This is a genomic window from Halanaerobium sehlinense, from assembly GCF_055379485.1.
Genome location: NZ_AP042442.1, coordinates 1,095,757 through 1,153,427 on the forward strand (window position 1 = coordinate 1,095,757; position 57,671 = coordinate 1,153,427).

Sequence of the window (57,671 nt, forward strand, 5' to 3'; positions counted from 1 at the left end):
AATGAGGGTAGACAACAGTATTTTTTCTAAAGGTTTTGAAGAAATAAAAGCTCATGCATTTTCAGATACTTATTTAGAATATGGTATCATTGGTTGGATGGAAGATATTAGTAATATTTCTACAGCAGAATTACAGAATCATTATCAGCGTTATTATTCACCTAATAATGCTTTAGTTGTTGTTAGTGGTGATGTAGAAGCTGAAGCAGTTAAAAAACTGGCGCAAAAATATTATTCTAATTTTAAGCCTGCAGAAATAGAAAGAAAGAACTTTGAATTTCCAGAGCAAAAAACTGAAAAAGAATATACTGTTAAGTTAAATACAAATATTCCTTATGCTCTTCAGCTTTATCAAATACCAGCAGCTGACAATTTAGACTTAACCGCAGTAGAAATTTTTCTGGATATTCTGGCAAATAATCAGAGTTCCCGTTTAAAAGAAAAACTGCAGAAAAGAGAGGGGATTATCCTGGATAGTGGTGCTTTTGTTAATCCACTCCGCAAAAATTCATTTGCTCTAATCTATTTTATTCCTTCTAATCCAGACTTAGTTGAAAAAGCACAGCAGGCTTTTGATAGTGAACTACAGCAGATTTTTAATCAGGGAATAACAGAAGAGGAATTTGAAATAGTAAAAAAACAGTATCAAAAATCTTTAATTTTTTCACAAAAAAATATTGAGTCAACAGCATCAACTTATGCTGTAAATAAAATTCGCTTTGACAATCCAGAACTGCTGCAGCAAAAAATCGAATATATAAATAATTTAACAAAAGCAGAAGTTGTAAAGATTGCAGAGAAATATTTCAATCAGAATCAGCGGACAAAAGGGTATATTTTACCTGAAGCTAAAGGTGGTGCTCAGCAGTGAAAAAAACAAATAAAGTTATAGCTCTGGCCCTGATTATAATATTCTTATTAACTTTCAGTGCAGTAGCTCAGAATCAGAAGTTTAGTCCAGAATATTTTCGTGACTTAGCAGATGTAGTAAATAAAAAGCCCGAAATAGAAATACCCGATTATGAACTTTTCGAATTAGAAAATGGGATGAGATTTTATTTAGCTCGGGATAGGAGTCTGCCAATTTTTGAGATCAAAGGTTATATTGATGCTGGAAAAATAAATGAGAATAAAAAGAATGCCGGTATAACTTCTTTAATGACAGAATTGATGCTTTTAGCATCAGAAAATTATAGTGAGCAGGAACTATCACTTTTTAAAGAAATCAATGCTTTATCCTTAAATCTGGGAGCTGGTTTTGACCGAATTTCTATCAGCGGTAATTCCCTAAAAACTGAAAGCAGTGAACTCATTTCTTTACTGGCTGAAACTTTAATTAGACCTAAATTTGAGGGAGATCATTTTGCTAGAACTGTTAAAGAATCTCAGCAGTTTTATCGACAGCGTTTCTATAATGATTCTGCTCTTTTAAATATGCATTTCTTTAAAAACTTATATGGAGAACATCCTTATGGCTACAACAATGATTATAATTTGATCCTTGATTTTTTAAGTCGGGTCAAATCAGAGGATATATTAGATTTTTATCAAAAAACTATTAGACCTGAGGATATTTCAATTGCAGTAAGCGGAGACTTTGAATTAGAAGAAATAAAAAAAGAGATTAGCAACAATTTTTCCAGCTGGAAAAACACTGAAACGGAACCTGCAAAAAAATATGTAAATGTAAATCTTGAACTACATCAAAAAATAATAATTGTTAATAAGCCAGATGCAACTCAGGCTAATATGAGAATGGGCTATAATTTTTACAGCAGTAAATTCCCCAAAAAAATTCCATTCATGATGGGTAATCTGATTTTTGGAAGTGGTGGGTTTACCAGCCGCTTGATGGGTAATTTGCGTAATGAAAAAGGCTATGTTTATGGAATAAACGCTCAGACTAACTACAATGATCATGGTGGAGCTTATTTTATAAATTTAAGTCTTGAGCCTGGAAAAGCATTAGCAGGCATGGAAGCTGTTAAAGAAGAAATTTTTAAAATTAAAAATGGAACTGAAGCATTTAAAGAAGAAGAATTATTTGAAAATATTAATCTATATAATGCAATTTTTCCAAAAGCCTATCAGCATCAAATTGATGTATTAGACCAAATAGTTTATCAAAAAGAATTTAACAATAAGTCAGAACAGTATATAAATGACATTATCAAGCAGTATAATGGACTTGAGGTAGAAGAGGTTCAGAAAATTTATGCGGAAGAGCTTTACCCGGAGATAATTTTTACGGTAATTGTTGGTCCAAAGGAAGAGATTCTACCTCAATTTAAAGAAGCTGGTCTAGAAGTTGAAGTGATTGAGGACTCAGCAGTAAATTAATTGGTCTGATCAGAGATTATTAAAATGAGATTTTTAACTCTTGACAGCAGACTGGATTATAAGATATTATAGTAACGATAGCTGAATAATTAAAAACATTGATGAGAAGTAGTAATTTTCTCTTAAACTGAAAGAGAACGGAATCCAGCGGCTGTAAGATTCCGGCAGCAGAAGAGAAATGAAGTCGTCTCTGAGTTTTACTGACCAGGCAGATTATAACTGGACTAACATTCTATGATCTGTATTAATCAGTAACGGCACAGCAGTCGTTAAAAAATGAGAGCTTTCTGGATTAACAGGAAGAACTAAGGTGGTACCGCGAATTTAATGCTCTTTCGTCCTTAATAGGATGGAAGGGCTTTTTTTATTTGCAGCAGATTTAGCTGCAGGTTGGATTAAATTCAATTTAATAATTTAATGGAGGGGAATAAAAGTGGAAAATTTAGAAAAAACTTATGATCCGGCTAAAAGTGAAGATAAATGGTATGAATACTGGCTGGAAAACAATTATTTTGCACCAAGAGAAGAAATAGAAGACGAGAAGGGGACTTTTAGTATTGTAATGCCTCCCCCAAATATCACAGGGCAGCTGCATATGGGACATGCTCTGGATAATACTCTGCAGGATATTTTAACCCGCTGGAAAAGGATGCAGGGCTATCGCTCTCTTTGGCTGCCTGGAACTGACCATGCAAGTATTGCAACTGAGGTCAAAGTTGTAGATAAAATGCGGGAAGAGGGTGTTGAGAAAGAAGACATGACCAGGAATGAATTTCTAGAAAAAGCCTGGGAATGGAAAGAAGAATATGGAACTAGAATTACCAATCAGTTAAAGAAAATGGGTTCTTCCTGTGACTGGTCAAGAGAAAGATTTACCTTAGATGAAGGCTGCTCAGATGCAGTTGAGGAAGTATTTATCAAATTATATGAAGAAGGTTTAATTTATCAGGGAGATTATATAGTTAACTGGTGTCCTAGCTGTCATACAACTTTAAGTGATATTGAGGTTGAACATAAGGAAACTGAAGGTAAGTTTTACCACTACAAATATCCATATAAAGACCGGGAAGGATATATAACAATTGCTACTACCAGACCGGAAACAATGCTCGGAGATACTGCAATTGCAGTTCACCCTTCTGATGAGCGCTACAAAGATCTGGTTGGGGAAAAGGTGATTGTTCCTTTAGTTAATCGCGAAATCGAAATTATTGCTGACGAATATGTAGATAGCGAATTTGGAACCGGTATGGTTAAGGTTACACCTGCCCATGACCCAAATGACTTCGAAATCGGCCGCCGCAATGATTTAGAAATTGTAGAAGTTATTGATGAAGATGCTAAAATGACAGAAGCCGCTGGAGAGGCTTATGCTGGTCTTGACCGCTATGAAGCCCGCCAAAAAGTGATTGAAGACCTTGAAAAAGAGGGGCTGCTGGTTAAAATTGAAGACCACATGCATAATGTTGGAGAATGCTACCGCTGTGACACAGTAATTGAACCTTTAATTTCCAAGCAGTGGTTTGTTAAAATGCAGCCGCTGGCAGAACCGGCCATTAAAGCTGTAGAAGAAAGCGATATCAACTTTGTGCCAGACCGTTTTTCAAAAGTATATATGAACTGGATGAACAACATCCGCGACTGGTGTATTTCACGTCAGCTCTGGTGGGGACATCGAATTCCGGTTTATTACTGTAATGATTGTGATGAGGTAATAGTTAGCAAAGAAAAGCCTGAAGTCTGTCCTAACTGCGGCAGCAGCAATCTGCGTCAGGACGAAGACGTTTTAGACACCTGGTTCTCATCTGCTCTCTGGCCGTTTTCAACTTTAGGTTGGCCGGAAGATACTGATGATTTAAAGAGTTTTTACCCGACTGATGTTTTAGTAACAGGTAGAGATATTATTTTCTTCTGGGTTGCCAGAATGATCTTTATGGGTCTTAAATTTCAGGATCAAAAACCTTTCTCAGATATCTATATCCATGGATTAATCCGTGATGCTCAGGGAAGAAAAATGAGTAAATCTCTGGGGAATGGAATTGACCCCTTAGATATTATAGATCAATTTGGAGCAGATGCACTGCGCTTTACTTTAATTACTGGTAATACTCCCGGTAATGATATGCGCTTTAGAGAAGAAAGACTTGAAGCCAGCCGCAACTTTGCTAATAAGATCTGGAATGCCTCCCGTTTTGTGCTGATGAATTTAGAGGATTTTGATCTGGACGCTGTTGAAAAAGATGAGCTTAAGCCAACTCTAGCTGATAACTGGATGCAGAGCCGCTTAAATACGGTTGCTGGAGAGATTGATGATGCCCTGGAAAGATATAATTTTGGTGAAATGTCCAGTTCTCTCTATGATTTTATCTGGAATGAGTTCTGTGACTGGTATATTGAGCTTTTAAAAGCCAGATTATATCAGGATGAAGACCCAAAGGCTAAGCTGACAGCCCAGTATTATGCTCTGAATACTTTAGAGAGCCTGCTCAGACTGCTGCATCCTGTGATGCCTTTTATTACAGAAGAAATCTGGCAGAAACTGCCCGGAACTGAAGGAACTATTATGCGGGCCCAGTATCCTGAAAAAGAAGAAAGCGGCTTAAATAAAGAAGCTGAAGAAAAAATGGAGCTGGTAATGAGTGTTATCAAATCTGTTAGGAATATTAGAAATGAAATGAAGGTTAATCCCGGCCGCAGAATCAAAGCGCTGCTGGCTGCACCTGAAGGAAAAATGGAAATTTTAAAAGAGGGTAGAGAATATATAGAAAATCTTGCCCGGATTAAAGACTTAAAAATAGGTGGAGATGAGCTGGAGCGTCCTGATAAAGTTTCAACTTCAATTGTTAAAGAAGTAGAAGTTATTCTGCCGCTTGAGGGAATGATTGACCTTGATAAAGAAATAGAAAGAATGGAAAATGAGATAGAAGAAATGAACTTTGAGATTAAAAGAGCCGAAGGTAAATTAAATAACGAAGGCTTTGTTAATAATGCTCCCGCAGATTTAGTAGAGGGAGAAAAACAGAAGCTAAAAGAGTATCAGGAGAAAAAAGAAAAGCTGATCGAACGCAAAAAAGAATTAGCTGAATAAACTGGAATTGGGTACCTGGATATTTTTTAATATATCCGGGTATCTTTTTCTTATTAATATCGTCTTTATCTAATATTTAAAAAAGGATTTAAAGCTGATATCTAGAATATATTTTATAGCAGAAAAAAACTTAATTTTCTAAAAATAATTAAAATATAAATTTGACTACCATAGGAGTGGAGCAGTTGAAAAAATATAAAAGTGAAATCATTTTTGTCCTGGGGATATTATTAGCAGCTGTTATTTGGAATTTGGAACTGCCTTCTTTACCTGAATCAGGTCAGAGAACTCTAGCATTGAGTTTAATGACTGTTCTTTTTTGGGCTTCTAAAGTGGCACATCCAGGTTATATCTCTGCTTTGTTTTTATCACTGCTGCTGGTCTTTAATATTGCTGCTCCAGAAGCAGTTTTTTCACTCTGGTCATCTTCTTTAATTTATATTATTATTGGTGCATATTTAATAGCTTCTGCTGTTAAATCTTCTGGTCTAGGTGAAAGAATTGCTTATAATTTTATTTTAAAATTTGTGGATTCCTATAGAAGCATAATTTTTTCTATTTTCTTTTTAACATTAATTTTAAGTTTGATTATACCTCATCCCTGGCCGAGATCTTTTTTGATAATGTCAGTAATGGCTGTAGTAATAGATAGTGCATCACTGTCCAAAAATGATGGAGCTAAAATTGGCTTTGCAGTTTTTGCTTTTTCTGTGCCTGTATCTATGATTTTTATGACAGGAGATAGTACAATAAATATCTTAGCTGTAGAAATGTCTGGAGAAACTTTAAGCTGGTTGGGGTGGCTTTATCAGATGGGAGTTCCAGCTTTACTTGCATCTATTTTAACTTTGCTCTTATTTCTAAAAATATTTAAACCAGAAAAAGAAGTTAATATTAATAAAAAAGAAATTTCAAAAAAACTAAAAGAATTAGGAAGCTTTTCCAGTAAAGAAATAAGAATGATATTCTGGATTACTACGGCAATAATTTTGTGGACAACTGACTCAATCCACGGTATTGATTTAGGTTGGATAACACTTATAATTGCAGCTCTGATGGGGATGCCTTTAGTTGGTAATGTCTTAGAGGCTAAAGACTGGGCAAATGTTCCTATAGGTATCTTGTTTTTTCTGACTGCAGCAGTTGCTATTGGAAGAATTGGAGGCAGCACAGGTATGAATTCCTGGATTGCTTCTGTACTTTTACCTGCAGAGCTTCCAGCAAATATATTTGTTTTTGCCTTGATGATAGTTTTAATAACAATGACAATGCATATGTTTTTAGGTAGTGTTATTGCTGTTATGGGGATTGCAATTCCTGCATTTATTATTTTTGCTGAAGGTTATGGAATTAATCCTTTGGTGCCTGCACTAATGACTTATTCTTCAATAGCACTTCATTATGTTTTTCCTTTTCATCATTTAAACATTCTAGTTGGAATTGGAGAAAATAATGGGATGTATGATAATAAAACTGTTATTAGATTTGGTTTGCCGCTAACAGCTGTAATAATTATCGTAGTTTTGTTTCAGGCATTATGGTGGCAGCTTACTTCATTAATTTAAAAACAATTATAAGAAATATAATTTGCTCTTTGAAATATGATTTATTTTAAAAAAATAAAAATATGATTTAGTAATTGGAAGGAATGAAAATTTAAATATGAGAGAGTTTTTAGAATTAAATTCACCAGAGAAATTCTGGCAGGTGTTGAAAAAATTTTTAGAAACTAAAATTTTACAAACTGAAAAAATCAAGCTTGACCAGAGCTTAAATAGGATTCTAGCAGAGTATCTATTTTCACCAGTTGATCTGCCTCCATTCAGCCGTTCAACAGTTGATGGCTATGCAGTTAAAGCTGCTGATACTGCAGGTGCTTCAGCTTCTATGCCAACATATTTAGATATTGTCGGTAGTATTGAAATGGGAGCAGAGGCTGAGCTTGAATTAAAAAGCGGCCAGGCAGCTGCCATACCTACAGGTGGAATGATACCTAAGGGAGCAGATGCAGTTTTAATGATTGAAGATACAGAAAAAATTGAGGAAAACTTAATTGAAAGTTCTAAATCACTGGCGGTAGGGGAAAATATTGTTCAAAAAGCAGAAGATATTGCTAAAGATGAGCTGCTTTTTAAAAAGGGTCATAAAATAATGGCCAGAGACATTGGAGCTCTAGCCGGCCTGGGAATTATAAAATTTAATGTATTTAAAAAAGCTAAAGTCTCAGTAATTTCAACTGGTGACGAACTAGTCCCTGCAGAAGCAGAGGCTAAGGCCGGTCAGATAAGAGATATAAACAGTTATTCTATCTCCGCTTATTTAACTAAGATTGGTGCAGAAAGCAAAAAAGTAGGTATTATTGAAGATGATTTTGCTAGTTTGAAAACAGCTCTAAAAAAAGAGCTGGATCAGGATTTAGTTTTAATTTCAGGTGGAAGTTCAGTTGGAATTAAAGATATGACTATTGATCTGCTTAACTCTCTAGGTGAGCCAGGAGTATTATTACATGGTCTGTCAATAAAACCAGGCAAGCCGACTATCCTGGCTGTAATTGAGGGCACAATTGTGGTTGGACTGCCTGGACATCCAGCCTCAGCCTGGACAGTAAATAATGTCCTGACTGCTGAAATTGTCAGAGTTTTAAATGGTGAAAAGCCTGCATCTCAAATAGGTAGCGACAAGCAGAAATATTTATTGGAGGCTGTATTAACAAGGGATCTGGTTTCAGACAAAGGTAGAGAGGAATATATACCGGTTAAGCTCATCAGGAAAAACGGGAAATTATTTGCGGAACCATTACTAGCTAAGTCAAGCCTGATTACAAATCTAGCTTATGGTGATGCTTTACTTAAAATCCCTCAGAATAAAGAAGGAATTGACAAAGGGAAATTAGTCAAATTAACTTTAATTGAATAAAATTAGAGAAAAGAGGTAGTAAATAGACTATGGTAAAAAAATATTTAGATAAAACTTCATTAGCAGCTGCTTTAAATAAAATTAAAAATGAGTTTGGAAATTTAAGATCTAAAACTGAAGTTATTAAAACTGTAAATTCAGAGTCTAGAGTAACGGCACAAGCATTATATGCCAGAAGATCTGCGCCTGATTTTTATGCTGCAGCCATGGATGGAATTGCAGTTAAATCTGAAAAAACAGCTGGAGCCAGTGAAAGATCACCCATTAAACTTAAAATTGGTATTGAAGCTCAGCCTGTTGATACTGGTGATCCGATTCCAGCTCAATTTAATGCAGTAATCAAAATAGAAGAAGTTAATAAAATTGATCAGAACTACTACTTGATCGAAAAGGGAGTTCCCCCCTGGAATCACATCCGTTCAATCGGAGAAAGTGCAGTTAAAGGAAACTTATTGGTTACAGCCGAGCATAAGCTTAGTGATTATGATCTGGCAGCACTTTTAGAAGCTGGAGTTACAGAAGTTGAAGTTTATAAAAAGCCTGCTGTCACAATAATTCCAACCGGAGATGAACTTGTAAATGCAGAGCAGAATCCCAAACGGGGTGAGCTGGTAGAATTCAATTCTCAAATGGTTAAAGCTGCACTAACGAAATGGGGAGCAGAGGTTACAATAACAGAAATCTTAGCAGATCAAAAAGAGCTGGTTGAAAAAAACATGCTTCAGGCAGCAGCGAAAAGTGAGCTGGTAATTGTTTTATCTGGTTCTTCAGCTGGTAGAGGTGATTTTACAATTGATATCTTAAAAAACCAGGGAGAAATATTATTTCATGGTGTTAATATTATGCCTGGGAAACCTCTTATTGCAGCAGCTGTTAAAGGTGTTCCTGTATTTGGCTTACCAGGTTATCCACTTTCAGCCTGGCTTGATAATCAGTTATTCATTAGAGAATTAATTTATTCTCTGCAGGCTGATCAGGCTCCAGATTTTATACAGCTTGAAGCTGAGGTCAAAAGAAAAATTCCTTCGGAGATTGGCTTAGAAGAATTTTTACGTGTTAATTTAGTCAGCAGTTCTGACAACAAATTTACGGCAGTTCCTCTAAAAAGAGGTTCATCAGCTATGGAATCAATGCTTAAGGCAGATGGGATTTTAAGAATAGCTGAAAATAAAGAGGGTCTTCATCCTGGAGACAGAGCTCCGGTAATTCTTTTAAAAGATAAAAAAAGAATTAAAAAAGATCTATTATTAATTGGAAGTCATGATTTAAGTCTGGATCTTATTAGAAATGAAATAAAAAAAAGAAACTTTGACTTTGATCTTAAGCTGCAGACTGTTGGCTCAATGGCAGGACTTACATCTCTGAGAAGAAAAGAGTCAAATTTAGCCGGAGCCCATCTTTTAGATCCAGAAAGTGGCGAATACAATATTTCTTATTTGAAAAGATTTTTTAAAGGTCAAAAGTTATCATTAGTAAATTTAGTTTACAGGGAACAGGGGTTATACCTTAAAAAAGGAAATCCCAAAAACATAAAGAGTATTAATGACTTAACTAAAGCAAATGTTAATTATGTTAACCGCCAGCGCGGAGCAGGTACCAGAGTTTTATTCGACTTTTTACTGCAGGAAAATGATATTAAAAAAGAAGAAATTTCTGGTTATCAAAAAGAAGAATATACCCATATAGCCGCTGCAGCAGCAGTTGGTCGGGGTTCGGCAGATGCAGCCCTTGGAATTAGAGCTGCAGCAGAAGTTATGGAAGTTGATTTTCTGCCGCTGGCAGAAGAAAAATATGATTTAATCATTCCAGAAGATATGCTTGACGATCTGCGAATCAAGAAATTAATCAATCTGATAAAAAAGCCGGAAATAAAAGCTGAAATCGAAAAACTAGGTGGTTATAATTGTCAGGAAACTGGAAAAATTACTAAGCTGGAGTTATAAATTGGAGGCAGAAAATGCAGAATTTAACTGATCAATACGGAAGAAAAATAGATTATTTAAGAATTTCAATAACCGATCGCTGTAACCTCCGCTGCCGCTACTGCATGCCTGCAGAAGGAGTTGAAAATAAGGCTCACTCAGAAATTTTAAGTTATGAAGAAATAATTAAAATTGTAAAAACTGTTAAAAGAATGGGTATTAAAAAAATTAGGCTGACAGGTGGTGAGCCTTTAGTCAGAAAAGGAGTGGAATCGTTAATATCAGAGCTCAATAAATTAAATTTAGAAGATATTGCAATGACATCTAATGCAGTTTTACTTGCAGAAAAAGCAGAGCCGTTAAAAAATGCCGGCCTTGATCGGATTAATATTAGTCTTGATACTTTAAATCAGGATAAATTTAAAAAGATTACAAGACGAGATTCTCTAACTGAAGTTTTAAAAGGAATTGATACTGCTTTAAAAGTCGGTCTCAAGCCGGTTAAAATTAATATGGTAGTGATGAAGGGGCTTAATGATAATGAAATATTAGATTTTGTAGAATTAAGCCGTCAAAAGGAGCTTAATATTAGATTCATTGAATATATGCCGCTGGGAGGAGAGGCTGAAGCAGAAAAATTCATCAGCAGCAGAGAAGTTAAAAATTTAATCAAAGCAAAATATAAAATGCTGCCTGCAGTTACAAAGGGTAGTGGGCCAGCTGATTATTTTAGAATAGAAGCTGCAGCTGGGACTATTGGTTTCATTTCTGCTTTAAGCAAACATTTCTGCAGCAGCTGTAATCGACTCCGTTTAACTGCAGACGCCAGAATAAAGCCATGTCTGGCCGGAGATCAAGAAGTTGAAATAACAGGAATGAGCAGTGCTGAAATTGAATCAGCTTTTGTAAAGGCACTTAAGTTAAAACCAGCCTGTCATCAGCTTGATTTTAAAGAGCAGATTTATCAAAGAAATATGTCGCAAATTGGAGGCTAAAAATGGAAAAAGAATTTTCTCATATAGATCAAAAAGGTAAAGTGCAGATGGTTGATGTTTCAGAAAAAAAAGAAACAAAAAGGACTGCTAGAGCTGTAGGCGAAATAAAAATGAAGCCGGAAACACTAAAAAAAATAAAGGCTGGAAATATTAAAAAAGGTGCGGTAATTGAAACTGCTAGAATTGCTGGTATTACAGGGGCTAAAAAAACTTCAGATTTAATTCCAATGTGCCATCCCTTACTTTTAAGCAGCATTAAAGTTGAATTTAACTTAGATTTTGAAGATAAAATAAAAATATTTTCAGAGGTGAAAAATAGCGGTCAAACTGGAGTTGAAATGGAGGCTCTGACAGCTGTTAATATAGCTGCCCTTACAATTTATGATATGATTAAAGCAGTTGATAAATCAATGGAAATTGGATCAATCAAATTAACTTATAAAGCTGGAGGAAAGAGTGGGATTTATGAGAGAGAAGACAAATAATTTCAAAATAAGAACAGCAGTCTTGACGATTAGTGATAAAGGTTCAAAAGGAGAAAGAAAAGATTTAAGTGGACCCATAATTAAAGACATGATGGAAGAAATAGGAGCAGTAATTGTTTATGAAGAGATCATTGCTGATGAAATATCAGAGATAAAAAAAGTATTAGCAGAAATTTCAGATCAGAAAAAAGCAGATTTAATATTGACTACAGGTGGTACGGGTTTTGCCAAAAGAGATATTACGCCTGAGGCAACTTTAGAGGTTATAGAAAAGGAAGTCCCGGGCATTCCAGAAAAGATTAGGGCAGAAACTGTTTCGATAACACCTCAGGCTGCTCTCTCAAGAGCCAGAGCCGGAATTAGAAAAGATACTTTGATTATTAACTTCCCGGGAAGTCCCAAAGCTGTCAGAGAATGTCTGGAAGCAGTTATTGAAATTATCCCACACGGAGTTAAGATATTAAAAGGTGAGATTACTGAACATAAACCTGACCACAAATAGGGCCAAATATAAACAAATTACTGATAAAAAAATACCAACAAAATGTAAATTTATTCAAAATATAAATCAAACAAAATTGAGGTGGATAAAATGCAGGCTAAAGTTAAAGCAGTTTGCCTGAGCGAAGAGAAAGGAACAACTAAAAAAATAATAGATAAGGGTTTGTTAATAGAAAATTATGGACTTAAAGGTGATGCTCATGCAGGAAAATGGCACAGGCAGCTCAGCTTGTTAGATGAGAGCAGCATTGATAAAATGAGAGCTCATGATTATGATTTAAATTATGGGGATTTTGCTGAAAATATCACTACAGAAGGTCTTGAAAACTTATTTGAACTACCTGTTGGACAGAAATTAAGGATTAATGAGAATATTATTTTAGAAATTACTCAAATCGGCAAGAAATGTCATCATGACTGTGAGATTATGCAGAAAATAGGGGATTGTGTGATGCCTCGAGAAGGTATATTTGCTAGAGTAATCAAAGGTGGAGTTATCAAGGCTGGAGATGAAATTGAACTTATTTAAACTTGTAAAGAACTAATAAAAATGAAAAATCAATAAAAATATAGCAGGATAATTTGATTTTTTAAAGCAGATGTTTTACTATTTAATTGAGCTATTTAAATTTTAAAAAGAAACTATATAGTCAGAAAATACTCAGAAAAAGAATTTCTTTTCTAAGGAGGAATAACAATGGAAATGATAGGGGTCAGTGCTTCTTCAAGTAAGGCTGGCAAGACTACTTTAATTTCCTTAATGCTTAAAGATAGCTGCTCTAAAACTGCAGTTATTAAAACATCAGTCAATAATGAACTTGACCAATATAAGGTGATTAATGATCCGAGAGTTATAAACAAGGCGGGTACTGATACTGCGAGAGTTGTTGAACATGGGGCTGATAAGGTTTTATTATTAGAAAGTCCTGCTTCAGAACTCCCAACTGCATATCAATTAGCACGCAACCTTTTAGATGATGATATTGAAAGATTATTTATAGAGGGTAATACAATTATTAATTTTTTAAATCCGGATTTAATTTTCTATTTAGAAAATAAAGATGAACCAGAAAAAGAGTCGGCTAAAATGGTTAAAAACAGAGCAAATATCAAAATAAATACCAATACATTGTTATCAGCAGGCAAACTTGGTGACTTACCATTTATTATCCAATCTGATAAAATGACCTGCTATCAGGCACATCTTTTAGCTGATCTGCTTAAAATGTCAGTTCCTAGAGTTGGTAAAGTTGTAAAAGAACAGAATATTAAAATCACAAAATGTCAGCTGGGTCTTTTTTAATTATTTTTGTATCTTGATTAAAAATTAATAAAAGAAAGGAGATAACCGAAAATAAATCTCTTTTCTTTTTTTTGCAAAACTTGACTAAGAGTCGAAAAAGTGATATAAATTTATATAGACCAACTAAGGAAGGTGAATATTTTGCGTAGAGCAACTATTTCAGGTCTGGGAAAATATCTTCCAGACAGAATAATGACAAATCATGATTTAGAAGAAATTGTAGATACAAGTGATGAGTGGATAAAGACAAGAACAGGTATAGAAAAGAGAAGGATCGCAGCTGAGGATCAGGCTACGTCTGATTTAGCTTATGAAGCTGCCAAAGAAGCGCTGGCAGATGCAGATCTCGAAGCAGAAGATTTGGATTTAATTATTGTGGCTACTATTACTCCAGATATGATGTTTCCTGCCACTTCCTGTATTGTACAGGAAAAACTGGGCGCAAAAAATGCAGCTGCTTTTGATTTAGGAGCCGGCTGTTCAGGTTTTGTATATGGTGTAAGCACAGCTGTTAATTTTATTGAATCAGGAATGTACGATAATGTGCTTGTAATTGGTGCTGAAGTTCTTTCTAAAATATTAGATTGGGAAGACCGAGGTACCTGTGTCTTATTTGGTGATGGTGCAGGTGCAGCTGTGATTTCTGCTGCAGAAAAAGGTGGATTTTTAGCTACTGATTTAGGAGCAGATGGCTCTGGAGCAGATACATTACGTCAACCTGCTGGTGGCTCAAGAATTCCCGCTTCACATGAAAGTATTGACAATAGAGGTCATTTCCTAAAAATGGAAGGGACACCTGTTTTTAAGTTTGCTGTTAAAACAATGGGTAAAGCTTCACTGAAGGTTCTTAAAAAAGCCGGTGTTAAAAAAGAAGAAGTAAATTTATTAGTTCCACATCAGGCAAATACAAGGATCATTGATGCCGCAGCTAAGAGATTAAAACTGGATGATGATCAAGTTTATGTTAATTTACCTGAATATGGAAATACATCTGCTGCATCAGTTCCTATTGCTCTAGCAGAAGCAAAAGAAAAAGGTATGGTTAACAATGGAGATAAAATTGTTTTAGTTGCCTTTGGTGCAGGTTTAACCTGGGCTTCTGCAGTTTTAGAATGGAATGACCTTAAATAATAAAAATATTTAAAAGTGATATTTAGTGATTAAAATATAGATATTGGAAAATAAGTGAAAAAAATATTAATTGGAGGCTTTCAAATGAGCAGTAATTTAGTTTTCATGTTCTCAGGACAAGGTTCACAATATGTTGGTATGGGTAAAGAATTATATGATAACTATGAGGCAGCAAAAAACGTTTTAGACGAGGCAGATCAAATAGTTGATTTCAATTTAAAAGATATGATTTTTAATGGTCCAGAAGAAGATCTGAATAATACTAAAAATACTCAGCCAGCCATTTACACAGTTAGTGCAATGGTCAGAGCAGTACTGGCTGAAAACGGTCTGGAACCAGCGGCAGCTGCCGGGCACAGTCTGGGAGAATATTCGGCTCTTTATGCAGCTGGTGTTTTATCATTTGCTGATGGTTTAAAATTAGTTCGCCGCAGAGGTGAGTTAATGGATCAGGCTGACCCAGAAGGAAAAGGTACCATGTCAGCTGTAATTGGAATGGCAGACGCAGAAGTGGAAGCTGTTCTTGCAGAAATTGATGGAATTGTAACAATAGCAAACTACAATTCTCCAGGTCAGGTAGTTATTTCAGGAGAAGTTGAAGCTGTTGAGGCTGCAGGAGAATTGCTTTCAGAAAAAGGTGCCAAAAGAGTTATCCCGCTGACTGTAAGTGGAGCTTTTCATTCACCATTAATGGAACCTGCTAAAGAAGAACTAAAAAATACTATTGAGTCTGTAGAATTTAAAGATGCTCAAATTCCTTTAATCGCCAATGCTACAGCTAATTATGTTGAAAAAAGCAGTGAAATTAAAGATGCTTTAATTAAACAGCTGGATAATAGTGTGCGCTGGGTAGAAACAATTGAGCGTTTCCAGGCAGACGGTTATCAGGATTATGTTGAGGTTGGCCCTGGCAGAGTGCTTAAAGGTTTAATGAGAAGAATTGACCGTTCACTTAATGCCTATAATGTTGAAGACGAAAAAAGTTTAAAGAAAACACTTAAAAAACTAAAATAAAATTATATTTTTATTTAGGAGGAGATTAATTTAATGGATAAAAGAGTTGTAATTACAGGTGCAGGTGTTGTACATTCACTGGGAACAGAATTAAATGAGTTCTGGGAAAACATTAAAGCTGGTAAGTCAGGTGTATCTATGATCGAAAATTTTGATGCTTCTGACTATCCAAGTCAAATTGGTGCTGAAATTAAGGATTTCGATCCAGGAGAATACATAGATCGGAAAGAGGCAAAGCGTTTAGCCATGTACAGTCAGTATGCAATTGTTGCAGCAATGAAAGCAATAGAAAATGCCGAGCTAAAAATTGATGAAGAAAATGCTGAAAGAGCTGGAGTAATGGTTGGCTCAGGTATTGGAGGCATAGAAGTTTTTGAAGAACAGGTAGAGAAACTTCATAAAAGAGGGCCCAGAAGAGTAAGTCCTTTCTTTATTCCAATGATGATTTCTAATATGGCAGCTGGTAATGTTGCAATTTATACAGGAGCCAAGGGACCAAATGTCAATCCTGTAACTGCCTGTGCATCTGCTACAACTGCTATTGGTGAAGCATTCGAAACAATCAAAAGAGGTGCTGCTGATATCATGATTGCTGGTGGTACAGAAGCATCAATTACACCATCTGCTGTAGCTGGATTTGGTAATATGAAAGCTTTATCAGGTAGAAATGATGCTCCAGAAAAGGCAAGCCGTCCTTTTGATAAAGATAGAGATGGTTTTGTTATTGGAGAAGGTGCTGGAATAGTAATTCTAGAAACTTTAGAAAGTGCTAAAAAACGAGGAGCAAATATTATAGCCGAAGTTGTTGGTTATGGTGCTTCTGGAGATGCTTACCACATTACTTCCCCTGCTCCTGAAGGAGAAGGAGCTGTTAGAGCAATGAAGGCAGCTATCGAGAGAGCAGGAATGAAGCCGGAAGAAATTAACTATATTAACGCTCACGGTACTTCAACTCCTTTAAATGATCAGTACGAATCAACTGCAATAAAAAAATTATTTGGAGACCATGCCTATAACTTAAAGGTATCTTCTTCAAAATCAATGACAGGTCATTTATTAGGAGCTGCTGGTGGAATTGAAGCAATTATTTCTGCTATGGCAGTTAAAGAGGATATTGTACCCCCAACAATGAATTTCGAAGAAGCTGGAGAGGGCTGTGACTTAGATTATCAGCCAAATAAAGCAGGAGAAGAAAAATTAAATGCTGCTTTAAGTAATTCTTTTGGCTTCGGTGGTCAGAATGCCTGTATTATTGTTAAAAAATATCAGGATTAAATAAATTGTAGAAAATAAAATAATTTAGCAGTAATTTAATATAAATTAATTAAACAAACTGCTGCTGAAAATTATCAAAGAGATCTGCTCAGTAAAAAAATGGGCAGGTCTTTTATTTTATTGCTTGAATTAATTGAAATAAGACTAAAAAAAATATATAATCAAGCTGTTAAGAGATAATTTAGCAGTTATAAATTTAATTATAAATACGGAAAGAAGGTAATTTTTTAATTATGAAAGTATATGCTCTTGTTGGACCCAGCGGAACCGGGAAAAGCCACCGAGCAGTTTTACTGGCAAATGAATACCAGATTCCTTTAATCGTTGATGATGGACTTTTAATTTATGCCGGTAAAATAATGGCGGGCAGCTCTGCTAAAAGAGAAGAAAGTAAAATGGGGGCAATTAGGAGAGCTCTATTTTATGATGAAAAGCAGACTGAGGAAGTAAGAAAATGCCTCAAAAAAATCAATGAGACAAAAATACTTATTTTGGGTACTTCCATCGGAATGGTCGAAAGAATAGATGAGAGGCTTAATCTCGGTGGAATTGATGAGTATATTGATATAGAAGATATTTCTTCTCAGGAGGAAATAGAGACTGCTCTTTCTGTAAGAAATAATGAAGGTAAACATGTTATCCCAGTGCCGACTATTGAAGTCGAGCAGGATTTTTCAGGTTATCTCCTCCATTCTCTGGAGTTATTTTTTAAAAAAGATGATAAAACTGTTAGACATGAAAAAAGTATTGTTAGACCGCGCTTTAGTTTTTATGGAAATTTAAGTATCAGCAATCGAGTTCTGGTAAGTTTAATTGAATATTTAATTAAGGATTTTAACGAGATAACTTCTTTTAAGAAAATAAAGGTAGAAGAAATTAACAATCAATTAATTGTTGAGCTTTCATTAGAGATAAGTTATGGCTTAGTTATCAAAGATTTTGTTAATGGATTTAGAAGAGCTTTAAAAGAACATCTGGAAAATAATACTGGTATAAATGTTAAAGAAATTGAGGTTGAAATTTATTCTTTAAGTGTTGATTAGGTATTGACTAGAGTCAAAATTGTTTAATTAAAATAGGGGGTAAAACAATTGCGAAATTATCACGCTCGAAAAATGGATAAAGAGGCAATTTATCCATACCAGGCCTGGAAAATAACAGAAGAAGAATTTTTATTAGAAAATAACCATCATAACGAAGCTATTTTTGCCCTGGGTAATGGCTATCTGGGATTAAGGGGAACCGTAGAGGAGGATTATCCAGGTAGTGAGGAAACTACAACACCCGGATTTTATATTAATGGGGTTTATGCTTCTGAAGAAATTATTTATGGAGAGGAAGCACCTAATTTACCCAAAAAGGGTCAGACTATGATAAATTTAGCTGACTGGAGTGAGATGAATTTATATATTAATGAAGAGAAATTAAATCTGCTTAAAGGGAAAATTTTAGATTATAAAAGAGAGTTAGATTTAAAACAGGGTCTGCTTAAAAGACATATAATCTGGGAGGACCGTCAGAGTAGAAAAATAGAAATCACTATTACTCGTTTGATCTCATTGAGTAGAGAACATATAGGTGCAATTAGATATCAATTTAAAGCACTTAATTTTTCCGGTAAAATCAGCCTTAATTCAGCTATAAATGGAGATGTAAGCAATCACCATCATTTACGAGATAAAAAAGCTCTGGAAGTAATGGAAAGCGAAGTTGATACAAAAAGTGGTCATCTACTGCATAATGTTAAAAGTACTAAATTTAAAATAGCTTATGTTGTAGAACATCTAATTGAAGGTCAGGCCAAAGAAAAGTGCGAGATTAAAAAAAGATCATCAGAAAATAGGATTGATTGGATTTTTGAAATTAGTGCCAGTCAGGGTGAAGAATATATAATTGATAAAATTGTAGGTGTTAATCACAGTCAGGAAGAGGGAGAAAACCCACTCAGTGATGCCAGAGCATCTGCGGCAAGAGCTTCTATTTCTGGTTTTGAAAATTTAGTTGAAGAGCAGGCAGAGTTTATGACAGGTTACTGGCAGGATGTAGATGTTAAAATTGATGGAGATGATGCTTTACAGCAGGCTTTTAGATTTAATGCTTTTCACATTCTGCAGGCAGCCGGTAAAGATGGTCAAACCAGTGTTGCTGCTAAAGGAATCAGCGGCGAATATTATGAGGGGCATTATTTCTGGGATACTGAAAGTTATGTACTTCCTTTTTATGCATTTCAGAGACCTGAAGTAGCACGTAATTTGCTTCTTTTTAGATATAATACACTTAATCAAGCAAGAGAAAATGCCGAAAGAATGAAGCTCGATGGAGCTCTATTCCCCTGGCGGACAATTAATGGAGAGGAAGCTTCAGGATTTTTTATGGGCTCAACAGTTCAATATCATATTAATGCTGATATAGCTTATGCTTTAAATTTATATTATCAGGTGAGCCGTGACCAGGAGTTTATGGAAAACTACGGGCTTGAAATCTTAATTGAAACTGCCAGAATGTGGCTCAGCCTGGGCAGCTATATTCCAATGCGGGATAATAAATTCTGTTTTAATACTGTCTGTGGTCCTGACGAATATAAGCCGGGCGTAGATAATAATGCCTATACAAATTACATGGCCAAGTTTAACCTGGATACCGCAGTTAAAATGGCAGAAATAATCAAAAAAGAGGCTCCGGAAAAATATAACAGGCTGGCAGAAAGAATTGGGCTTAGTGACAATGAAATAGCTAACATGAAAGAAATAAAAGAAGATATTTATCTGCCATATAATGAGGAGTTAGAAATTACACCTCAAGATGATTCATTTCTTTATAAGAATCCAATCGAGGTTGATAATATTCCTGAATCAGAACTGCCTTTAGTTAAGAACTGGCACCCGCTTATTATCTGGCGTTATCAGGTCATAAAACAGGCTGATGTTATGCTGCTGATGCTGCAGTTAGGGGATCAATTTAGCGAGGATTTAAAGATTAGAAATTATGATTATTATGAGCCTAAAACAACACATGATTCCTCATTATCACCAGCAATTTATAGTATAATTGCTTCGGAAATAGGTTATAAAAATCAGGCTTACAATTATTTTATGCAGACTGCAAGACTTGACCTTGATGATTACAATGAAAATGCCTACCAGGGAGTACATACTGCCTGTATGGGAGGAACCTGGCTTTCGCTGGTGCAGGGCTTTGGCGGTATGAGAATGTTTAACGGTAATCTCTATTTTCATCCTCATTTACCTGATGGCTGGAATAGTTATCAGTTTAGACTTCGTTTTAAGGGCAGCCAGATTGAGGTAACTGTTAATGAAAATTTAGTAAAATATATGTTGATTTCGGGTGATAAGGTCGAGTTTAAACATTTTGATCAAGTTATTATATTGGAAGAAAGCAATTTAACTGAAGAAGTACAAATATAGAATAAGCAGGTGTAGTAAAAATGGACTATAAGAAAAAAATATATATACTTCTTGCTGTAGGTATCTTCTTTTTATCTACATCAGGTGTCTTAATAAAAGTAGCTAGTGCTCCACCATTAATAACTGCTTTTTATAGAATGTTTTTTACGGTTTTAATTTTAACTCCATATTTTTTAATTAAACATAGAGCTGATGCACGTTACTTTTTAGATTACCGGCCATTATTGGTCGGTTTTCTCTTGGCCGTACATTTTATTTTGTGGATTAGCTCCATTCAGTATACAGATATTTCTAATTCGGTAATTTTTGTAGCTCTCCAGCCTTTATTTACGATAATTCTGGAATATTTATTTGCCAGAGAGGATCTAAAAGAAGGAGCAGTTATTGGTATTGTAATGGCGGTTATCGGAAGTTCGATTATCAGTATTGGTGATTTTTATCAGCTGGGTGATAAGCTATTTGGCAATTTTCTGGCACTGTCAGCAGCTTTATTTGCCTCATCTTATCTTTTTATAGGGCGCGGGGTTAGAAAAAAACTGAATTATTTTCCTTACTTATATATACTTTATACATATGCTGCCATCTTTTTAGCTGTTGGAGTCTATATTTTCGAGATACCTTTTACCGGTTATGGAACAAATAATTATTTGATTTTCTTAGCTTTAGCACTCGGGCCAACTATTGTCGGGCACTCCATTCTTAATCTGGCAGTTCGTTACCTACCAACATCAATTGTTTCTTTGTCAATTCTTGGAGAACCAATTCTCACAACATTTTTAGCCTGGCTGCTGTTGAGCGAAGAAGTAAGAATGACAACAATGTTTGGAGGCGCCTTTATTTTGGGAGGTATTTATCTAGCATCTGTTTATAATAATCATCAAAATAGAAAAAAAGAGAGGCTGCAGCAGAGTGAAAGTTAAAATTATTCATTAGCTGACTGGACATTTATAGTCTTAAAGTATAAAATAATAATTGAAAGATTTTATTTAATTTCGGGAGGGATAAATTTTGTTAAAAAATGTTGCTAATATAGTTAGAGGATTATCCGCAGACATTGTAGAGAAGGCAAATTCGGGGCACCCCGGGATGCCGATTGGCTGTGCTGATATTGGAGCTCTTTTATTTGGTGAAGTAATGAATATTGATGCTTCTAAATCAGACTGGCCTGATAGAGATCGTTTTGTACTTTCAGCCGGACATGGATCAGCATTTTTATATTCATTCCTGCACCTGACAGGTTATGATGTATCAATGGACGACTTAAAAGAGTTTAGACAGCTTCATTCTAAAACACCAGGACATCCAGAATATGGTGACACTGATGGAGTAGAAACAACAACAGGACCATTAGGACAGGGTTTTTCTAATGCAGTTGGTATGGCTTTAGCAGAAAAAATGCTGGCCGCAAAATATAATACAGATAAGCATAGTATTGTAGATCACTATACTTATACAATTATGGGTGATGGCTGTATGATGGAAGGAATAACTTCTGAAGCGGCATCACTTGCAGGTCATTTAGGACTTGATAAGCTAATTGCAATTTATGATGATAATGATATCTCAATTGCCGGAAATACCAATTTAGCTTTTACAGAGTCTGTAGCTGACCGCTTTAAAGCTTTTGGCTGGCAGGTAATAGAAAATGTTGACGGACATAATATTGACCAGGTAAGAGAAGCAATTAATCAGGCTAAGTCAGATAAAGAAAGACCTACAGTAATCATGGCTAAAACTCATATTGCTTTAGGAGCGCCGACAAAGCAGGATACAGCTGACGCTCATGGAGCACCTTTAGGAGAAGAAGAAATCAAAGGCCTGAAAGAAAAATTTGGTCTGCCGGTAGACAAGAAATTTTATGTCTCAGATGAGGTCAAAGAGTTTTTCCGAGCTCATGCGGCAGAAATGCAGGACCAGAGATTGGCCTGGGAAAAAGAATTTAAAGAATGGGCAGAAGCCAATCCTAAGCTTAAAAAAGAATGGGATCAGGCAATAGAACTTAAGCTGCCTGTTGATTTAAAAGAAGAAATTATGGATTTAGAAATAGAAGCTCCAATAGCAACCAGAAAATCAGCTGGAGCAGCTTTATCAAAAGCATTTGAACTAATACCATATTTAGTTGGTGGGTCAGCAGATTTAGCGCCATCAAATAAAACTTATAATGCTGAATATGGAGAAGTGCAGAAAGGAAATTACTCCGGCCGCAACTTCCGTTTTGGAGTTAGGGAACACGCAATGGGAGCAATTACAAATGGTATAGCCTTACACGCAGGATTAAGACCATTTGCAGCAACCTTCCTTGTCTTCTCCGATTATATGCGTCCGGCAATCAGGCTGGCTGCTTTAATGAAGCTGCCTGTAACCTATGTCTTTACTCATGATTCTGTATTTGTTGGTGAAGATGGACCAACTCATCAGCCAATAGAGCATGTAGAGGCATTAAGAATCATACCAGGACTTAAGGTCTTAAGACCTGGAGATGAAGAAGAAGCAAAAGCTGCCTGGGTTGAAGCATTAGAAACTAAGGATCAGCCAACAGCTTTAATTTTAACCAGACAGAATTTAGACCACATCAAGAAATATCAGGGTCTTAATAACTTTAAGAATGGTGGTTATTTTGTTAGTGATCCTAAAGATGCTGATACAATTATTTTTGCCAGCGGTAGTGAAGTTAACCTGGCAGAAAAAAGTGCAGAACTGCTGGCTGAAAAAGGAATCAAAGCTGCAGTTATGTCAGTTCCAGAAAGAAGAAAGCTGGAGCAGTATGCTGCAGAACATCCACTACCTGAAGCAGATCTAAAGGTAGCTTTAGAAGCAGGAGTAACCAGCGGCTGGTATAAATTAGTCGGCAGTGATGGTCTGGTAATTGGACTTGACCGCTTTGGTTTAAGTGGAAAGGGTCAGGAAGTAGGAGAAGAACTAGGATTTAAAGCCGAAAAAGTTGCTGCAAAAATTGAAGCAGCTATGGGTAAATAGAATCTAAGTAAAGTTAAAAATTATCTGATTGATCTAATTTAAACCAACTTAGAACTCTTTAGAATATAATAAAAAATCCGTCCACAAGTCACAGTAGTGATTCCAGGTGGACGGATTTTTATATCGAAGTAAAGTTTAGATTTTATTAATATTTTAGATTTCAATTAATTTTTTCAAAGAAAGAAATACCAGTTAACAACCGCTATCAATGCTCCCAGCAAAACACCTGCAAAAACCTCGAAAGGTGTGTGTCCGATCAATTCTTTTAAGTCTTCTTTAATTAACTGCTTATCAGTAGCAAAACTTTTGTCCTCAAGATGTTTAATTAAATTATTTAAGACATTTGCCTGAAGCCCAACAGCTCTTCTAACACCACTGGCATCATAAGTAACAATTAAAGCAAAAACCGTTACTATGGCAAAGAGGTCAGATCTGAAACCATATTTTAGACCAACTGTAACTGCCAGTGAGGAAACAAAGGATGAGTGTGAACTGGGCATTCCACCTGAAGTGAAAATAGTGTAGAAATTTATTGGTCTGATAAAAAAGATTTTTAAAAATTGTGCTGCAAAAAGTGAAAATATTGAAATCTGCAGTAATGTCATATGATCTCCCCCGGAAATTCAATTTATTAATTTTGTTCTTTTCTTTTATTTTGTGTATAATATTATTAGTGCTATAATACATTTTAACTTATTTATACTATTGATTGCAAATCAGAATTGGAGGAGAAAATGGATCCTTTTACCTATATTAATTCTTTATCACTTTTTGGAAGTAAATCTGGCTATAACCCTGGCTTAGATAGAATAAAAGCTTTAGTTGATCATTTAGGAAATCCTCAGCAAAATTTAAATGTAATTCATCTTGCCGGCACAAATGGTAAAGGATCAACAGCTGCTATTTTAGAAAGAATTTATAGAGAGGCAGGCTATAAAACGGCTCTCTACAGCTCACCTCATTATTATCATTTTAACGAGAGAATTAAAATTAATGGTAAGGCCTGTTCCACTGTTGAGTTAGCTGAGATTTTAGCAGAAGTGAAAGAGGCAGCAGACTTTTTGAAAACTGAGGGTCATTTAGAACCAAGTTTTTTTGAAATTGTAACTGCAGCAGCTTTTAAAACTTTTCAGAGGCATGAAGCTGAGCTAGTTATTTTAGAAACCGGCCTTGGCGGCAGATTAGATGCTACAAATATAATAGAAAAACCATTGCTTTCTATTATTACTAATATAAGCTTAGAACATCAAAATATCCTGGGCGATAATGCAGCTCAGATTGCCTTTGAAAAAGCAGGAATAATCAAAAAAAATTCCAAAGTAATTACTGCTGTGGATCAAAAGGCAGCTCTGGCTGTAATTAAAGAAAAAACTTTAGAGAATAATTCTAAATTCATTGACCTCAGAGAAGAATATGATTTAATCAAAAGTAGTGGAGATTTAAGAAAAAATATAATAACTTTAAAGAGAAAAAATAAAAAAGAAGCAAGCTATCAACTTTCACTTTTAGGGAAACATCAAGCCTATAATACTGCTCTGGCTTTAAGAGCAGTAGAAGAACTAAGTTCTGATTTTCCTGCTGCTGAAGCTGAGATAAAAAGAGCTTTGAAAAACATTTACTGGCCGGGAAGGATGGAAAAGATAGCAGAAAAACCACTTGTTTTATTAGATGCAGCCCATAATCAGGCTGCTTTTAAAGAGCTGGTGAAGAATATTAATTATTCGAGTGCAGATTTTAATGATTTCCACTTAATCTTTTCAATTCTAAAAGATAAGGATCTGGATTCTATTTTAGATGAATTTTTAAATTTTAAATTGAAGCCAAAGTTTTATCTGGCTGAAAATGCGTCATTTAGAACAATAAAAATAGATAAGTTGACTGATAAATTCAAAGAGAGAAACTTTCAATATCAAAGCTTTAATAGTCTAGCTGAGGCCAGCAGTCAAGCCCTAAAGACAGCAGGGTTAAATGATTTAATTGTTGCGGCTGGATCTTTTAATACAACTTTTGAAGCCGGAATTGAAATAATGACAAAAAATTTAGGGGTGAAAAAAAGATGAATAAAAATGAGAAAGGTTTTTCTTTAATTGTGGTTGTTATTTTTATGTCAGTAGCAGCTTTATTTGTGGGCTACTTAATGGGAAGCTGGTTGATCTCCTTTTTAGTAGAAGATGATGCAGAAATTGCTGAAGGAGAGAGAAACAGCAGTGAAATTAGTCAGCAAAACATCTCAGAAAACCGGGATCAGCCTCAAAAAATAGATAACCAGGAAAATAATTTACCTGCACCCACACCTGAGGAAAGGAATATTGCATCTCAGCCAGCAGATACTGAAAACTCTGCAGCTGAAGATAATACTGATCAAAACTCAGATTCAGATGGAACTCAAACTGCTCAGTCCGGTTCTGAAGCTGTTCAAAATTCTGAAGTAAATAACATTGAGGGTGACTTCGCTGTTCAGATTGGAGCTTTTTCAAATTATAACAATGCTCTGTCAGTAAAAAGTAAGGTAGAAGAATTGGGTTATCAAATTTTAATTACTGACACCAGCCCTCATCAAGTTCAGGTAGTAGGTTATTCTTCTAGAAATGCTGCAGAATCAATACTTGAAGAATTAAAGTCAGAAGGATATAATGGATTCATAGTAGTTCGTGAATAAAATCTTTTTCTAATTTACTGTTGTTCTTATTTAACAATTAGTATATAATAATTATGGTTTGCATTCTAATATATAAATTTATAGCAAAATTTTCAAATTATAAATTTTTCTTAGAAAAAATATATAAGGGGTGAATTTTTATAGTGAAAGCGTTGACTTTTAAACAGGGTATCCATCCTAAGTACAATAAAGAATTGACAAAGGATAAACCCTTAAAAATTGCTAAAAGGCCTGAAGAAGTCATAATTCCAATAAAACAGCATATTGGTGCACCTTTAAAAGCACTTGTAAAAAAAGGTGATCAGGTTGATCTTGGTCAAAAGATTGCTGATGGTGATAGTTTTGTCTGTGCTCCTATTCATGCTTCTGTTTCTGGAACTGTAAAAGAGATTCGAAAGGTAACTGATCCAGGCGGAAATATTGTTGATGCAGTTGTAATTGAAGCTGCAGAGGAGGATACTCTAAATTCTGGTTTAGAAAAACATGAAAATTTAGATGGACTTGATGCTGAGGAAATTAGAAATATTGTTAGAGAAGCAGGAATAGTTGGTATGGGTGGAGCGATGTTTCCTACTCATGTTAAAATATCTATTCCGGATGATAAAAACGTAGATTATGTAATCTTAAATGGTGCAGAATGTGAACCTTATTTGACTGTTGACCATAGAGTTATGGTAGAAAGACCTGAAAGTATTGTTTTTGGTCTTAAAGCTTTAATGAAAGCAGCAGGTGCTCCAAAGGGTATTATCGGGATTGAAGATAATAAACCTGAGGCAATAGAAAGCATGCGTGATGCTGCTAAAAATGATGACAATATTGAGATTCAAGCCTTAGAAACTAAGTATCCACAGGGTGGAGAAAAAATGTTGATTGAGGCTCTAATCAGTAGAGAAGTTCCTGCTGGAGGTCTACCACTGGATGTAGGAGTTGTTGTTAATAACACTTCAACTGCAGCAGCAGTTGCAGATGCTATTAGAGATGCTAAACCTCTTTATGAAAGGTCAATTTCTATTACTGGTAGAGGAATTAATTCGCCTCAAAATTTAATTTTCCGAGTTGGAACTAGTATCGGAGAACTTATTGAGCAGGCTGGTGGACTTAAAGAAAATGCTGCGAAGGTTATTACAGGTGGGCCAATGATGGGTGCTGCCCAAAAGAGCCTTGATATTCCTGCAGTTAAAGGTACTTCTGGAATTCTTGTTTTGGTTAAGGATGAGGTAGAAGATTTTGAACCATCTCCCTGTATCAATTGTGCAAAATGTGTTGATGCCTGTCCAATGTTTTTAATGCCTACACAGCTCGTTGATTTTGCAAAACATGATATGGTAGAAGAATTAGAAGATTGGCAGGTATTAAGCTGTATTGAATGTGGCTCATGTTCCTTTGTTTGCCCGGCTAAAATACCTCTGGTACATCATCTGCGTCTTGGTAAGGCACAGGTAATGGCGAAAAAAAGAGAAGAGAATTAAGGAGGATAATCAATAATGAATAATGAATTAATTGTAACATCCTCACCACATGTCAGAGCACAGGATTCTGTGAAAAAAATAATGTGGTCAGTTGTTCTTGCCCTGCTGCCGGCAGTTTTTGCTGCGGTATATTTCTTTAAAGCAAGAGCATTATCTGTGGTTCTGACAGCTGTTGTTGGTGCGGTTTTAACAGAGTACATATTTCAAAAAGTTAGAAAAAAGAAGATTACTATTGAAGACGGAAGTGCAGTAGTAACTGGTCTGCTTTTAGCATTAACACTTCCTCCATCTATTCCGCTTTGGACAGCATTTTTTGGTTCAGTTGTTGCTATTGGACTTGGTAAACAGGTTTTTGGAGGGATCGGTCAAAATCCATTTAACCCGGCTCTGGTTGGTAGAGCCTTTTTAACTGCAGCTTATCCAGTATTAATGACTACCTGGACTGTAGATGGAGTTTCAACTGCAACACCTTTAAGTCAAATGAAAATGGATGGGATCGCAACTGATACCTGGAATCTTTTTGTTGGTCAGATTGCCGGTTCTCTAGGAGAGACATCAGCTCTGGCATTATTATTAGGTTTTGCTTATCTTTTATATAAAGGCTATGTTAACTGGAGAATTCCACTGGCTATGATAGGTACGGTTTTTGTTGGGACATTTGCCTTTGGTGCAGATCCAATTTTCCATCTTTTTGGTGGTGGATTAATGATTGGTGCCCTGTACATGGCTACTGATATGGTTTCCAGTCCTACAACTAAGTTAGGTCGCTGGATCTTTGGTATTGGTGCTGGCTTATTGGTAGTAATCATTAGACTCTGGGGTGGATATCCAGAGGGAGTAATGTACAGTATACTGCTGATGAATACCTGTGTGCCACTAATTGACCGCTACACAAGACCTCGTAGTTTAGGAGAGGTGAAATAAATGGAAAAAAATAGTATGAAAAATTTAATTTTAACTCTATCAATAATTGGTATTGTTTCTGCTTTAACTTTAACCTTTGTTTATGAGTGGACAACTCCTTATATTCAGGCTAATCAGGCTGAAGCTCAGAAAAAAGCTATCAATGAGGTACTTCCTGGTGTTGAAACTGTAGAAGAAGTCGAAAAGAACGGGGACATTTTCTATGAAGGTTTTGATGCAAATGGAAGCAGAGTTGGAGTTGCCTTTATTAATAGTGGTGGTGGCTACAATGGTGTGATAGAAATTATGATTGGTGTTAATTTAGAGCAGGATAAAATATATAAATTTAGTGTTTTAAACCATGCGGAAACTCCTGGTTTGGGTGCTAGAATTACCGAAGCCGAATTTAAGTCTAATTTTGAAGATAAAACATTTGCAGATTACACAGTTGTTAAAAATCCACCTCAAAAAGACACAGAGGTACAGGCAATTGCAGGTGCGACAATTTCTTCAGTTAGTGTTACCAGAATTGTAGAAAACGGCTTAGATAAAGTAACTGCAGCATATGGAGGTGGAAATTAATGTCTATTGATTTCAAAGAATTAATTCAAGATTTTACAAATGGTCTCTGGGCAGAAAACCCAATTATTAGATTAGTTATTGGGATGTGTCCAACTCTTGCTGTCACAAATACAGCTTCTAATGGACTGGCAATGGGTTTAGCAACATCATTTGTGTTGATTATGTCTGAAATAGTTATTTCAATTATAAAAAAGCTGATCCCAGCAAATGTGCGTATTCCAAGTTATATCTTGATCATTGCTACTTTTGTAACATTTACTGATTACTTTTTAAAGGCATTTTTTCCAGGGATTGCAGCATCATTAAGTATTTTTATTCCCCTGATTGTAGTTAACTGTTTGATCTTAGGACGTCAGGAAGCATTTGCTTCTAAAAATCCTACTCACAGAGCTATTGCAGATGGCCTGGGAATGGGAATAGGTTTCACCTGGGTTTTAACTCTTTTAGGAATAATTAGAGAAGTATTTGGTATGGGATCCGTATTTGGACTTCAGGTATTAGGAGAATGGTACCGTCCAATGGTAATTATGGTATTACCTGCTGGTGCTTTTATAACCTTAGGTATTCTGGTTGGTATTATGAATCAAATCAGCAGGGAGGGTAAATAATGGAAGAATTCACACAGATATTATTATTATTTATTAGTACTGTATTAATAAATAACTTTGTTTTGATTAGATTTTTAGGAATCTGTCCTTTTTTAGGAGTATCTAAACAGGTAGAAACAGCTTTCAGTATGGGTCTTGCAACAACTTTTGTTATGACTCTGACTGCTGCTGCAACCTGGTTGATTAATACTTTTATTTTAGAAGCTTTGAATCTACCATTTTTGCAGTATGTTTCCTTTATTATCGTAATTGCATCCCTGGTTCAGTTTGTAGAGATGTTTATTAAGAAAACAAGTCCTGTTTTATATAAAGCTCTTGGTATTTTCCTTCCTTTAATTACAACAAACTGTGCAATTATGGGATTAGCTTTATTAATCCCTCTAAATGGCTACAGTTTTATTGCTAGTGTAGTTTTTGGTTTCGGAGCTGGAGTTGGTTTTACTTTAGCAATTGTATTAATTGCTGGTTTGAGAGAAAAATTAGATTTTGGCGATGTGCCTGGAGTATTAAAAGGTGTGCCTATTACCCTGATCGTTGCAGGTATTATGGCTATGGCTTTTATGGGTTTCTCCGGTCTCATCTCAATGTAGTGGAGGTGGCAGTAAATTAAATGAATCCAACATATTTATATTCTTTACTTAGTATGGGGGGCATTGCTGCAGTATTAGCTGCAGGGCTTGGTTTTGCCTCAGTACACTTTAAAGTTGAACAGGATCCAAGAGTGGGCAAAGTAAATGATGCTCTGCCGGGTGCTAACTGTGGTGCCTGTGGTTATGCAGGTTGTAGTGCTTTTGCAGAAGCAGTTGTTAATGGAGAAGCTCCAGTTGGTGGTTGTCCGGTTGGTGGAGATAAAGTATCTTCAAATATTGCTGATATCATGGGTGCTGATGCAGGTAGTTCAAACAAGGTTGTTGCTGAATTATTATGTGGTGGTGGAATTAAAGAAACCACTAAATCAGGAAAATATCAGGGAATTAAAACCTGTAAAGCAGCAAATTCAGTTAATGGTGGCGAAAAAGAATGTCAGTACAGCTGTTTAGGTTTTGGTGATTGTGAAGTAGTCTGTCCTTTTGATGCTATAGAAATGAGCGAAAATGGTCTACCGCAGATAAACTATGATAAATGTACAGGCTGTGGTAAATGTGTAGAAGAGTGTCCCCGTAATGTTCTTTTACTGGCACCTCTTTCAGGTAAAACACATATCAGATGTTCATCTCATAACACAGGTAAAATTGTTCGTAAAACCTGTGAAGTTGGCTGTATTGGCTGCAGTCTCTGTGCGAGAACCTGTCCGGTTGATGCAATTGAGATGCAGGATAATTTAGCAGTTATTGATTATGAAAAATGTGTTAACTGTGGCAAATGTGCAGAAGTTTGTCCAACAGGAACAATTGAATTTCAGGGTAAAATGATAGAAAAAGTTGAAATTAATGATAACTGTGTCGGCTGTACTCTTTGTGCAAGAGCCTGTCCTGTTGATTGTATAGACGGAGAAGTTAAAAAACTGCATGAGATTGACCAGGAAAGATGTATCCAGTGTGGGCTCTGTTTTGAAGCCTGTAATGTAGATGCAGTTGATCTCTATTATAAAGATGAAGATTAAAAGACAGCATTAAAATTATAGGAATTCAAAACCCGTTCTTGTTTTAAGAACGGGTTTTTTCTTAAGCTTTAAATTGTGGACATCAGACGTTAAAGATGTTAAAATATATAGTAATGGTAGTAAAAAAGAAATATGTGGTGAATATAATTGAAAATAACTGATATTTTAACATTTTACGATAAAATTTTAATCATTTTTGTAATAATTTTGGCGCTGGCACTATTAGTAATTCCTTTTTATATTTTCAGCCCAGATTCAGAAGCAGAATTAATCCTCAAGGTGCAGCAAAATGATGAGTTGATTAGGACAGTTGCTGTAGCAGATAGCTATGAGGAGCCAATAATTTTTGAGGTAGAAGGGCCAATTGGGATTCATATTATTGAAGTCAACCAGGGCAGAGTGCGTGTTTTAGAGGCACCTGCAGCTGACCCACTCAAAATTTGTGAAAAAACAGGCTGGATTGATCGGGAAGGGCCAATTATTGTCTGTGTGCCGAATTCTTTGAGCCTCTGGCTGGAAAGTTCAGACTCAGACATAGATGGGATGAGCTGGTAAAATGAAAAAAACTAGAAAAATAGTGGTAATTTCATTATTAATATCCCTAGGTCTTGTTTTGCACTTAGTAGAAAGTTTTTTTCCTCTAAGTGCTGTTGTACCAGGAGCAAAGCTGGGTCTGGCCAATATTGTTTCATTAATTGCAATTTCGCTGTTTGGTTTTCCAGCAGCTTTTCAGGTTGTAATTTTTAGGGTTATACTGGGTTCACTGCTGGCTGGAACTTTTATGACAATAAATTTTTATTTAAGCTTTAGTGGAGGAATATTAAGCTTTATTTTGATGTATCTTGCTTATTACTTTTTCAAAGATTATTTTTCTTTGATTGGAATCAGTATTATTGGAGCTGTTGCTCATAACACTGCTCAAATTACAGCTGCTTATTTAATAATATCTAATTTAGGAATATTTTATTATCTGCCGTTTTTAATTTTACTTGCCCTACCAACTGGATTTGGGGTTGGCTTGGTTAGCTATTTTACTCTTAAACATTTGCCATTTTCAATTACTGGAGGTAATTTTTAATGATTAAAAAAGCAAATAAGGTTACAAATAATTTGAAACTTGTTTTAGCATCTGCTTCTCCGCGGAGAGAAGATATATTAAAGAAATTAGATTTGAAATTCACAATAGTACCTTCCAAAATTAATGAGGAAGAATTTAAAAATGATGATCCAATTGAACTGGTAAAAACACTGGCCTTAGAAAAAGCTAAATCAGTTTCTAATCTGGTAGAAGATGCATTAGTGATAGCTGCAGATACTGTAGTAGTTTATGATCAGCAAATACTGGGCAAACCAGAAGATGAAGAGGCAGCTAAAAAGATGCTGAATACTTTAAGTGACAATCAGCATCAGGTGATTACTGGAGTTGCAGTTTTAAATTCACAAAACAAAGAAAGTTATGTAGAGTATAATATAACTGATGTTAAAATGACAAATATGACTGAAAAAGAAATTAACAATTATGTAGATACAGGTGAACCAATGGATAAGGCTGGCTCTTATGCCATCCAGGGTTTTGGGGGTCTTTTTGTTGAAGAAATAAGTGGCTCATATCATTCAGTTATGGGTTTGCCAATCCATCAACTGGCAAAGTTATTAGATAAATTTAACTATGGAATCCTATAAGAGAAAGGAGCTAATTTTGATGGATGGTCTTCAGACCAATTTTACCATCAAAGAACTACCAGCAGAGGAAAGACCAAGAGAAAAGCTTTTGAAAAAGGGGAGTAAATATTTATCAACAGCAGAACTTTTTGCTTTAGTTATTAGAACTGGAAATCGAGAAAGGACTGCAGTTGAGTTGGCCCAGGATCTGCTCAACTTTTGTGGAGGTTTGAAAGGGCTTCAGGACCTAAGTTGTGAAGAACTGCAGCAGATCAATGGTATAGGAAATGCCAAAGCTGCTCAAGTTAAAGCTGTAATTGAACTTAGTTCTAGAATAACATCTATAAAAAACGAGCAGAAAGATTTGGTGAGTAATCCGCTTCAGGCAGCAGAACTTTTGGCTGGTGAAATGAGATTTTTAAAACAGGAAGTGCTGCGGGTTATACTTTTAGATGTAAAAAATAAGGTGATTGCTGTGCCTGAAATTTCTCGTGGTGGTCTCTCAAGTTCTATTGTTCATCCTCGAGAAGTTTTTAAAGAGGCGATTAGACGCAGCAGTGCCGCTATGATATTGGTTCATAATCATCCCAGTGGTGATCCAACTCCAAGTGCTGATGATGTAAGCATTACCAAAAAGCTGGTTGAAACCGGAAAAATTATTGGGATCGAAGTAATGGATCATATAATTATTGCTGGTGATAAGTATTTAAGTTTTAAAGAAAAGAGTTTATTTTAATTTTTATATAGATATAATTTTGACAGAAATTTAATTTAAGTTTTTAATCTAAAGTTTTATATAATTTGAAAGGGGTTTAAGTAAATGGTTTTTAAATTTTTAAGTGCACCATTCTCAAGGGATATGGGTGTTGACCTTGGGACAGCGAACACATTAGTTTATATTAAAGGAAAAGGAATTTTAATTAGAGAGCCTTCTGTAGTTGCTCTCAAAAAAGATAAACAGGAAGTACTTGCTGTAGGTGATGAAGCAAAGAGAATGATTGGTAGAACACCTGGCAATATTATTGCAGTGAGACCTATGAAAGATGGAGTAATTGCTGATTTTGATGTTACAGAATCAATGCTCCGCTATTTTATAACCAAGGCTCATAAGAGGAGCAGAATGGTTCGACCTAGAATAATTATCTGTGTTCCATCTGGAGTAACAGAAGTTGAAAAAAGAGCTGTGATTGATGCAGCTGTTCATGCTGGGGCCAGAGAAGCTTATCTGATTGAGGAGCCTATGGCAGCAGCTATTGGTGCCGGTTTACCGGTTCATGAACCAACAGGAAACATGATTGTTGATATCGGTGGAGGAACTACCGAAGTTGCAGTTATCTCTTTAGGAGGAATTGTAACCAGCCGTTCAATTAGAATCGGTGGGGACGATATGGATTCTGCTATTGTGCAGTATGTTAAAAGAAAGTATAATCTAATGATTGGTGAAAGAACTGCTGAAGAAATTAAAATAGATATCGGGGCTGCTTTCAGTGATAATCCTGAAGGTGTTAAAGAAATTAGGGGACGTGACCTGGTTAGTGGACTTCCAAAAACTATAGAAATTAATGGGGCTGAGATTCAGAAAGCTCTGGAAGAACCAGTTGTAAATATTATTGATGCTGTTAAAATGACTCTGGAAAAAACACCACCTGAATTAGCATCAGATGTTATGGATCGAGGAATAATTTTAACCGGTGGTGGAGCTCTACTGCAGGGATTAGATAAGCTATTAATTGATCAAACTCAAATGCCAGTCCATATTGCTGATGAGCCATTAGACTGTGTTGCAAAAGGAACCGGTATGGCTTTAGAAGAAATTGATTCTTTGAAAAAGATTTTAATTACACCCAAAAAACTTTCATAGGGGGTGTACCTGTTGTTTAACTTTAACAGGAATACATTAATTACAGCTGTAATAATAATTTTAATAGTTTTATCAGTAAGCTTTATTTACTTTACAGAAATAGATCTACCATTATTTAACTGGTTAAGTGATTTATTATATAACCTGATCAGTCCAATAATAAATATTTTGCATCAATTAATAGAAAGTATTAGAGATTTCTTTATTACTTTATTTTCGATTGATGAGGTAAACCAGGAACTGAAAACTTTAAGACAGAAAAACAGTGTTTTAGAAAGACAGATTCTTTTTTTAGAAAATATCAACAGAGAAAATAAAAGATTAAGAGAACTGCTTGATTTTAAAGAGAAAGTTGATTATGAGATGATTGGAGCTGAAGTAATTGCAAATTCTCCTTCAATTTGGGAAAAAACTATTACAATAAATCGCGGCAGTAGAAATGGTTTAGAACCGAGAATGCCTGTTATAAGTTATCAGGGATATTTGGTTGGAAGAGTAGAAAATGTTGGTAGTAATTCTGCCCAAATAAGACTAATCACCGACCATAATTTTGTTGTGGGAGGAATCATTGCTCGGACTGATTCACGAGAAATTGGATTGGTCAAAGGGAGCGGCAGAGATGACAAGCCAAATATAATGGACAGCATAGCCTGGGATGCAGATTTAGAAACAGGAGATGTAGTTTTGACCTCTGGTTTATCAAATAATTTTCCCCCTGGCTTAAAAATCGGTAAAGTTGCAGAAGTTGAAACAGACAATTATGGTCTTTCCCAAAAAGCTGATATAGATTTATTTATGCATCAGATAACTTTAGAAGAGGTTATGATCATCAAAAACTTTAATTCTAAAATTGCTGTTCAAAATGATCAATTAGAAAACGAAGCTGAAATTAATGCAGATGAGGAAAGTGAAGCAAATGAAGGAAGTTCAGAGAGTGAAGAAAATTAGAAGCATATATTTAACAATGGAGAGTTTAAATTGAAAAAATATTTATTTAATATTTCAGTACTTATCTTTCTTTTGATTTTTCAGCTGACAATACCTGTATTTTTTCCATCTTTAGTTTTAATACCTGATTTCATCTTAATTTATGTAGTGATCAGAGCTATTGTTTTTGGGGCACAAGATGCTATGATTTATGGTGCTTTTGGAGGTCTGCTTCAGGATGTTTTTATAACATCTTTTATCGGTCTTTTTATCCCCGTCAAAACAGCAGTTGCCTTTTTATCAGCTCTGCTGTCAGGTAGATTTTTTCCAGAAAATTTATTGATTCCACCACTCGGTGTTTTCTTAGCCACAATAGTTCACGAGTTATTATATTTACTTTTAAAAGAAAACTACTTATTTGCAGCAGATTATTTAAATTTGCTTAAAGAGATTATTTTGCCTCTGGCAGCTCTCAATTCACTGATCACCTTCTTTGTTTATTTAATTTATTTTTTCTGGGGAAGGCGTGATTTAAGTGGACAGACATAAAATTATAAGAATAATAATTATTATAATCTTTGCCATTTTACTGTCTAGATCCGCCTATTTACAGCTTGTAAAGGGTGATTATTATTATGAACTTTCAGAGGGGAATCGGATTTCTGTTAGACCAATTAACGCACCTCGAGGTAGAATTTATGATCAACGAGGAGAAATAATTGTTTCAAGTAAGTTGAGTTACAATCTTTATTTAATGCAGAATGAAATTCCTCCGACAGGCTCAGCTGATCAAATACTACATCAGCTTTCTACTATCAGCAGTTTAGCTGAATCACGTCTGTTTCAAAACTATAATAACTCTGAGGTTAATACAGCTGTAGAACCAATACTTTTAGCCCGCCATTTGAGTAAAGAAGATATGGTGATTATTGCAGAAAACAGAGATATTCTGCCAGGATTATTAGTTAAAGAGTCTTCAATGAGAGATTATATCTATCCTGAAAAATTAGTTCATACTACCGGCTATATTGGAGAAATAAATGAAGAAGAGTTAGTTTCATTTAATGAACAGGGATACAACTATCGAGGTGGAGATTTTGTAGGTAAAAGTGGACTCGAAAAAGAATATGAGTTTTATTTAAATGGAAAACGCGGTGCTGAACAAATTGAGGTTAACAGCAGAGGACAAAAGATTAAAACAATAGGAATCAAAAACCCAGAAGCGGGTAGTGATTTAATCTTAAATATTAATTTTAAACTGCAGGCAGCAGTGGAGAAATTATTAGAAAAAAACTACACTGAATTACGGGATTTAGCTGCTGAAAATGAAGATAGATCAGCACCTACAGGAATTACTGCGCTGGTGATGGATATTGATACCGGAGGTATTTTAGCTGCAGTTAGTCTCCCGGATTATAATTTGAATTTATTTGCTAAAGGAATTAGCAGCAGTGATTATCAGGAATTAATTAACGATCCTTTACGTCCGATGATCAACCGTAATACAATGACTGCTGTCCCACCAGGTTCAATATTTAAACTGGTAACAGGTACGGCGGCAATGGAGGAGTTAGGAGTTAGAGCAAATACAAGCTTTTATGATTCTAACGGTGCTTTTTATATTCCTAATTGGTCCAGGCCTTTTAGAAACTGGAACCCGGTTGGAGAGGGTAAAATAGATTTTGTCAAATCAATAGCCCGCTCTAATAACGTTGTTTTTTATGAATTAGGTTATGAATTATATAAGGAATTTAAAGGTGAAAAACTGGCTGAATATGCCCGAAAATATGGACTAGGCACTAAAAGTGACATTGATTTACCTTCAGAAAAAAGTGGTCTGGTACCTGATGACAGCTGGAAAAGAGAAAATTTAAATCAGGGCTGGTATCCTGGTGATTCAGTTAACTTATCAATCGGTCAGGGGAGTTTATTAACAACCCCGGTTCAAATTGTGTCTTTAATTTCTACAGTTGCAGCAGAAGGAGTTTCTTATAAGCCACAGCTGGTAAAAGAAATTAGAGGAGCAGACGGAGAAACTATAAAGACCTTTGAACCCGAAATAAATATTGACTTGAGGAATGAAATTGATAGTAATGTTTTTTCTGCTTTAAAAGAAGGAATGCACGATGTTGCAAATAAAAATTATGGTACTGCATCCCGCCATTTTAATGGTTTTCCTCTTAAAGCAGCTGGTAAAACCGGTACTGCTCAAACAGGGGGAGCTAATCACGGTTGGTTTGGCGGCTTTGCGCCTTATGAGGATCCACAGATTGCAGTTGTAGTTTTTATTGAAAATGGTGGCTCAAGTGCATATTCTGTTCCAATTGCCAGAGAAATTATGGAATATTATTTTGGCTTTAAAAATTATAATAATAATAAAGATAAAGTATACTATTACAGTAGAGAAGACGAGAATTAACAATTAAGACTGTTTAATTACTTGGCTAATTTAGTTTTAAACTGTTTAATCCAGTATTTTAATTATTAAAGGCAGGATTTTCAATTTTATTAAAGAATATATTAAAAAGTGTTTAAATGAGGAGAGATTTTATGGCTTCTGTGTTTTCTTTTCAGGCAGTTTCAGACGGAATTGTTATGAATTTCAGAGATGGCAGTACTTTTGGCAGTATTAAAAAGGCTGTTAATCTTCATGCTGCTGAAGCTTCTGATTTTTTTACAGGTGTTAATTTGTACTTGAATTTAAGTGGACTTGAATTGGCTTATGAGCAGCTGGAAGAACTGATGCAGATTGTTAAAAAATATAATCAGGTTAATAAAATTTATTTTACGGCAAAAAAAATAGAGGCAGAAGAAAATAATCTTGAAAGCAGTTCTGAAGCAGTTATTATTAATCGAACTCTTAGATCCGGTCAAAGAGTAAAGCATCAGGCTAATGTTGTTATTGTTGGTGATGTAAATCCAGGTGCAGAAGTAATTGCTGGTGGAGATATTATTGTTTTTGGAAGATTAAGAGGTGTTGTACATGCTGGAGCTGGAGGTAACAAAGAAGCCCAGGTGGCTGCTCTTAAGCTGGATCCAACTCAGCTGAGGATAGCATCATTTATTGCAAGATCTCCGGATGATAATGACAGCTCAAAACTTCAGGCAGAAAGAGCTTTTATAGAGAATGATCAAATTATAGTAGAAAAAATTTAGTTATAAATTCAGGGGGGGATGAAATTTGGCAGGCAAGACAATTGTTATCACATCAGGTAAAGGTGGAGTAGGAAAAACTACTTCTTCAGCTAATATTGGTACTGCCCTGGCAATGCAGGGTAATAAAGTTTGTTTAATTGATGCCGATATTGGTCTTAGAAATTTGGATGTTGTTATGGGTTTAGAAAATAGAATTGTTTATGATATTGTTGATGTAGTTGAAAACAACTGCAGACTTGAGCAGGCTATGATTAGAGATAAACGTTATGATGGTTTATATCTATTACCAGCGGCTCAAACAAGAGACAAAACATCTGTCACTCCTTTTCAGATGCAGGAGCTGATTGGAAAATTAAAAGAAGATATGGATTATATTGTTGTTGATTCACCAGCTGGAATAGAGCAGGGTTTTAAAAATGCAATTGCTGGAGCAGATAGAGCTATTATTGTAACAACTCCAGAAATTTCAGCTGTCCGTGATGCAGACAGAATTATTGGCTTATTAGAAGCTGAGGGTTTGCGTGATCCAGAAGTTATTATAAATAGAATTAGAGCAGATATGGTTGACCGTGGTGATATGATGGGTATTGATGATATGATAGAGATACTCGCTATTGATTTAATAGGTATTGTACCGGAAGATGAAGGTATTGTAGTTTCAACCAACAAAGGTGAGCCTATTGCTATCAATGATAAGGCAAAGGCAGGTCAGGCATATAGAAATATTGCCCGCAGAATTATGGGCGAGGATCTACCAATGATGCCTTTAGAAAAGGACAGTTTTATAACCAGATTTAAAAAATTGGTTGGTTTATCTTAATATAAGGGGGGGAGTAAAATCGATATATTAAAGTGGCTCGGTCTCAAAAGTGATGATAAAGATAAAAAAAGTAAAAGTGTAGCAAAAGAAAGATTACAATTTGTACTTGTTCAGGATAGAGTAAAATTAACTCCAGATGAAATGGATGCAATGCGTGACGAATTAATAGGTGTTTTAAGTAAATATATAGATGTCGATTCTCAAAAAATTGAAATGGATGTTAAGCGAGAAGATGACATGACAGCCTTAGTTGCGAATTTCCCCCTCAAAGGTTCAAAATAGAGGGGATGCACCATTATGAATTGGAATAAAAAATTCCTGCGGTATCTAAATTTTAATGTACCCTTTGCTGTGATACTCCTGATTATTATTGGCTTTATTAGTATTAGTTCTGCTGTAGAAATTAATCAGGTAGATAGTGGTGCATTAAGATTTTTACAAAAACAGGCAGTCTCAGTAGTGCTGGGGCTGCTGGTAGTTTTTATTCTGCAGGCTTTTGATTATAAGATTTTTAAGGAATATGCAGTTATAATTTATATTTTTATGCTGGCACTTTTGACTGCAACCCTATTTTTAGGAAGAGGAGTTTCAGGTGGAGCTCACTGGATAGGTATTGGTAGTTTCAACCTGCAGACTTCAGAATTATCTAAAATAATGCTGATCTTAGTTTTGGCTGCTGTCATTGACAATAATTCTGATGATATGGGTTATTTAAAAGGGATGTTTTTACCATCAATTGTTGCTTTTATACCTTTTACCTTAGTAATTTTACAGAATGATTTGGGTACAGCTTTGGTTTTGTTTTTTATTTATCTGCTGATGCTTTTTGCCGGTGGAGGTAATTTTAAATATATGGCATCTGTTTTTGGTGGAGGTTTTTTATTTATTGTTTCACTGATTACAGCCCATGTCTTTTTTAATACTCCCCTGCCTTTTTTAAAAGAATATCAGCTGAATCGATTAATTGTTTTTATTAATCCCAATATCGACCCTCATGGCAGCGGTTATAACATTATTCAATCAATTATTGCTCTGGGTTCAGGTCGAACATTTGGAAAAGGACTTTTTGCTGGAACTCAAAATCAGCTTAATTTTTTACCCGAAAAACATACTGACTTTATATTTTCAGTAATCGGGGAGGAGTTTGGATTTATAGGAGCAGCAGTTGTAATTCTACTCTTTTTATTTTTGCTCTGGCAGTTTTTAAATATTGCAGAAAATGCAAGAGATAGATATGGTTATTTGGTTATGGTTGGTATTATTGCCATGTTTTTATTTCACGTGCTGGAGAATATAGGTATGACAATGGGTATTATGCCAATAACCGGTATACCATTACCCTTTATCAGTTATGGAGGAACATTTATGTTGACTTCGCTGACTGCAGTTGCAATAGCAATAAATATAAATTTAAGAAAAAATAAATTGATGTTTTAAGATGAGGTGGTTTTTTGCAATATAAAGAAAAAATTATAGAAAATTTATATAAAATATCCAGTCCGGAAAGATATACCGGTAATGAATGGAACTCTATCAATAAGGACTGGGATTCAGAAAGATTAAAGGTAGCTTTAGCTTTTCCAGATGTTTATGAGATTGGAATGTCTCATTTAGGGCTCAAAATTTTATACCATTTAATTAATAGAGAAGATAATATGCTGGCAGAAAGAGTTTATGCTCCCTGGCAGGATATGGAAGATTTGATGAGAGAAGAGGAAATTCCTCTTTATACTCTTGAATCTTACCATGAAATAAAAGATTTTGATATTTTAGGTTTTACTTTACAGTACGAAATGAGTTATACAAATATTCTAAATATGCTGGACTTGAGCGGCCTTTCGATTTATGCTTCAGAGCGCGGAGAAGAAGATCCTTTAATTATAGCTGGGGGTTCAACAGTTTTTAATTCTGAACCAATAGCAGAATTTATAGATTTATTTTTTGTAGGAGAGGCAGAGTCATTTATTATAGATCTTTTAAATAAGTATAAAGATTTAAGGGCTCAGGGATTAAAGAAAGCCAAAATTCTAAAAAAACTAAACAAAATACCTGGCATTTATGTTCCTTCACTCTACAGTGAGGACTATGGTGATCAGGGTGAGATTTTAGCTTTAAATTCAGCCCCAGGCGAAAAAGAAAGAGTCAAAAAGCAGGTTGTTCAAAATTTAGATCAGGCTTTTTATCCAACTGATTTTATAGTACCCTACCGGGATACAGTGCATGAAAGAGTAGTATTAGAAATTTCTCGCGGCTGCACCAGAAGCTGCAGATTTTGTGCTGCAGGGATGGCTTACAGACCTGTTAGAGAAAGAAGTGTTGAAAGGTTAATGGATCTGGCTGAAAAAGCATTGAAAGCAACAGGTTATGATGAAATTTCTTTAACTTCTCTAAGTACGGTTGATTACACAGAAGCTAAAAAATTAGTGCAGGCGATGACTGAGAGATTTAGTGATCAGATGATCAGTGTTTCTTTATCTTCACTAAGGGTAGATAAGTTTTCAGTTGAGCTGGCAGAAGAAGTTAATAAGGTTAGAAAAACTGGCTTAACTTTTGCTCCAGAAGCTGGGACCCAGCGCCTAAGAGATGTAATTAATAAAAATATTAGTGAAGAAGATATTTATTCAGCAGCAAGATCCGCTTTCGAAAATGGCTGGTCCAAAATAAAATTATATTTTATGATTGGGCTGCCAACTGAAACTATGGAAGATGTCAAAGGTATTGCAGAAATGGCAAAAAAAATTAGAAATATAGGTCAGGAAGTACGGAAAAATACTAAAAAAAGAATGCGCAGGATTGAAGTTTCTGTTAGTGTATCAACATTTGTGCCTAAGGTTTTTACACCATTTCAGTGGCATCAAATGGATGATATTGAGACAATTATCCAGAAACATGATTATTTACGAGACAATATAAAAGGCAGAAGCTTTTCTTTTAGCTGGAATGATCCCGAACTCTCAAGACTGGAAGGGGTTCTAGCCAGAGGTGACAGAAGACTTTCGGCAGTAGTTGCATCAGCCTGGGAAAAAGGAAGCCGTTTTGAAGGTTGGCATGAGTGTTTTGAACCCAGAATTTGGGGAGAAGCATTTAGAGAAAATGATATCCAACCAGAAGATTATTTGAGAGAAAGAGGAGAAGAAGAAATTTTCTCCTGGGAGAAATTAGATATTGGCATTCCAAAATCATTTTTATTAAAAGAATATAAAAATGCCCATCAGGAAATTTTAATAGATGACTGCAGATTTGCTGACTGTCACGGCTGTGCGGTTTGCGGTAATTTTGAAGTTGATTTAGAGTTGGTAGGTGGAAAAAAAGATGAATTATAGAATTAAATTTGCTAAGCTGGAAGATTTAATGTATATTTCGCATTTGGAAGTTATTAAAACTTTAAGAAGAATTATCAGGAGAGCGGGACTGCCGGCTGCTTTTTCTCAGGGCTATAATCCCAGAATTAATCTGGCAATAGGGCCACCGCTTGCTGTTGGTTTAATCAGTAAGGGAGAGTATTTTGATCTTGAGTTAGAGCAAGAGCTGGAGCCTGAGAAACTGCTGGCAGACTTAAATTCTGCCTCAACTGAACATTTAAAATTTCTAAATGCGGCAGCAGTACCTGATGATATTAGATCACTGTCATCTCTTTTAGATACTGCTATTTATACAATAAATTTTGAATATTCTGCTGAGAAATCTTTAGAAGAAGAAAAGGATATGTTAGAGAAGTTTATGGCACAACCAGAGATTATGATTATTAGACATCGGAGAAAGAAATCAGACAGGAAGATTGATTTAAAGAAAAGAATATTTTCTGCAGAGATTATAGATAATAACAAATGGAAATTTGCAGTTGTAACAGGAAGTAGAGGAAATGTTAGGCCTGAAGAACTTAATAGAGCTTTAAGGGAAATGTTTCCTGAAGTTAAAGGCTTTTCACCTTTACAGGTTATAAGAGAGGGAGTTTTTGTTAGAGATGGAGAAGACTTTTACCCTCCCTATGCAGAAAAATTCATCGGGAGTTGAAATAGATGAGCAGACAAATAATAATTAATTCGGAATATAGAGAAAGAAGAGCAGCTTTATTAAATAATAATTCTTTGGAAGATCTTTTTTTCGAAAGAGATACTTACCATAAAATTGCCGGGAATGTTTATCGAGGCAGAGTTCAGGATGTACTACCTGGAATGCAGGCTGCTTTTGTTGATATTGGAATTGCCCGCAATGCTTTTATTCATTTAAATGATTTATACCCAATTTTAAATAATGAGCAGAAAAAGAAGTTGAGCAAAAAAGAATTAAATGTAAAGCATGTTTTACAGCCCGGACAGTGGTTGATGGTCCAGGTTGTAAAAGAGCCAATGGGTACCAAGGGAGCAAAAGTAACCTGTAAGATTTCTATACCAGGTAGATTTTTTGTTTACATTCCTTCTGATAATAAAATAGGAATTTCCCGCAGGATCAATGATGATGGTGAGCGCGGACGTCTAAAATCAATAGCTCTGGATTTAAAAAATGGTAAGGAAGGCTTAATCATTAGGACAAATGCCAGGGATGAGAGCTATACAAAGCTGCAAAATGACTATAATTTTTTATCCGGTACCTGGAAAAGAATTCGCAATGATTTTTTCAAAAAAAATGATATAGATATTTTATATCAAGAAGAAGATTTGCTTAAAAATTTAATTAGAGATTATTTAGATGAGAATATAGATCGAGTAGTAGTAGATGATAAAAAAGACTATCAGCGCTTAATTGATTTAACTTCAGTTTTTGCACCAGATTTAAAAAATAGAATTGCGCTTTATCAGCGGAATATACCTATTCTGGCGGCCTATAACATTGAGAAAGAGATAGAAAGCCTGCTGCAGCGAAAAGTCTGGCTTAAATCAGGTGGATATCTGGTTATAGATCAAACTGAGGCGCTGGTTTCAATCGATATTAATACAGGTAAATTTACCGGCAAGAAAAATCTGCAGGACACAATTGTTAAAACAAACAAAGAAGCAGTTGCCGAAATTGCACGTCAAATTAAACTGAGAGATATTGGTGGAATTATAATCATCGACTTTATTGATATGAATAATCAATCAGACCAGCAGTCTGTAACTGATCTTTTAGCAAATGAGCTGGCAAAGGATAGAACTAAAACCTCTATTTTAGGTTTTACCCAGCTGGGACTGCTTGAAATGACCAGGAAAAAAGTTAGAGAAGGATTTGGTTCTCTCATGCAGAAGGATTGTCCTGTCTGTGGAGGAACTGGTAAGGTTTTATCTGAGTCTACAGTAGCTATGAAAGTTATTCGTAAAATCGATGAGATCACGAGCCGGAAGAAATATCCTGCTGTTTCTTTAGAGCTGCATCCGGAAGTAGCTGCAGTTTTAATTGGGGCTGGAGGCGAAAAACTGCAGGAGCTGGAAGATAAGTTTGGGATAGATATTTTTATCAGCGGCAATGCAGAGCTTAAATACGAAGATATGATAATTGAAAAAGGAACAAAGGAAGATCTTCAGCCAGAGGTTTTAGATTTAGACGCTGGTGATAGAATTACAGTTAAAATTGAGGATCAGCATGCCAGTAATGAAAATGCAGGAATTGCAAGAATTGATGGTTATATAATTATCGTTAATGGTGCCGGGAATATGGTGGAAAATGAAGTAGAGATAATCATTGATGATATGCATCGAACTTATGCTAGAGCCCATCTTGCTTAATTATTATAAAAAATTTATATTTTTTAGTTAGTTGATTAAATAAAAGCTAATCATTTGAGTCATTTCCTTGACTATAGTAGTGATTTATGCTAGAATTTATATCTGGAGTTATTTATCCAGCCTTCATTTTGAAGGTGCCAAAACCGCACGGTACAGGTAGTAAAATCTCTTGAAATAAAGGGTGCCTCATCCGGCGAGTCTGAGGTAAGGGAGGTGTAACATATAATGTACGCAATTATTAAAACTGGCGGTAAACAGTACCGCGTTGAAGAAGGTCAAATCTTAAAAATTGAAAAGCTTTCTGCTGAGGAAGGCGATAGTGTTGAATTTGATCAGGTTTTAGCTTTATCTGATGATAATGGTTTTAAAGCAGGTTCTCCAATGATCGAAGGAGCTTCTGTTAAGGGAAAGGTAATCGAACAGGGTAAGAATAAGAAGATTATCGTTTTCAAATATAAGCCAAAGATTAGATACCGCAAGAAAACCGGTCACAGACAGCCTTACACTAAAGTTTTAATCGAAGACATTAATGCTTAATTTTATAAATGTAAATTAGCAGAAATATTAGCTTTAAGCTAATATTTAACTTTTAAATATTTTAAAAAATTTATTTTCTAAGGGGGTGGAGTTAAATGTCCCAGAAGAAGGGTGTTGGTAGTTCCCGGAATGGTCGTGATAGTGAATCGAAACGACTTGGTGTTAAGGAATTCGACGGCGAATTCGTAACAGCTGGTAGTATTTTAGTACGTCAGAGAGGTACTAAGTTCAAGCCAGGTTTAAATGTTGGCCGTGGTAATGATGATACTTTATTCTCCAAGGTTGACGGTTATGTTAAATTTGAAAGAAAAGGTAAGAAAAATCGTCAAATCAGTGTGTATACAGAAGATCAGGTAGCAGCTATTGCTAACTAATATTATTGTATAATATCCCTCAGTGCTTTAGGTGCTGAGGGTTTTTTAATGAATATTTTTTTAAGATTAAGGGAAAATAAAAATTAATAGAAAATAAACTTGCAAAATGGAGGTGAAGAAGATGTTTATAGATGAGGTAGAATTTAAAGTAAAAGCAGGTGATGGTGGTAATGGTGTTGTCAGTTTTCGCCGGGAAAAATATATTGATCAGGGAGGACCTGATGGTGGAGATGGCGGAGATGGCGGCAGTATAATCCTGAAGGTTAATGAAGGAATGAATACTCTAGCAGATTATCGCTACAACAATATCTACAAGGCTGACCGTGGTCAAAATGGTCAGGGGAAGAAGATGCACGGTAAAAATGGTGAAGATACATTACTGGATGTTCCACCAGGAACCATGGTTTATGATGCAGATACGGAGCAGTTTCTGGCTGATTTGAAAGAGGCAGGAGATCAATATGTAATTGCTGAAGGCGGTAAAGGTGGTAAAGGTAATGCTAGGTTTAAAAAGTCTACCCGTAAAGCCCCTCGTTTTTCAGAAAATGGTGCCAAAGGTGAGCTGAGAAAAGTCAGACTGGAATTAAAGGTGCTGGCAGATGTAGGCTTAGTTGGTTATCCTAATGTAGGTAAATCAACTCTAATTTCACAGGTTTCACATGCTAAACCTAAGATTGATTCTTATCATTTTACAACCCTGCATCCAAATTTAGGTGTTGTAAAATATGGTGAATATCAGTCTTTTGTTATGGCAGATATTCCAGGTATTATAGAGGGAGCACATCAGGGAACAGGTTTAGGAGATGAGTTTTTAAAGCATCTGGAACGAACTAGATTACTTGTTCATGTAATTGATGTTTCCGGAATTGAAGGAAGAGATCCTTTAGAAGATTTTGAAACAATTAATAATGAGCTCAATAAATATAACGATTATTTAGCTTCTTTAGAACAGGTAGTTGCTCTAAATAAGATAGATCTAGAAGAAGGAAGACAAAATATAGAAACTGTTAAATCAGAACTAAATGATCGCGGTTATAGTGTTTTCCCTATTTCAGCAGTAACAGGTGAGGGTTGTAAACCACTAATTTATCATTTAGGTGAAAGACTGCAGGAACTGCCCGAAAGAGAACTGGCTAAGGAAGAAGAGGTAGTAATTAGGCCTGATTTTGTAGATGAACTCTATCTGGAAAAGCTGAATAAAGATAAATTTGAGGTCAGAGGAACACTGCTGGACTCATATCTTGAAAAAACTGATTTTAATAATGATGCAGCAGTCCAGAGGTTAATGAGAGTTTTGAAACATTATGGGTTGAATGAAATGATGGAAAAAGAAGGAGTCAAAGAAGGGGACACTGTTGTAATCGGTCCTTTAGAATTTGATTATGTTGAATAAAATAGATTTATTGTAATATCAACAGCAGCTTAGTTATAATTTAAAAGACAAAAAATTAATATAAAGAATGATCTAAAAATAATGGAAAAAGAAAGAAGGTGTGATAATGTTAACAGGAAAAAATAGAAGTTATCTTAGAGGAGAAGCAAATTCTCTGAATCCAATAGTTCATGTTGGAAAAGATGGGATAACTGAATCTGTGATCGAACAGCTTGATGAAGCCCTAGAAGACCATGAACTGCTGAAAGTTAGAATCCTGGAAAGTACAGGTAGAACAACACGTTCTGCTGCTGAAGAACTTGCTACTGCAACTGGATCAGAAGTGGTTCAGGTAATTGGAGGTATTGCCGTATTCTTCCGTCAGCGAGACGAAGATTCTAATTTTAAACTTTAACTAAATATAAAACCCGGGGGAGAGCTTCACAGGGAGGAATTTATATGCCAAAAGTAAAGATAATTACAGATAGCTGTTCAGATTTACCAGCAGAAATCGTTGAAGAATATGATATAGAATTTTTAAATATTGAGGTTAATATAAATAATCAGGTATATTATGACCGCTTTGACCTGCAGCCGCAAGAATTTTATCAATTAATAGAATCCGGAGATGAGGTACCTAAAACTTCAAGAATAACTCCAAATAAATTTAAAGAAACTTATCAGAAAGCTCTAAAGAATTATGATCATGTATTAGTTATTGCTTTTTCTTCAAAATTAAGCGGTATTTTAGAGTCAGCCGTTATTGCCAAAAAAGAGTTAAATAGTGATCGAATTACGATTATTGACAGTAAGGCTGCATCTATTGGTCAGGGTCTTCTGGTTTATCAGGCAGCTAAAATGTTCAAAGATGACAAAACAGTGGAAGAAGTAGTAAGTGAAACTATAGAAGCTGCTTCTAAACTGGAGCACGTTTTTGCTGTAGGAGATTTAGAAATGTTAAAACGCGGTGGCAGGATTTCTAAGACAAAGGCTGTGATGGCAAATGTCTTGAATATTAAACCGATTCTTCACATTCTTGATGGAGAAATTTTACCCTATGATAAGATAAGGGGTAAAAAACGAATGATTTCTTATCTAGTAAATGAAGTAGAAAAAAATGCAGATCGACCCAACTCACAGGTGATTGCTTTAACTCATTCAAAAAACAATAAATTTGTTTTAAAATTAAAAGAAGAGCTTGAAAATAAATTTAAACCTCAGGAAATCTTGATAAGTGAGATGGGAGCAGCAGTTGGTTCACATGCTGGGCCTGGTTCACTGGCTGTTGTTTTTAAAAATAGTGAAAAAATTGCTGAACCAGAGGTATATTAGTATCTGATTAAGCTAAAAGAAAAGTGTGGTTATAAATGGCTATTTTAAATATTAATAACTTAAAAAAAGAATACGGAATTGAGACTGTTTTGAAAGATTTTTCTCTAAATGTAAATGCAGGTGAGTCAGTTGCTTTAATTGGCCCCAATGGATCTGGAAAAACAACAATTTTTAAAATTATAACTGGCCAGGAACATTATTCTAACGGTACAGTTTCGGTCAGAAATGATATTGAAGTTGGTTATCTTGATCAACTGCCTGATTTCAAGTCTGAATTAAGTATCTATCAGGAATTAGAAAAAGTCTTTGCAGAGGTTAAAAAACAAATTGAAGAAATGAAGCAGCTCGAAGAAAAAATTGCCCACCATGGTAAGCGGATTGATGAATCTGCAAGTCATTCTGATAATTTAGAGGCAACTATGCGTGAGTATAGTGCTCTGCAGAGAAAGTTTGAAAAAGGAGTCGGCTATGAATATCAGAGTAAAATCCGTCAGGTAGCAGCTGGTATGGGTTTTGACGAAGAAGAAATTCATGAAAAAACCTTAGATCAGCTAAGTGGTGGTGAAAAAACCAGAGTTGGACTGGCTAAATTACTTTTAATTGAACCTGATTTACTGCTTTTAGATGAGCCAACAAATCATCTCGATTTAAAATCTGTTGAATGGCTTGAAAATTATCTTAATTCTTACCAGGGAAGTCTTTTAATTATATCTCACGATAGATATTTCCTGGATAATACCATCGAGAGAATTGTAGAAATAAAACATGGGAAAAATGAGGATTACAGCGGTAACTACAGCTATTATCAAAAAGAAAGAAAAAGAAGGTATGAACAGCGGCTGCGGGAATATAAGAATCAGCAGAAAAAAATCAAGCAGCTGGAAGATGCAATTGAACAGCTCTATATCTGGGGCCGTTCTCGTGACAGTGAAAAAATGTTCAAAAGAGCTAAGGCTATGGAAAAACGCTTAGAAAAGATTGATCGTCTTGAAAAACCTCAGCTAAAAGGAAGAAAGATGAAGCTTGAACTTGATACTGAGACTCGTGGTGGAGATGATGTCTTATTTGTAGAAGATTTAGCTAAAAGTTTTGAAGAATTGAATCTTTTCCAGAATTTAAACTTTGAATTACACCGAACTGATAAAGCTGCAATAATAGGTGATAATGGTACCGGTAAATCAACAATTCTCAGAATTATTATGGGTGAGATAACAGCAGATCAGGGTAATGTCCGAATTGGAACTAATATCTATCCCGCCTATTACCGCCAGGAATTTGAAGGTTTTAACCCTGAGGATGATTTAATCACAGCTTTACAGCGAGAAACTGCTGTAACAAACTCTAAAGCAAGGGATATGCTGGCTTCTTTCTTATTTACTGGAGAAGATGTTTTCAAAAAAGTTAAACAGCTGAGTGGTGGCGAAAAAAGTCGTTTGAGACTGCTGCAGCTGATGAGCGGTAATTATAACTTTTTAATTTTAGATGAGCCAACAAACCATTTAGATTTAGCTTCACGTGAGGTACTGGAAGAGGCTTTAAAAGATTATTCTGGTACAGTTTTAATTGTATCACATGACCGTTATTTTTTAGATAAAGTTATTGATTATATTTATGAGTTAGAAAATCAGGAACTAAACAAGTATTTTGGCGATTACAGTTATTATAAAGAGAAAAAGAAAAAAGAAGTTTCCGATCAGCAAAAGTTAAGTGAGCAGGAAGAAAAAAGTGAAGGGAAACTTGATTATGAAGCTCAAAAAGAAGCGCGCAGTCGAGAGCAAAAACGTCAAAAGCGACTAAAAGAAATTGAAGCTGAAATAGAAAAGCTAGAAAAAACTTTGGGTGATTTAGAAAGTCAAATGACAGCTGAAGAAAATATCGATGATTTTGAACTGCTGCAGGATTTAAAAGACGAATATGAACAAAAAAATAATCGGTTGGAAGATTTGTATCAGGAGTGGGAGACAATAATTTAACTGATCCTTGTGTTGATATTGTAATGGTCTAAGAGATGTGGGGTAAATTATGAATGATCTATTTAAGAATATTAAGATTAAAACAGATGAGATTGAGATCCCTAAAAAGAATGTTAAACACTGGCAGGAATTGTTGGATATGCTTGTTGAATTTTCTGGAGCTCAGGATGCTCTAGTTAATGAGTACCAGGCACCTTATTTAAAGGTGAAAAAGGCTAGTTCAAATCCTGAGAATTTATTTGCTGACAAAGATGAATTTAAGCTTGAAGGTCTTTATTGTGCTGAGGTAATTGAAAGCAGATCAAGCTTAGAGGTTATAAATGCAGCTGAAATAAATAAGTGGAATACTTCAATTTATATGGAAAATGGTTTGGTTGCTTACTTAGGTTATCCTATTTTGTGGCCTGATGGTGAGGTATATGGGACTATTTGTCTTCATGATAATCAGAAAAGAAATTTTGATTATAAAATCAAAAAACAGCTTGAATTTGTTAAAGATTTAATTGAAAATAATCTTAAAAATCTTTACCAGAGTCAAATAAACCACTATTTAAATCAGTACTATTCAAAAATGATAGATATTTTGCCTGTAGGAATACTGGTTATAAATCAGAAAGGTGAAATATTAAAAGCAAATGATGCTGTTGAAGAAATGACTGGCTATAATAAAGAAGAACTTGTAGGGAAGACCATTTTTGAAACATTAGTTTTGGAAAAAAATATAGATAAAGCAAAACGCGATATCCAAAAGATTATCAGTGGAGAAATTTTAACACATGAAGTTATGACTTTAAAAAAAGATGGTGAAATAGGATATTCGAGGATGCACGAGAAGATAATTGAGCTGCCAAATGGCGAAAGCGGAATTATCTCTATTCAAAGTGATGTAACAGATAAAGTTGAAAGTGAAAATAAAATTAAATATGCAAGTTATCATGACAGTTTAACTGATTTATACAATCGATCATATATTGAAAAACAAATTCAAGTACTAAATAGAGAAGATAAATTACCTTTAGCAGTAATCATGGCTGATTTAAATGCTCTTAAGCTGGTAAATGATTCTTATGGTCATCATCAGGGTGATAAATTGATAATTAAAACTGCTGAAATACTAAAAAATAGCTGTCGTGAGGAAGATCTAATAGCCCGCTGGGGTGGTGATGAATTTGTGATTTTGCTTCCGCAAACTAATCAACAGGCAGTAAAAAAAATAGTTAAAAGAATTAATCAGAACATTGCAGCTGAATATTTAAAATTTGAAAACGGAAATAAATTACCTCTTTCAGCAGCACTGGGATATGCTGTAAAAGCCTATAGTTATCAAGATTTTTTTGATATATTAAATGAAGCAGAATCAAAAATGTATAAAAATAAACTTACTGAAAGTAAAGATGTTAAAAATAAAATTGTAAATACTTTATTGAAAAGTTTAGATGAAAAGAGTCAGGAAACAGCTGATCATGCAAAAAGAATGACTGCTGCAGCTGAGAAATTTGCTGAAGCATTAAATTTAAGCCCGGATGAAGTCGATAAGCTGTTATTAGCTGCAGAGTTACATGATATTGGGAAAACTGTGATTCCGGCAAGTGTTTTAAATAAAGCGGGAAAGCTAACAGAAACAGAATGGCAGGAAGTAAAAACACATTCAGCTGTTGGTCACCGAATATTAAATGCAACTGAAGAATACTTTCATATATCTGAAGAAGTCTTAGCACACCATGAACACTGGGATGGCAATGGATATCCTAGAGGCCTAAAAGGAAAAGATATCCCATTAATAGCCAGGATAATTGCAATTATAGATGCCTATGATGTAATGACAAATGATCAGGTTTATAAAAAAGCAATTACAAAGGAAGAAGCGCTTGAGGAAATTAAGGCCTGTGCTGGGACACAATTTGACCCCTGCTTAGTAGAAGTTTTTGTTAAAACATTTTTAGATTGACTTAAACCCCCTGTTAGATTAATTTCTAATCAGGGGGTTTAAACATCATAGTTCTATTTTTTTTAAGATCTTTAGCTTTAATGGCTTTATTTTTTTATAAGCTTACAAATTATAAAGCTGCTGCTCCTTCTTCACCAGTTCTAATTCTGACAGCATTTTCAATATCTGAGATAAATATTTTACCATCACCAACTTCACCAGTTTGAACAGCTTCTTTAATAGCCTCAACAATTTTATCCACTTCTGTGTATTCTACAATTATCTCAACTTTAATTTTCTTGCGAAGTCTTATTCGGTAGGTTACACCTCTATAGGTTTCGGAATGACCTTTTTGGGAACCGTAACCTTTAATTTCTGTAATATTTAAGCCGTTGACACCAATTTCCTCAAGCCTATCAATAAGTCTATCAGTTTTATCTGGACGAATAATTGCTTCGATTCTTTTCATAGTCTTTTCCTCCTTTAATTTTGAGCTTTAATATTGACCATAAAATCTGGATAAGATTGAGCACCATGTTCGGAATAATCAAGACCTTCAATTTCATCTGCTTCAGAAACTCTGAGTCCGATTATTATGTCGATAGTTTTAAAGAGCGCAAAACCAAGTCCAAATGCCCAGAAGAAAACAGTTATTACTCCAATGAATTGAGTGACCAATAAACTAAATCCACCACCAAAAAGCAGTCCACCTTCTGTGGCAAAAAAACCAACTGCAATTGTTCCAAATGCTCCACAAACACCGTGAACAGAAACAGCACCTACAGGGTCATCGATCTGTAATTTATCAAAAAACTCAACTGAGTAAATAACGATAATACCTGCGATTCCACCAATAATTACGGCAGATAAGTTGCCGACAGCTGCTGTACCAGCTGTAATACCTACCAGACCAGCTAAGGCTCCGTTTAAAGTCATACTTACATCTGCTTTACCATATTTAATCCAGCTGACTATCATTGCCATTACTGCTCCGGCAGCTGCAGCCAGGTTGGTTGTTACTGCGATAGATGCTATTGATAAGTCTGTACCGGATACTGTGGAACCAGGGTTAAATCCAAACCAGCCAAACCAGAGAATAAATACACCAAGTGCAGCCATCAAGAGGTTGTGACCCGGCAGAGCATTTGCACTTCCATCCTCATTATACTTACCAATTCTGGGTCCTAAAACAATGGCTCCAGCTAATGCAGCCCAGCCACCAACAGAGTGAACAACAGTAGAACCTGCAAAATCAATGATTCCCATTTCAGCTAACCAGCCACCACCCCAGATCCAGTGTCCTACAACAGGATAAATAAAGGCAGTAATCACAACACTGTAAGCTAAGTAGCCGGAAAAGTTTGTTCTTTCAGCCATTGCTCCAGAAACTATAGTAGCTGCTGTTGCAGCAAAAACGGTCTGGAAGATAAAGAAAGCTGCGATTGGAATATCAAGACCTAAATTTGCAAATGAATCCTGCAGAAAATAACCTGTAGTTCCGATAAAACTGTTGCCTGGGCCAAACATGAAGGCAAAGCCAACAGCCCAAAATACTAAAGAACCTGAAGCAAAATCCATCATGTTTTTCATGATAATGTTACCCGCATTTTTGGCTCTGGTAAAACCTGCTTCAACCATTGCAAATCCAGCCTGCATAAAAAACACTAAGAAAGCTGCTATTAAAGTCCAAATTGTGTCAATTGCAACCGCATTTGCTGCAGCCTGATCTTCCTGAGCAAAAGCCAGACCACTAAATAAAAATACCACCAATAACGTCATCAAAATTGTCTTAAGAAATTTACCACTTACTTCTCTACTACTCATAATACTCATAATAATTTCCTCCTTGTGTTAGGTATATGTTAACTATGAGTAAATTATATAGATAGCTTACATAGAAAGCAAGTGATTTTGGCTTTATATAACTGTATACAGTAATTCAATTAAAAATTAGGAACCGCAGGCAGTTCTAATTTATGTTGATTAGCTGCAGAAATTTTTTCGATTTTAGCAGCGGTTTCAGCATCAGCTTCTCCATCCACTATATAGTAGTCGATCTCCCTATAACTTAAACCAATTTCATCTTGATCACTTTGACCATCCCAGAGACCAGCAGAGGGTTTTTTGGTAATGATTTTTTGATCTATCCCCATTTGGCGGGCCAGACCTTTTACTTCAAGCTTAACTAAATTACCAAGTGGAGCAATATCTATCCCTCCATCACCATATTTGGTGAAATAACCTAATTTTAATTCGCTGCGATTATCAGTTCCAACTACCAAATAATTATTTAAATTTGCATAATAATAGAGCAGCGACATTCTTAATCTAGGCTTCAAGTTGGCAAGGGCAAGTTTTTGACGCCCTTGAGCAGCAGCTAAATTTTGATTATCTATCAGATCCTCTAAGTCAGATTCTGGGTCATATTGATTAATAGTCTGCAGTAATTTTTGATAAGGACTGCTTAGATCAATTTCTTTATATTTAATTCCAAATTTTTCTGCATGTTTAACAGCATCAACTTTATCTTCCGGATTGCTCAAACAGGGCATAATAATCCCTAAAGTATTTTGTGGAAAGGCTTTCTGACAGAGAAGAGAGGTGACAGAAGAATCAATACCACCTGATAATCCAATTACTGCTCCCTGACAGCCAGCAGCTCCAACTTTTTCTCTAATCCAATCTACTAAATTTCTTTCAATTTTTTCATAATTCCTATCTAACATCAGCAGCACCTCGTTTTTAAAATTAACTAAAATTTTCTTTTAAATATACTTCAAAAAGCAAAAATGACTATAAAAACAGCAGCCTCCCAGAAAATATTCAACTGGAAGGCTTGACTATAAGGGGACATATTATTTTAGCTTCTCAATTCTCACTAATTAAAAAGTAGAAAGATATTTATCTAATTCCCACTGGCTTACTTGAGTTCTGTACTCATCCCATTCGACTTTTTTAGCAGCAACAAAATGCTCTAAAACATGGTCACCTAAGACACTTGTAATTACTTCATCTTTTAAAAGCAGAGCAACAGCTTCATCAATATTTGCCGGCAGACTTTCAATATTGCTTTCTTCTTTTTTCGCTGCTGACATTTCATAAATATTTTCTAAAACTTCTGCAGGTGGTTCAATTTCATTTTTAATACCATCAAGACCGGCTTTTAACATGACAGCAATTGCTAGATAAGGGTTAGCACTGGGATCAGGATTTCTTAACTCCAATCTTGTTCCTGCACCACGGGCTGCTGGAATCCTAATTAAGGCACTTCTGTTGGCACTTGACCAGGCGACATAAACAGGAGCTTCATAACCTGGAACTAGACGCTTATATGAATTAATTGAAGGGTTAGTTATTGCTGTGATAGCTCTAGCATGTTTTAACAAGCCTCCAATATAGTGATAAGCAGTTTTACTTAAGCCTAAACGATCGTTTTCATCATAAAAAACATTTTCTCCATCCTTAAACAGTGATTGATGGACATGCATACCAGAACCATTTTCACCAAAAATAGGCTTGGGCATAAAGGTAGCGTGCAGACCGTGTTCGTGAGCAATAGATTTGGTTACAAACTTGAAAGTAGCAATGTTGTCAGCTGTTTCTAAAGCAGGGGCATATTTAAAATCTATTTCATGCTGGCCCGGAGCTACCTCATGGTGTGATGCTTCAACTTCAAAACCCATTTCTTCTAAGGCAAGAACAATACTGCGGCGGGCATTAATACCTTTATCAATTGGCCCTAAATCAAAATAACCACCATTATCGTGAGTCTTTGTTGTAGCCTCGCCATTTTCATCTAATTGAAAAAGAAAGAATTCAGGTTCAGGACCAACATTCATTTCATAACCCATTTCTTCAGCTTCTTTTAAAGCTTTCTTTAATACATTTCTAGGGCCACCAGAAAATGGAGTTCCATCCGGCATGTAAACATCACAGATTAAGCGGGCAACTGAGCCACCTTCTTCTGGCCGCCAGGGAAAAATAGTAAAAGTATCATAATCTGGCCTCAAATACATATCAGATTCCTGAATCCTGGTAAAACCATCAATGGAAGAACCATCAAACATTATTTTGTTATCAAGTGCATCTTCCAGCTGTTTAACGGTGATTGCAACATTTTTAACTATTCCCAGGATATCAGTAAACTGCATTCTGATAAACCTAACATTCTTTTCCTCTGCCATCTTTAAAATATCTTCTTTGCTGTACTTTGACATCATTATCACTCTCCTAAATTATTTGCTTTTTGATTTCTGACTTCAGTATAATCCTTTTTAAAAATAAGTTCAATAACTCTCATTTTTTAATCCATGTATACAGATATTATGCCTCAGGATTTTATTTTAATTAAGCCCAAAAATAATATAATCCCTGTATACAGGTATAGAAGTTTTCAAATCTATTTACACTCTTCAACTTTAGTTCTATACTTTAAAGTACACATTAAGCAGCAGGTGCTGGAATAATAATTAAACCGGGTACTTGGAAACAATTTATAATTAATTTTTTTCCTGGTCTAAATTATTTTAAAGTATCTGGTGCTCTTCAAATCTATAAAAGAAGGAATGATTATAATGACTTTTACAAAAATGCCCCAAAAACAGGGATTATATAGTCCAGAATTTGAGCACGATGCCTGTGGTATGGGATTTGTGAGCCATATTAAAGGTAGAAAGTCACACCAGATAGTTGAGCAGGCCCTGGAAGTGCTGGTTAATTTAAGCCACAGGGGAGCAAGTGGTAGTGAAGAGAATACTGGTGATGGTGCAGGGATACTTATTCAGCTTCCTGACAGCTTTTTGAGGCAGCAGATGGAGGATAAGGGAGTATCAC

Annotated in this window: 54 protein-coding genes and 2 other annotated features (2 of these 56 only partly in view); of the genes, 49 read left to right on the forward strand and 5 right to left on the reverse strand. The window is 35.3% G+C overall.

Annotation, left to right across the window (positions count from 1 at the left end):
* From ACZ446_RS05310 to tkt, 18 genes are all read left to right on the forward strand, one after another.
* Nucleotides 1-871 carry the 3' portion of a M16 family metallopeptidase gene (locus tag ACZ446_RS05310; RefSeq protein WP_464394080.1) on the forward strand. Its footprint begins 503 nt before the window's first position, so the window shows 871 of its 1,374 coding nt (coding positions 504-1,374); its start codon lies off the left edge, out of view; the stop codon is at nt 869-871.
* Nucleotides 868-2,340 carry a M16 family metallopeptidase gene (locus ACZ446_RS05315; protein WP_464394081.1) on the forward strand — a complete coding sequence of 491 codons (1,473 nt, stop codon included), beginning with the start codon at nt 868-870 and terminating at the stop codon, nt 2,338-2,340. The genes ACZ446_RS05310 and ACZ446_RS05315 overlap by 4 nt, the downstream gene beginning before the upstream one ends.
* Nucleotides 2,341-2,429: 89 nt before the next feature.
* Nucleotides 2,430-2,686 (forward strand) — a binding site (T-box leader).
* A gap of 87 nt (nt 2,687-2,773) precedes the next feature.
* Nucleotides 2,774-5,428, forward strand: a complete 2,655-nt coding sequence (locus ACZ446_RS05320; protein ID WP_464394082.1) for a valine--tRNA ligase — start codon at nt 2,774-2,776, stop codon at nt 5,426-5,428.
* 185 nt (nt 5,429-5,613) lie between these two features.
* A complete protein-coding gene (locus ACZ446_RS05325; RefSeq protein ID WP_464394083.1) occupies nt 5,614-6,993 on the forward strand; it encodes an SLC13 family permease in 1,380 nt (459 codons plus the stop codon).
* A gap of 97 nt (nt 6,994-7,090) precedes the next feature.
* Complete coding sequence (locus ACZ446_RS05330; RefSeq protein WP_464394084.1) at nt 7,091-8,344, forward strand: molybdopterin molybdotransferase MoeA; 1,254 nt, start codon at nt 7,091-7,093, stop codon at nt 8,342-8,344.
* Nucleotides 8,345-8,373: 29 nt separating this feature from the next.
* Entirely contained in the window at nt 8,374-10,287 is a 1,914-nt protein-coding gene (locus tag ACZ446_RS05335; protein WP_464394085.1) for a molybdopterin biosynthesis protein, read from the forward strand.
* A 14-nt stretch (nt 10,288-10,301) separates the two neighbouring features.
* Nucleotides 10,302-11,261, forward strand: a complete 960-nt coding sequence (gene moaA, locus ACZ446_RS05340; protein ID WP_464394086.1) for a GTP 3',8-cyclase MoaA — start codon at nt 10,302-10,304, stop codon at nt 11,259-11,261.
* 2 nt (nt 11,262-11,263) lie between these two features.
* Nucleotides 11,264-11,746, forward strand: a complete 483-nt coding sequence (moaC, locus tag ACZ446_RS05345) for a cyclic pyranopterin monophosphate synthase MoaC (RefSeq protein ID WP_464394087.1) — start codon at nt 11,264-11,266, stop codon at nt 11,744-11,746.
* Nucleotides 11,727-12,248: a MogA/MoaB family molybdenum cofactor biosynthesis protein gene (locus ACZ446_RS05350; protein WP_464394088.1), complete on the forward strand. Its 522-nt coding sequence runs from the start codon at nt 11,727-11,729 to the stop codon at nt 12,246-12,248. The genes moaC and ACZ446_RS05350 overlap by 20 nt, the downstream gene beginning before the upstream one ends.
* 90 nt (nt 12,249-12,338) lie before the next feature.
* Complete coding sequence (locus ACZ446_RS05355; protein ID WP_464394089.1) at nt 12,339-12,776, forward strand: MOSC domain-containing protein; 438 nt, start codon at nt 12,339-12,341, stop codon at nt 12,774-12,776.
* Between the two features lie 168 nt (nt 12,777-12,944).
* On the forward strand, nt 12,945-13,550 hold the full coding sequence (locus tag ACZ446_RS05360) for a P-loop NTPase family protein (RefSeq protein WP_464394090.1): 606 nt from the start codon (nt 12,945-12,947) through the stop codon (nt 13,548-13,550).
* 141 nt (nt 13,551-13,691) lie between these two features.
* Complete coding sequence (locus tag ACZ446_RS05365; RefSeq protein WP_464394091.1) at nt 13,692-14,681, forward strand: beta-ketoacyl-ACP synthase III; 990 nt, start codon at nt 13,692-13,694, stop codon at nt 14,679-14,681.
* A gap of 84 nt (nt 14,682-14,765) precedes the next feature.
* Nucleotides 14,766-15,695: an ACP S-malonyltransferase gene (fabD, locus tag ACZ446_RS05370; protein ID WP_464394092.1), complete on the forward strand. Its 930-nt coding sequence runs from the start codon at nt 14,766-14,768 to the stop codon at nt 15,693-15,695.
* A gap of 33 nt (nt 15,696-15,728) precedes the next feature.
* Entirely contained in the window at nt 15,729-16,970 is a 1,242-nt protein-coding gene (gene fabF, locus ACZ446_RS05375; RefSeq protein WP_464394093.1) for a beta-ketoacyl-ACP synthase II, read from the forward strand.
* 233 nt (nt 16,971-17,203) lie between these two features.
* Nucleotides 17,204-18,013: an Asp23/Gls24 family envelope stress response protein gene (locus tag ACZ446_RS05380; protein WP_464394094.1), complete on the forward strand. Its 810-nt coding sequence runs from the start codon at nt 17,204-17,206 to the stop codon at nt 18,011-18,013.
* Between the two features lie 48 nt (nt 18,014-18,061).
* The gene (locus ACZ446_RS05385) at nt 18,062-20,395 is read left to right on the forward strand and encodes a glycoside hydrolase family 65 protein (protein WP_464394095.1); all 2,334 of its coding nucleotides are present in this window, start codon (nt 18,062-18,064) and stop codon (nt 20,393-20,395) included.
* Nucleotides 20,396-20,415: 20 nt separating this feature from the next.
* A complete protein-coding gene (locus ACZ446_RS05390; RefSeq protein WP_464394096.1) occupies nt 20,416-21,315 on the forward strand; it encodes a DMT family transporter in 900 nt (299 codons plus the stop codon).
* A gap of 88 nt (nt 21,316-21,403) precedes the next feature.
* Nucleotides 21,404-23,371: a transketolase gene (gene tkt, locus ACZ446_RS05395; protein ID WP_464394097.1), complete on the forward strand. Its 1,968-nt coding sequence runs from the start codon at nt 21,404-21,406 to the stop codon at nt 23,369-23,371.
* A gap of 173 nt (nt 23,372-23,544) precedes the next feature.
* On the opposite strand, the gene ACZ446_RS05400 is transcribed toward tkt, so the two are convergent.
* Nucleotides 23,545-23,976: a divergent PAP2 family protein gene (locus ACZ446_RS05400; protein ID WP_464394098.1), complete on the reverse strand. Its 432-nt coding sequence runs from the start codon at nt 23,974-23,976 to the stop codon at nt 23,545-23,547.
* A 129-nt stretch (nt 23,977-24,105) separates the two neighbouring features.
* On the opposite strand from ACZ446_RS05400, the gene ACZ446_RS05405 reads away from it, so the two are divergent.
* From ACZ446_RS05405 to ACZ446_RS05550, 30 genes are all read left to right on the forward strand, one after another.
* Nucleotides 24,106-25,431 (forward strand): bifunctional folylpolyglutamate synthase/dihydrofolate synthase, encoded by a 1,326-nt coding sequence (locus ACZ446_RS05405; protein WP_464394099.1) that lies wholly within the window; start codon nt 24,106-24,108, stop codon nt 25,429-25,431.
* Entirely contained in the window at nt 25,428-26,030 is a 603-nt protein-coding gene (locus ACZ446_RS05410) for an SPOR domain-containing protein (RefSeq protein ID WP_464394100.1), read from the forward strand. Before ACZ446_RS05405 ends, ACZ446_RS05410 begins: the two co-directional genes overlap by 4 nt.
* Nucleotides 26,031-26,173: 143 nt before the next feature.
* Nucleotides 26,174-27,499, forward strand: coding sequence for an electron transport complex subunit RsxC (gene rsxC / locus ACZ446_RS05415; protein ID WP_464394101.1), 1,326 nt, complete (start codon nt 26,174-26,176; stop codon nt 27,497-27,499).
* A 15-nt stretch (nt 27,500-27,514) separates the two neighbouring features.
* On the forward strand, nt 27,515-28,423 hold the full coding sequence (locus tag ACZ446_RS05420; protein ID WP_464394102.1) for an RnfABCDGE type electron transport complex subunit D: 909 nt from the start codon (nt 27,515-27,517) through the stop codon (nt 28,421-28,423).
* The gene (locus ACZ446_RS05425; protein WP_464394103.1) at nt 28,424-28,984 is read left to right on the forward strand and encodes an RnfABCDGE type electron transport complex subunit G; all 561 of its coding nucleotides are present in this window, start codon (nt 28,424-28,426) and stop codon (nt 28,982-28,984) included. It abuts the gene before it with no gap.
* The gene (rsxE, locus tag ACZ446_RS05430) at nt 28,984-29,592 is read left to right on the forward strand and encodes an electron transport complex subunit RsxE (RefSeq protein WP_464394104.1); all 609 of its coding nucleotides are present in this window, start codon (nt 28,984-28,986) and stop codon (nt 29,590-29,592) included. Before ACZ446_RS05425 ends, rsxE begins: the two co-directional genes overlap by 1 nt.
* A complete protein-coding gene (gene rsxA / locus ACZ446_RS05435) occupies nt 29,592-30,182 on the forward strand; it encodes an electron transport complex subunit RsxA (protein WP_464394105.1) in 591 nt (196 codons plus the stop codon). Before rsxE ends, rsxA begins: the two co-directional genes overlap by 1 nt.
* A gap of 20 nt (nt 30,183-30,202) precedes the next feature.
* Nucleotides 30,203-31,195, forward strand: a complete 993-nt coding sequence (locus tag ACZ446_RS05440; protein ID WP_464394106.1) for an RnfABCDGE type electron transport complex subunit B — start codon at nt 30,203-30,205, stop codon at nt 31,193-31,195.
* A gap of 147 nt (nt 31,196-31,342) precedes the next feature.
* A complete protein-coding gene (locus ACZ446_RS05445; RefSeq protein ID WP_464394107.1) occupies nt 31,343-31,750 on the forward strand; it encodes a NusG domain II-containing protein in 408 nt (135 codons plus the stop codon).
* Nucleotide 31,751: 1 nt separating this feature from the next.
* Nucleotides 31,752-32,273, forward strand: coding sequence for a Gx transporter family protein (locus ACZ446_RS05450; RefSeq protein WP_464394108.1), 522 nt, complete (start codon nt 31,752-31,754; stop codon nt 32,271-32,273).
* Nucleotides 32,273-32,878 (forward strand): Maf family protein, encoded by a 606-nt coding sequence (locus ACZ446_RS05455; protein WP_464394109.1) that lies wholly within the window; start codon nt 32,273-32,275, stop codon nt 32,876-32,878. Before ACZ446_RS05450 ends, ACZ446_RS05455 begins: the two co-directional genes overlap by 1 nt.
* A 19-nt stretch (nt 32,879-32,897) precedes the next feature.
* Nucleotides 32,898-33,593 (forward strand): RadC family protein, encoded by a 696-nt coding sequence (gene radC / locus ACZ446_RS05460; RefSeq protein WP_464394110.1) that lies wholly within the window; start codon nt 32,898-32,900, stop codon nt 33,591-33,593.
* An 84-nt stretch (nt 33,594-33,677) separates the two neighbouring features.
* Entirely contained in the window at nt 33,678-34,718 is a 1,041-nt protein-coding gene (locus tag ACZ446_RS05465) for a rod shape-determining protein (protein WP_464394111.1), read from the forward strand.
* Between the two features lie 12 nt (nt 34,719-34,730).
* Nucleotides 34,731-35,666: a rod shape-determining protein MreC gene (gene mreC, locus ACZ446_RS05470; protein WP_464394112.1), complete on the forward strand. Its 936-nt coding sequence runs from the start codon at nt 34,731-34,733 to the stop codon at nt 35,664-35,666.
* A 30-nt stretch (nt 35,667-35,696) separates the two neighbouring features.
* The gene (gene mreD, locus ACZ446_RS05475) at nt 35,697-36,194 is read left to right on the forward strand and encodes a rod shape-determining protein MreD (RefSeq protein ID WP_464394113.1); all 498 of its coding nucleotides are present in this window, start codon (nt 35,697-35,699) and stop codon (nt 36,192-36,194) included.
* Nucleotides 36,181-38,064: a penicillin-binding protein 2 gene (gene mrdA, locus ACZ446_RS05480; protein ID WP_464394114.1), complete on the forward strand. Its 1,884-nt coding sequence runs from the start codon at nt 36,181-36,183 to the stop codon at nt 38,062-38,064. Before mreD ends, mrdA begins: the two co-directional genes overlap by 14 nt.
* 131 nt (nt 38,065-38,195) lie before the next feature.
* Complete coding sequence (minC, locus tag ACZ446_RS05485; RefSeq protein ID WP_464394115.1) at nt 38,196-38,801, forward strand: septum site-determining protein MinC; 606 nt, start codon at nt 38,196-38,198, stop codon at nt 38,799-38,801.
* A 25-nt stretch (nt 38,802-38,826) separates the two neighbouring features.
* Complete coding sequence (minD, locus tag ACZ446_RS05490; RefSeq protein WP_464394116.1) at nt 38,827-39,621, forward strand: septum site-determining protein MinD; 795 nt, start codon at nt 38,827-38,829, stop codon at nt 39,619-39,621.
* A gap of 24 nt (nt 39,622-39,645) precedes the next feature.
* Nucleotides 39,646-39,903: a cell division topological specificity factor MinE gene (gene minE, locus ACZ446_RS05495; protein ID WP_243833666.1), complete on the forward strand. Its 258-nt coding sequence runs from the start codon at nt 39,646-39,648 to the stop codon at nt 39,901-39,903.
* Between the two features lie 15 nt (nt 39,904-39,918).
* Nucleotides 39,919-41,058: a rod shape-determining protein RodA gene (rodA, locus tag ACZ446_RS05500; protein ID WP_464394117.1), complete on the forward strand. Its 1,140-nt coding sequence runs from the start codon at nt 39,919-39,921 to the stop codon at nt 41,056-41,058.
* A 14-nt stretch (nt 41,059-41,072) separates the two neighbouring features.
* Nucleotides 41,073-42,944: a TIGR03960 family B12-binding radical SAM protein gene (locus tag ACZ446_RS05505; RefSeq protein ID WP_464394118.1), complete on the forward strand. Its 1,872-nt coding sequence runs from the start codon at nt 41,073-41,075 to the stop codon at nt 42,942-42,944.
* Nucleotides 42,934-43,635, forward strand: coding sequence for a TIGR03936 family radical SAM-associated protein (locus ACZ446_RS05510; protein WP_464394119.1), 702 nt, complete (start codon nt 42,934-42,936; stop codon nt 43,633-43,635). The genes ACZ446_RS05505 and ACZ446_RS05510 overlap by 11 nt, the downstream gene beginning before the upstream one ends.
* A 5-nt stretch (nt 43,636-43,640) precedes the next feature.
* On the forward strand, nt 43,641-45,323 hold the full coding sequence (locus ACZ446_RS05515) for an Rne/Rng family ribonuclease (protein ID WP_464394120.1): 1,683 nt from the start codon (nt 43,641-43,643) through the stop codon (nt 45,321-45,323).
* Nucleotides 45,324-45,454: 131 nt separating this feature from the next.
* Nucleotides 45,455-45,534 (forward strand) — a sequence feature (ribosomal protein L21 leader region).
* 14 nt (nt 45,535-45,548) lie between these two features.
* Nucleotides 45,549-45,860, forward strand: coding sequence for a 50S ribosomal protein L21 (gene rplU / locus ACZ446_RS05520; protein WP_464394121.1), 312 nt, complete (start codon nt 45,549-45,551; stop codon nt 45,858-45,860).
* Between the two features lie 95 nt (nt 45,861-45,955).
* Nucleotides 45,956-46,234, forward strand: a complete 279-nt coding sequence (gene rpmA, locus ACZ446_RS05525) for a 50S ribosomal protein L27 (RefSeq protein ID WP_073159088.1) — start codon at nt 45,956-45,958, stop codon at nt 46,232-46,234.
* A gap of 121 nt (nt 46,235-46,355) precedes the next feature.
* Nucleotides 46,356-47,627, forward strand: a complete 1,272-nt coding sequence (obgE, locus tag ACZ446_RS05530; protein ID WP_464394122.1) for a GTPase ObgE — start codon at nt 46,356-46,358, stop codon at nt 47,625-47,627.
* 106 nt (nt 47,628-47,733) lie between these two features.
* Nucleotides 47,734-48,021, forward strand: a complete 288-nt coding sequence (gene yhbY / locus ACZ446_RS05535; protein WP_089719477.1) for a ribosome assembly RNA-binding protein YhbY — start codon at nt 47,734-47,736, stop codon at nt 48,019-48,021.
* Between the two features lie 44 nt (nt 48,022-48,065).
* A complete protein-coding gene (locus ACZ446_RS05540) occupies nt 48,066-48,938 on the forward strand; it encodes a DegV family protein (RefSeq protein ID WP_464394123.1) in 873 nt (290 codons plus the stop codon).
* 35 nt (nt 48,939-48,973) lie between these two features.
* The gene (gene abc-f / locus ACZ446_RS05545; RefSeq protein ID WP_464394124.1) at nt 48,974-50,911 is read left to right on the forward strand and encodes a ribosomal protection-like ABC-F family protein; all 1,938 of its coding nucleotides are present in this window, start codon (nt 48,974-48,976) and stop codon (nt 50,909-50,911) included.
* Between the two features lie 49 nt (nt 50,912-50,960).
* Nucleotides 50,961-52,859, forward strand: a complete 1,899-nt coding sequence (locus ACZ446_RS05550) for a diguanylate cyclase domain-containing protein (protein ID WP_464394125.1) — start codon at nt 50,961-50,963, stop codon at nt 52,857-52,859.
* A 109-nt stretch (nt 52,860-52,968) separates the two neighbouring features.
* Here the strand turns inward: ACZ446_RS05550 and ACZ446_RS05555 are convergent, their stop codons facing one another.
* The 4 genes from ACZ446_RS05555 to glnA form a co-directional block, all read right to left on the reverse strand.
* Nucleotides 52,969-53,307: a P-II family nitrogen regulator gene (locus ACZ446_RS05555; RefSeq protein ID WP_464394126.1), complete on the reverse strand. Its 339-nt coding sequence runs from the start codon at nt 53,305-53,307 to the stop codon at nt 52,969-52,971.
* 14 nt (nt 53,308-53,321) lie between these two features.
* Complete coding sequence (locus ACZ446_RS05560) at nt 53,322-54,662, reverse strand: ammonium transporter (protein WP_464394375.1); 1,341 nt, start codon at nt 54,660-54,662, stop codon at nt 53,322-53,324.
* A gap of 119 nt (nt 54,663-54,781) precedes the next feature.
* Nucleotides 54,782-55,564 (reverse strand): NAD(+) synthase, encoded by a 783-nt coding sequence (gene nadE / locus ACZ446_RS05565; RefSeq protein ID WP_464394127.1) that lies wholly within the window; start codon nt 55,562-55,564, stop codon nt 54,782-54,784.
* Between the two features lie 156 nt (nt 55,565-55,720).
* Entirely contained in the window at nt 55,721-57,055 is a 1,335-nt protein-coding gene (glnA, locus tag ACZ446_RS05570) for a type I glutamate--ammonia ligase (RefSeq protein ID WP_464394376.1), read from the reverse strand.
* A 357-nt stretch (nt 57,056-57,412) separates the two neighbouring features.
* On the opposite strand from glnA, the gene gltB reads away from it, so the two are divergent.
* On the forward strand, nt 57,413-57,671 hold the start of the coding sequence (gene gltB, locus ACZ446_RS05575; protein ID WP_464394128.1) for a glutamate synthase large subunit. It continues 4,358 nt past the right edge of the window; only the first 259 of its 4,617 coding nucleotides appear in the window; it begins with the start codon at nt 57,413-57,415; its stop codon lies off the right edge, out of view.

Bases quoted from the DNA above. Each gene is read 5' to 3' on its own strand.
- ACZ446_RS05360 (WP_464394090.1), top strand. From the start codon at position 12,945: ATGGAAATGATAGGGGTCAGTGCTTCTTCAAGTAAGGCTGGCAAGACT.
- ACZ446_RS05455 (WP_464394109.1), top strand. From the start codon at position 32,273: ATGATTAAAAAAGCAAATAAGGTTACAAATAATTTGAAACTTGTTTTA.
- ACZ446_RS05380 (WP_464394094.1), top strand. From the start codon at position 17,204: ATGAAAGTATATGCTCTTGTTGGACCCAGCGGAACCGGGAAAAGCCAC.
- ACZ446_RS05425 (WP_464394103.1), top strand. From the start codon at position 28,424: ATGGAAAAAAATAGTATGAAAAATTTAATTTTAACTCTATCAATAATT.
- nadE (WP_464394127.1), bottom strand. From the start codon at position 55,564: ATGTTAGATAGGAATTATGAAAAAATTGAAAGAAATTTAGTAGATTGG.
- rsxA (WP_464394105.1), top strand. From the start codon at position 29,592: ATGGAAGAATTCACACAGATATTATTATTATTTATTAGTACTGTATTA.
- radC (WP_464394110.1), top strand. From the start codon at position 32,898: ATGGATGGTCTTCAGACCAATTTTACCATCAAAGAACTACCAGCAGAG.
- glnA (WP_464394376.1), bottom strand. From the start codon at position 57,055: ATGTCAAAGTACAGCAAAGAAGATATTTTAAAGATGGCAGAGGAAAAG.
- ACZ446_RS05515 (WP_464394120.1), top strand. From the start codon at position 43,641: ATGAGCAGACAAATAATAATTAATTCGGAATATAGAGAAAGAAGAGCA.
- ACZ446_RS05450 (WP_464394108.1), top strand. From the start codon at position 31,752: ATGAAAAAAACTAGAAAAATAGTGGTAATTTCATTATTAATATCCCTA.
- ACZ446_RS05390 (WP_464394096.1), top strand. From the start codon at position 20,416: ATGGACTATAAGAAAAAAATATATATACTTCTTGCTGTAGGTATCTTC.
- ACZ446_RS05330 (WP_464394084.1), top strand. From the start codon at position 7,091: ATGAGAGAGTTTTTAGAATTAAATTCACCAGAGAAATTCTGGCAGGTG.
- rplU (WP_464394121.1), top strand. From the start codon at position 45,549: ATGTACGCAATTATTAAAACTGGCGGTAAACAGTACCGCGTTGAAGAA.
- moaA (WP_464394086.1), top strand. From the start codon at position 10,302: ATGCAGAATTTAACTGATCAATACGGAAGAAAAATAGATTATTTAAGA.
- ACZ446_RS05355 (WP_464394089.1), top strand. From the start codon at position 12,339: ATGCAGGCTAAAGTTAAAGCAGTTTGCCTGAGCGAAGAGAAAGGAACA.
- ACZ446_RS05420 (WP_464394102.1), top strand. From the start codon at position 27,515: ATGAATAATGAATTAATTGTAACATCCTCACCACATGTCAGAGCACAG.
- rodA (WP_464394117.1), top strand. From the start codon at position 39,919: ATGAATTGGAATAAAAAATTCCTGCGGTATCTAAATTTTAATGTACCC.
- minC (WP_464394115.1), top strand. From the start codon at position 38,196: ATGGCTTCTGTGTTTTCTTTTCAGGCAGTTTCAGACGGAATTGTTATG.
- fabF (WP_464394093.1), top strand. From the start codon at position 15,729: ATGGATAAAAGAGTTGTAATTACAGGTGCAGGTGTTGTACATTCACTG.
- obgE (WP_464394122.1), top strand. From the start codon at position 46,356: ATGTTTATAGATGAGGTAGAATTTAAAGTAAAAGCAGGTGATGGTGGT.
- ACZ446_RS05510 (WP_464394119.1), top strand. From the start codon at position 42,934: ATGAATTATAGAATTAAATTTGCTAAGCTGGAAGATTTAATGTATATT.
- rpmA (WP_073159088.1), top strand. From the start codon at position 45,956: ATGTCCCAGAAGAAGGGTGTTGGTAGTTCCCGGAATGGTCGTGATAGT.
- fabD (WP_464394092.1), top strand. From the start codon at position 14,766: ATGAGCAGTAATTTAGTTTTCATGTTCTCAGGACAAGGTTCACAATAT.
- ACZ446_RS05405 (WP_464394099.1), top strand. From the start codon at position 24,106: ATGGATCCTTTTACCTATATTAATTCTTTATCACTTTTTGGAAGTAAA.
- moaC (WP_464394087.1), top strand. From the start codon at position 11,264: ATGGAAAAAGAATTTTCTCATATAGATCAAAAAGGTAAAGTGCAGATG.
- ACZ446_RS05400 (WP_464394098.1), bottom strand. From the start codon at position 23,976: ATGACATTACTGCAGATTTCAATATTTTCACTTTTTGCAGCACAATTT.
- ACZ446_RS05350 (WP_464394088.1), top strand. From the start codon at position 11,727: ATGAGAGAGAAGACAAATAATTTCAAAATAAGAACAGCAGTCTTGACG.
- ACZ446_RS05540 (WP_464394123.1), top strand. From the start codon at position 48,066: ATGCCAAAAGTAAAGATAATTACAGATAGCTGTTCAGATTTACCAGCA.
- yhbY (WP_089719477.1), top strand. From the start codon at position 47,734: ATGTTAACAGGAAAAAATAGAAGTTATCTTAGAGGAGAAGCAAATTCT.
- ACZ446_RS05410 (WP_464394100.1), top strand. From the start codon at position 25,428: ATGAATAAAAATGAGAAAGGTTTTTCTTTAATTGTGGTTGTTATTTTT.
- ACZ446_RS05440 (WP_464394106.1), top strand. From the start codon at position 30,203: ATGAATCCAACATATTTATATTCTTTACTTAGTATGGGGGGCATTGCT.
- ACZ446_RS05560 (WP_464394375.1), bottom strand. From the start codon at position 54,662: ATGAGTAGTAGAGAAGTAAGTGGTAAATTTCTTAAGACAATTTTGATG.
- ACZ446_RS05550 (WP_464394125.1), top strand. From the start codon at position 50,961: ATGAATGATCTATTTAAGAATATTAAGATTAAAACAGATGAGATTGAG.
- rsxE (WP_464394104.1), top strand. From the start codon at position 28,984: ATGTCTATTGATTTCAAAGAATTAATTCAAGATTTTACAAATGGTCTC.
- ACZ446_RS05555 (WP_464394126.1), bottom strand. From the start codon at position 53,307: ATGAAAAGAATCGAAGCAATTATTCGTCCAGATAAAACTGATAGACTT.
- ACZ446_RS05465 (WP_464394111.1), top strand. From the start codon at position 33,678: ATGGTTTTTAAATTTTTAAGTGCACCATTCTCAAGGGATATGGGTGTT.
- abc-f (WP_464394124.1), top strand. From the start codon at position 48,974: ATGGCTATTTTAAATATTAATAACTTAAAAAAAGAATACGGAATTGAG.
- ACZ446_RS05335 (WP_464394085.1), top strand. From the start codon at position 8,374: ATGGTAAAAAAATATTTAGATAAAACTTCATTAGCAGCTGCTTTAAAT.